Consider the following 57,671-nt stretch of genomic DNA (forward strand, 5'->3'; position numbering starts at 1 on the left):
TTATCCCGTGACGACGAGTTGCAGGGCGAGAGCAACAGCATATCCCACCAGAAGCAAATGCTGGAGGAATATGCTCGGAGAAACGGATTTCCCCGCCCGACCCACTTCACCGACGATGGTATAAGCGGTACCCGGTTTGACCGCCCCGGATTTACAGCTATGATGAAGGAAGTCGAGGCAGGGCATGTAGAGGCTGTCATTGTGAAGGACATGAGCCGCTTGGGGCGCGATTATCTCAAAGTCGGCCAGATCATGGAGATTCTGCGGCAGAAAAATGTTCGACTGATTGCCGTCAACGACGGCGTTGACAGCGCCAGAGACGATGACGATTTTACCCCCTTCCGCAACATCATGAAGAGCATACATTATTGGGGAACGTCGTGCTGAAAAATACTCAAAACCTGTAAGACGGCCTATTTTCATTGCATATCAAGTTCCCGGTTGATCTGTCCGACGAAACGATAGAACACTTTCACATCCTGCCTGCGCTTACCGTCAACGACGGTGCGTTCGCCTATTTCAATGTGGTCTATCAGCTCGTCGATGGTTTCCCGGTCAAGTTCCTGTAAGTTCAGATATTTGCGTATCGTCGCCGCCCAATTCTGAATGTCGGCGGCATCCTGATCGGATTTTTTAACTTCGGACAGAAGCGCGTCAAGGCGTTCCGCTTTGATAAGGCGCTCCTGTTCGTTTTTTGTTATCAGCACCGAGAAGGTGCTTTCGCTGACCGCGCCGCTAACCTTATCCTCATAGAGCTTTGCGGTTATGCTCTCCAACTCCTGCAAGCGGCGGCGCAGTTTTCCGATTTCCTGACGGGTATTCGCTGTGCGCTGGTCATCATACTGCGCCATCCGACGTTTGAGCTTCTCCACCGCACCGGCTTCATCCAGAGAGGCGGCCTCGGCGTCCGCTTTGATCTCAGCCATCACAATCTGCGCCAACGTCATTTCATAGATACGGTGCCAGGAACAAACGCTCCGGCCCGACTGGATGTATCTCTCACAGCAGTAGGAAACATAGTGTTTTACGGTGCCGTTTTTACGATGCTGTGTCTCTGTGCTTGCGCCAAGCGGACCTTTGCAATCGGCGCAGACCAGCTTGCCGGAAAAAAGGCTTCGGGTCGGCTTTCGGTTATTCTCAACGCGGCGCTTTGCGGCTTCGTTAATTTTGCGCACGGCCTCCCATTCTTCCGGAGCAACGATTGCTTCATGGGTTGCCTCGCACCGTATCCACTCGGATTCCGGCTTGTAAATCATCGTGCCGTCCTTATAAGAACGGGAGCCGGTATAGTTCATAAGCAGGTTTCCAAGGTAGACCTCGCTGTTCAGAAGGTTTTTTACAGTTGCGCAGGTCCAGAACTGGGAATACCGGCATTCGCCGGTTCCGTACAGGCTGTGCCAGTACCCGCGAGGGGAAAGGATACCGTCCAGATTGAAAGCGGCGGCAATCTTGCCGTAGGCCGCGCCGTCCCGCCGCATGGAAAAGGCTCTGCGCACCACGGCGGCGGAGTATTCGTCGATCACCAGCTTGTGTTTATCGTCCTCGCTTTTGCGGTAGCCGTAAGGGGCGTAAGCGGAAAGAAACTGCCCACTTTTCATTTTGGCGTACCGCACGGATTTGATTTTGTTGCTTAAATCCTTCAAATGGTAGTCGTTCATGAGGCTGCGGAAGTGGAGCATATCGGTGTTGTCACCCTCTGTGTCCAGACAGTCCAGAACGGAAACGAAACGGCACCCAAGGGAGGGAAATACAACGTCCGTGTACCGTCCCACCTCCACGAAGTCGCGCCCCAGCCGGGACAGGTCTTTGACGAGGATTAAATTGATGATACCTTTTTTGGCGTCTTCCAGCATCTCCAGAAAACCGGGGCGCTGGAAGTTGCCGCCGCTGTACCCGTCGTCGGCGTAGGTTTTCACCTCCGTCCAGCCGTTCAGCATCACGAATTTGGAGAGGATTTCCCGCTGATTTTCAATACTGGCGGATTCGTCGGCGGGGATGTAGCTTTTCGCTTTCGCGGAGTTGGAGGCGTCGTCCACGCTCAGGCGGCAGTAGATGCCGACCTTATACAGCTTTTTCATAACGCTCCCTCTTTTCCTGCGTCAGCGCCTCGTCCACATTTCCGACGTAGCGGTAATGCACCTTGATGTCACAGACGCGAAAATCGCCCTGCTTTTGGGTTTCGCCCACCTCAATGCGGTCCACCAGCTCAAACAGGATGGTTTCATCCAGCTCCGTGATTTCCGTATAGCGCCGGATAATCTCCGTCCAGCGGTCCGCGTCCTGCCTGTTTCCACGCTGCGCCCGGACCTTTTGTTCCAATTCCGGGAGGGCGGCGGCTTTTTCCGCGCGCTCGGATTCGTATTTCTGCATCAGGGTCTGAAACACGGTCTGCGGGATGATGCCCTTGCATTTGTCCTCGTAAAGATTTTGCATCAGCTTTTCCAGCTCGGCAACGCGGTCGGTCGCCGTTTTCAGCTCCTGTTCATAGGAGGACAGGCGGCTGCGGGTTTCCTTATCTTTCAGACGGGTGATCTGCGCCACAAGCCGGTCCCTGTCGTACTCCGCATACCGTGCTTTTTCCCGGATATCCGCCAATACGAGCTTACTCAGCACATCCTCATAAATCATGTGGATGGTGCAAGCGGTTTTCCCGCTGCGGCTGTAATTGCCGCAGATGAAGGAATGAAATACCTGCGTATGGCCGTTGCTGTACTTGCGCGTCTCATTGTGGGACCGCATTTTGAAGCCGCAGTCGGCGCAATAGACAAGGCCGGTGAAAATGCTTTTTCGGCCTGCGGCGGCGGGAGATTTCCGTACCTTCTTCTGGTCGATACTGACCACGGTATCCCACACGTCGCGGGGGATAATCGCTTCGTGAGTGTTTTCCACCCGTATCCATTCATCCTTCGGTTTTACAATGAGCTTGCGGGATTTATACGAGAGCGTCCCGTGCTTGCCCTGTACCATATTGCCGATGTAGACCTCGTTTCGGAGGATAACCTGAACGGTGGTATTGGCCCACTGATGGTTGACTTTACGCGGATCGCTTCGCCCCTTGCGCTGATAGTACAGCACTCCGGGCGGCTGAATCCCTTCCTCGTTGAGCGCGACGGCAATGGACCAAAAGCCCATGCCCTGACAGCGCATGGCGAAGATCCGGCGCACAACCGGCGCGGTTTCCTCGTCAATCACAAGACGGTGCTTATCCGCAGGGTCGCGCTTGTAGCCGTAGGCGGGATAGGTTCCCATGAATTTCCCGTCCTCCGCACACGCTTTCTTGACGGCCTTGACCTTCTTGCTGGTATCCCGGCTGTAGAACTCGTTAAATAAGTTCAAAAAGCACATGACATCGGTGCTGCCGTTGGTGCTTTCCGTGTCGATGCCGTTGTTCAGCGCAATGAAGCGGCACCCGATGGAAGGGAACAGGTAATCTGTGTATTGCCCGAATTCGATGTAGTTTCTGCCGAAACGCGACAGGTCCTTGACTAAGATCACGTTGATGCGCTTTGCTTTGGCATCCTCAATCAATCGCTGGACGCCGGGACGGTCAAAATTCGTTCCGGAATATCCGTCGTCGGTATATACGTCGATTTCATTCCAGCCGCGTTCCCGGACGTACCGTTGTAGAAGCAGCTTTTGATTTTCAATGCTGGCGGATTCACCGTCGCGCTCATCGTCGTTGGACAGTCGGCAGTAGATACCCACGTTGTATGTTTTTTCGATCATCTATGTTTTACCTCCCGATCATCTCAGCATCATACCCCGTGCGGTTTTATGGCTCTCGGACATCATCAGGATAACGCGGGAGCTTTCGCCGCGCAAGGATGCGGCTGGCCGAGAGGTTTTATCGTTAAGAAGCAGAAGGGATGCGGGGCGGTGTAAGCTCTGTCATGGCGCGCCGGACGGCGAGCTGTTCCAGCGTATGCCCCAGGTCCTTCTCACCGGAAAACACGCTGGTCACGCGATACAGCGTATTCCCGATCTTGACCTCCTTGTAAGATGTATTTGCTTTTCCGCATGGTGTGGCTTGCTCCATAAAGAGACACCTCCATTCCAAACCATACCCATATAAAAATGACAGCCGCGCCGATTATAAGATAGAGCAGTCATACGGCTGGCGCGTTTCGGCGCGGCTGTCCCCTTGTTTCGATTTGCTTTTTATGTTTACAGACATTCCGGACGAACAGGCGGCGTACCTGTTACCATAGGAATCGCACCTCCCCCCATTCTGATGGCGGGCCGTTCTCATTGCCTGCGAGCGGTTTCGAGCCAAATTCCAAATTTGGCTCTGCACGCCTCGGACTGTGACTGAACGGAAGTTTCATTGCATACAGATGCTTGCCGCAGAGCCGCCCTGCGTCTGAAAGACGCTGTTCTGCTTACGGCGCTGATGTTTTTCGCTCCCTTTCCGTTACGCTGAAAATCAATCATCCCCTCTCCCGCGTAAGGAAAGATCGTGGCGCGCCCGCCGTCCGGCTCCCTGTATGCCGCTGCTTGCGGTATGTATCCGGCTTGTCCCTTATTCGATTTTCAAGGTTCAGCGAAGAATAAAAACATATCCCTCATAAGCCTTTTCATCTTCAGGGCAAAAGTTGCTCCCTTAAATGAAATTTTTGAGGACTGCCTCCATATTTTTCAGCGCCTTATTGATAGAACGTGAGATTTGACTTTTATTTACCCCTTCTGCCTTAGCAATGGCACTTTTGCTCATTCCCAAGAAGTAATGAGCATAGATGCGCTTGGCCTGCTTATCCGGCAAGGCGGCGATGGCAGCGTGAAGCTGCTCAGCCGTCACTTTGCGCTCATAGATTTCGCAGGGGGACAGGGACACGAACAGGATGTCACGCTCGATGCCGTCGCCGCGATCCAGAGAGTAATACGCCTTATGACGGTATCTCCGCAGATAGTAGGCGGCTTCGGCGTGTTCATAGGAATCCATGAGTGCCGCAACCTCGTCCGGTACCTCAATGATGCAGTCGGTGGTATAAAAATCGGGATAATAGTCCCGCAGATTGATCTTGACCATTTTCTTTTCCTCCGTTTCGATTTTTAGGCTTGGGCAAATCGAAACAGAGGATGGAGGGGAGCGGCAGAGGGGCTTTATATCACACCGCGTCTAACGTACCAGAAATATTTATCCAGAGAAAAGAAGATAAAAAACGTACCAAAGCAGAATATCCTCCGCATGGTACGTCGAAATTGATACAAATTACATACTATTATGTCATAGCTTGCATATGCAAGGTTAGAATTTATCCTTATGGAGCAATAACTTTTTTTAAGCGATTACCTTGGAAGATTGCCCATAGAATATTCAGGCCATCTGCTAAACTGCCACCTTTCTATAAAAGTGGTATTTTGGTAGTAAAAACAACATCTGCCAAAGCTCCTTTCAGTTTGCTTTGGCAGGTGACTCATTTGATTTTGGATGCATTAATATAACCCGCCAAAGCAGTCTTTTTTTTCTTGCCTTGTCCGGCTGTTATTTTTGTGAAATATGTTGCATGCAAATATGACGCACAACCACATTATGTAATCATCTTTTTTCTACTAAACTTAGATAAGAGGTGATACATAATGCACTATGACATGAAGCGAATGGGTACTATCATTCAAGGAGCCCGTATATCGCGCGGAATGACACAAACAGCGCTTGCTGACAAAATAGAAGTTTCTTTAAGAACCATCATTGCCATTGAAACTGGAAAACGAAATCCAACATTTGAGGTCCTTTATAAAATCATTCAAGAATTAAGTATTCCAGCTGATCTTATTTTTCGTCCCGAGGATGTAACTGGTACGCCAGAGCAGGAACAATTTATTCGGGAGTTCCGGGATGCTAACGAGCAAGAACAGCAAATTGCTATTGCATCAGCAAGAGGTATTTGGAAAGAACTCCGCCATGAAAACAAGGGATAGTATTTGAACTAACTTAACCACAAGTACAATCAACTTTATAGATCATGTACAAGGAGAGCCGATAACTGTGATTAATCTCACATGTTATCGGCTCTGCGTCTCAGCGGCTGGCTCTTTGATAACTGATATTTTCAGATGTCGTACATTTATTAGTGTCTCATGTTTGCACTTAGGACAAAATAGCGGAAAGTTTTTAAGGATTGTATCCTCACGGATTTTTAGACGTGTCTTGTTATTACAAACAGGGCATAATACCCATTTGATTTCCGTCGTAATATCACTCCTGTCATAGTTTTATCATTCATAATCAAAACATATCTTGACTCTATCCGGAGTGGCAGAGTCAAGATATGTTTTTTGCAACCAGACTATCATAGTACGTTTATTTACCTTAGACTCTTGGCTTTATGCCCCTGCCTTTCGGTCAGTTTGCCTTTTCTGATATTTAATTTTATATGCTAAATTAAGAAATTTGGACCTGCATTTTTTCAGTGTTATGCCTGCCAATTAAAGCAGCTCCGATTGCGCCGTTGAACTGCGGATAATTTGCCTTGTAAATATCGCACATCAGTTCATCTTCCAACGCAGATCGAAGAGCATCATTGTTAGCGCCGCCTCCGGTCATCATCACATCGCCATCCGACTTATATTTACGCGCCATTTTGGCGATACGGTTTGCCATGGCTATATGCATACCTGCAAGGATATCACTTCGGCTTTTCTTTTGAGCAAGAAGAGAGATCACTTCCGTCTGGGCGAAAACGGCGCAGGTGCTGTTGATTTGACAGGGGTCTGTACTCTCTTTCGCAAGCGAAGCAATCTGATCAATGGTAGTTTCCAGAAGATCAGCCACGACCTCCAAGAACTTTCCTGTTCCAGCGGCGCATTTATCATTCATTGTAAAATTAACGATATGTCCATCGGGGCCAAGGCTGATGATCTTGCTGTCTTGGCCTCCGATATCAATGATCAAGCGCGGATGCACGTTTTCAGGGGCTGTCAATTGTACACCGCAGGCATGAGCGGTGATTTCTGAAATTGTGGCATCTGCGAGGCCGATACTGCGCCTGCTGTATCCGGTTGCGGTGATTACGGCGATATCATTGCGTGTGATACTTTGGCTCGCATAGATCTTTTCCAGCAATTTGGCCGCAGTTTCCTCACAGTCGATGCCTGTTGGAAGAAGTTCAGCGCCTAAAACACAGTTATCCTTTATCAATGCCGCTTTCAGGTATGTCGAACCGGCATCCAGCCCCACATAATAGTTTCCCATGTATTTATCTCCTTTGTTCTATCAATTCAACAAACGCTTCCAGACGGATTTTTACCTGTTCTGCATCCTCGGCGGAGAAATCTGTTTCCACACGCAGAACCGGAATATCAAGCTTATCTGCCAGCTGTTCCACCATGGACAATTCGAAGTCGTAAGGCGTGCAGCCGCGCAGGATATGATAAATAACGCCCTCCGCTTTCGTCTGACGCAGTTTTTCTGTGAGACTGCTGAGGCGATCGTCCGTCTGCTCGAATACCGGACACGTACATGCGCAGACATATCGCGCCGTAAGCGCACGTAAGATGCCGTCTGTACTGTACTCATCAGGAACAACGGGGTCATATAAAAGCCTCCCCGCCATACACGTCTCGTCTCCGACAATCTGTGCCCCCAGACCTTCCATCAAAAACGGCAGTTTATAGTTTGGAAATGTAATGGGAGAGCCTGCGATAAAGATACGCGGCTTTTTCCTTTTCAAAGGCTGCATGGCAGCTGCTTTTTGGGAAAGTCCGGCATTTAGTATTTTCGCGTGCTGCGCCCAGCTTTCCGGCGTATCATAGCAATAGCTGTTCAGCACAGCCATAACCTGTGAACCCGTGACAGGCGGATTGTCGGATGAGAGCAAGCCGTATAGTTTATATGCTTCCTGCTGTGCCGCATTAATGCTTTTGCAGGATTCAATCAGTTTCCGGTTGGAGAACCTGCGGCCCGTTTCTTTGGAAATACTTTTCATGAGAGCATGCATGTTTTGCAGGTTCTGCGCAAAGCGTTCCTCCGACTTATCCATTTCAATTGGCAAGGGAATAACCGGAAGGTACTGCGACAAAAGCGCAGCGCTTTTTCGCTTGCCATCGCAGGTCATCGGCAGCACTGCCAGCCTGCACTGCTGATAGATCGGCATGACGCGCATTGCGTGAAAACCGGCAGTTGCCTTCAGGACTGGGCAGGCATCACGCGGGACGATCTCATCCCCGATCATCGCCGCAACGCTGTGCCCAGCGCATAAGCGCAGCGGCCTGTAGCCGAATGCGTATATCATTTCATCCGGCACCATCACGCAGTAGCTACCTATGTACTCGTTGTCATCCTTTTCAAAATCGACGAATGTTCTTTTAAGAACATTCGTAAAATATTCAAGCCCCTTGGGAACATCTCCTATGGATGTCAACTGTTTCAGTGAACCAGCCGAAACGCGCGAAATATTTCGCTTATAACGTTCTAATGTACGCTCTTCCATTATTTCACCTGCTTACTATTACGTTTGGATGACAATACCTTTTTCCCAAATAGGGTAAAGGAAAGCACATCCTGCTCCGGGCATGCCTCAATGCATTTCATACAGTAGATACAATCCGAGTGAGTGATATCGGATTTGTTGCGTTCTTCATAAATGGAGCGGATATCCATTGGACAACATTCAAGACAAGCGCGGCAGTGTGTACACGCGGTGCCGTCCTTTTTAATTTTTCCGAAGCTGATTTTATTGACAAAGCCCCGGAGTGTCCCTAGCGGGCAGTATTTACAGAACGCCCTTTCTTTCAGAAAACAAATTCCCGTTACAATACCGACAATAATGATTTTATAGATACTCATATCTGCGCTGCTGAAGGAAAGGTCGGGCCGTATATACATAACTGGGCGCAGCCCAAAAAACAAAACGCTGGCCAGAAAATATACAAGTATGATCCATTTCAGCGGACGCAAATAGGATTTCACCTTTAATGACACGTGGAACGTCGGAATATGCAGTTTTTTCCGAAGCATTGAAAGTAGTTCCTGATAAAATCCCAGCGGACAAACATAGCCGCACCAGAGACGCCCAAAAACTAGAGCACTGAAGATGCTGAGCAATAAAATAATAATCCGGTATCTGCTTCCAAGGAAAGCGAGCACGGCAGCGGCAATCAGAAGACATGTGATACGAAAAGCTGTAATTTTACGCTGCTTCAATGTGTTTCCTCCTCACTCCGCAGTACCGGAAGCGGTTTAACGCGGTTTTTCTTTTTTCTGTAATAGACTGTCATGCCTCCCGATGTCAACACGGCAATACCCAAAATAGAGGCAACATTTTCGATACGCTTGAGCGTCTTAGCCTGCATAGCGGTTTCGTTTTGATTACCGCCGTTTGGAATTGTCGTGCTTTCGTCGCTTTGAGTAGTGCTGCTAACGGGAGTTAATGTCCGGCCTGCTGGATTCTGCGCAAGATTTGCTTTGACAGCGAAAAAAACGATTGTAACAAGAATGGCGGCAATCACGATGGTTATTATTCCGCGGTGTGCTTTTGCCGCTTTTGTTTTTTCCATAACTTTTCGATGCAGTTCTTGTAAAAGAAAGCTGAATGACATAAGTTCCTCCTTAATCGCTTTGAGTTTATAAACTGGTGAGTATTCATTTTCATATTGCTGCGGACAGTCTTCCGGTCTGCATCAGCAGTTCAGAAAAAGCTTCCAGGCGGATTCTGATCTGCTCGGTATCGGCATTCGTATAATCCGTTTCAATGCAGACGAACGGAATCCCCGCCCTGATGGCGGCCTTTTCAATCCGATTCGCTTCATAAGCATACATGAGTTGCCCCTTGAGCAGATGGTAGATGACGCCGCTGGCGTTTTGCAGGAAAGAAGTATCAGAACACAGTGCGCGAGCAATATCGTTTTGTGCCGATCTGTAATGAAGTTCATTCAGATCCCTGAACATGGAATTTAGCGAGGAAGGATCATGCTCCATAAGCTCTGTGTAATCCTCCGGATCAGGGACTCCGCAGTGATTCTCATAATTTCGGATGCCGACATTATGTAATACAGTCGGGATTTTGACATTCGGGAAAAAGATCGGTGACCCGATCAGCAGCAGATGGGACCGGTTTTCGGGCATCGGCTTCAGGTTTTCCTCGGCGAATCCATTCACGCGGTCGGTCCATTCCTGAATGTCAGGAGCAAGATAATAGGTCTGCTTGATAAAATCCTTTGCGATTTGCGGAATATCCATAGTCTTAAGGCGCCGGATGGCATCATGTGCGCTGGTGATTTGCTTCGCGGCAGTTCGGATGCTCTTGGCGGTGATCGGTCGGTGTGTGAGCTTTTGCAGCTCCATAACTAAATCCATCTGTGACGACCGAAACCGTGATGTGGCTTTTGAATCCAGAAACGGCTCCTCCTCCATCACGATTACCGGATGCCCCAGATCCTTGAAATAAGGCAGAACTTTACGCGTATCTGCGTTGCTCACCGGAACAACCATCGCGGTAATATCCCTCATGCAGGCAAGCTGTTCGGAAAAGAGAATGCTGCTTGCAGATTTGAGCACAGGGTCCGAAATCTGCGGAAACACCTGTTCTGCGTATTGATCCGTAAAGTAATTGCCTCCCAGCAAAAATAACGGTTTCGCGCCGGTAGCCCGAATATATAATTCAGGAATACCGGTTCCCAATACCGCTATGGACGGCATTTCTGTCTTTTGTTCCCCAAACCAGAATCCCTTCCAGATATCGAAAAAATAATCCAGCGGGATATCTGGTGCTTTTTCGCGCACGGCATCCATCGATTTCAGGATTTGATCCTCATATTTTTTATCCAAAACATTTAAGTCCCCTTTCATCTTTGATACTTTTGTATTATAATCAAAAACAAAAGTGAAAGGAGTAACCATGGTTACTCCTTTGAAGAGAGGTGCGATATTTTGGATAATTTTATTTCTTTTCTAGAAACGGTAAATCTGTTTAAGTGCTTCTCGAATAATGAACTGGATAAATTGTTTCAAAATAATCTTTACCGTACCAGCACTTACTTCAAAGATTCCATAGTACATCTTCAGAACGAAAAATGTGAAAGCCTTGACATCATTTTGAGCGGGACTGTCTTAGTACAAAAAATTGATTCGGATGGGGATCTGCTCACGATTTGCAGTTTTTCGGCTGGTGAGGCTATGGGAGAAAATCTTCTTTTTTCACATAGAAATTTTTATCCCATGACGATCACAGCAAAGTGTGATACGGAAATTCTCCAAATCAAGAAGGAATTAATTATAAAGCTGTGCCAGGAAAACATGAAGTTCTTAAATGGTTTTCTCCAGTCTGCATCAGACAAAACATTGATTTTAATGGGGAAAATCAAGACTTTGGCATTGAAAACTATCAGGCAGTGCATCATTGAGTTTTTACTTTACGAGTATCGCGTTCAAAAGTCTACAACCATTAAATTGGATATGACAAAAAAAGAGTTGGCTGAAAAAATAGGAGTTCAAAGGCCTTCCTTATCAAGAGAGCTAAATAAAATGAGAAAAGATGGTCTTATTATCTATGATTCAAAACAGATTACCATCACGGATGTTGATTTGCTGAACAAACTGCACATTGATTCCTAAAAATATTATTATGTTGAAGCAAACAGTGCCATAATTATGTCATTCTTTGCGGCAAGAAATATGGTTTATTTTATCATTAACGTCAGAGGTATCGTTGAGACTGACTACCGCGCTGGTTTCTTATAACAGCTTGAATTGATTTTTGTGGTAGCTCAAAACGCCATCGTCCCTGAGCTTTGAAAGCTCAGCCGACATGGCGCTGCGTTCGACGGAAAGGTAGTCCGCGAGTTCCTGCCGGTTAAAAGGAATACTGAAACGGGTGTTTTCTGCTTTCTTCGCTTCGGCCGAGAGATAGGCAAGGAGCTTTTCGCGAGTGGTACGCTTTGACGTAAATTCAATTTTCTGCGTCAGCGCTATATTTTTCATGGCTATAATGCTTAGCATATTCTGAATGAGCTTGCCGTGAAAAGCACACGCCCTGGCGCATGGAACGGCAAGCCTGTGACAGTCGATAAATAGCAGTTCGCTTTCGGTCGTTGTGATTACTCTGACCGGAAGCATTTTTATTTCCGCGCAGGCAAAGGATTCCCCGAACAGATTTCCAATGTCAATTTTTCCGAGGATGCTTCTGTTTCCGTAATAGTCATCCTGAACGACCTGAACCTGTCCCGATAGAACAATGCCGAATTTTTCGATGCTTTCGCCGCTGGAAAATACGGTTTGCCCTTTTTCAAAACGAACCGATTTCGCGGCCAGGCACAACAAAAGCGGCTGCAAATCTGCCTCTTCAATGCCTCTGAATAATTGTACTGTTTTCAATACATCCAAATAATTTCTCATAAAATCCTCTTTCGTTGGAATTCCAACAGACTTATTGATTTAAGAATAGTAAACTCAAACCATAAAGTCAACAACAACTTGAAAGTGGGGGACGGAACATGATTCGAAAAATTATCAGAATTGATGAAGAGAAATGCAACGGCTGCGGACTGTGCGCAAAAGCCTGTCACGAAGGGGCAATCGGAATGATAAACGGAAAGGCCAAGCTTCTCCGCGACGATTACTGCGACGGCCTCGGCGACTGCCTGCCGGCCTGCCCGACAGCAGCTATCAGTTTCGAAGAACGCGAAGCGAAAGAATACGATGAAGCCGCCGTGAAGAAAAGCAAGCTGAGCCAGCAAGCAGAAACGTTGGCCTGCGGATGCCCTGGCACACAATCTAAATCCATCCATCGGGAAAATAAGTGTGAGGCCGTCCATTCCAATATCAGCGAAAACAAAAGCCAGTTGTCACAGTGGCCCGTCCAAATCAAACTTGCGCCGATCAATGCTCCGTATTTCGCGGACGCCAATCTACTGGTCGCCGCCGACTGTACGGCCTATGCTTACGGCGATTTTCACAACAGGTTTATCAGGAACAAAGTGACCCTGATTGGCTGCCCCAAGCTTGACGAAGGAGATTACAGCGACAAACTCACGGAGATCATTAAAAACAACAACATTAAAAGCGTTACAATCGTCAGAATGGAAGTCCCCTGCTGCGGCGGGATCGAAAACGCGGTAAAAAGGGCGCTTCAAAACAGCGGCAAGTTCATTCCTTGGCAAGTAGTGACGATTTCAACCGATGGGAAAATTCTTGATTGACAGGAGGTAATCATAATGATAGAAAAAGAGTATAAACTGTCCAAAACCAATGAAAAAGTGATAGAAAAAGTCATATTTGACGAAAACCTTCATTACCTTCACATGGTGTTTAACAAAGGCGAGGGATTGCCGGAACACTTTACCAATTCAAACGTGTATATGACCGTCATTCGCGGACGGCTCTCCATCGACCTTGATGAACAGGAAATCCATGAGTACGAAGCCGGGACTCTGCTGAAAATCCCGTTTCAAACTAAAATGAATGTCAGAAATGTGCATGACGAAACGCTGGAACTAATTGTCGTAAAAGCGCCCGCTCCGAAAAGCTGAGAAAACGAAGGAGGAACTCGGATGAAAAAGTACAGGTGTATTCCCTGCGGGTATATCTATGATCCTGCGCTTGGTGATCCCGACAGCGGCATCGCGCACGGCACGGCATTTGAAGATTTACCCGATGATTGGCAGTGCCCGATTTGTTTTGTCGGCAAAGACGAATTCGAACCTGTTGAAGACTGAATTTTAAAGGAGGAAGCAAAATGAGCATGTTTTGTTATCAGTGTCAGGAAACCGCCGGAGGAAAGGGCTGCGCAGTGCGCGGCGTCTGCGGAAAAACCGAAGAAGTAGCGAAGCTTCAGGATCTTCTGATTTATGCCCTCAAAGGCATCTCGCAGATCGTAGTCAAAGGGAAGCTCGATATCAAAAGCCTCGGCGAGACAAATTATGAAGTTCTCAGCAGCCTGTTCATGACCATTACCAATGCGAACTTCGACGACGGCTCTATTGAAAAGCAGATCATGAAAATGATTGCCGTAAGAGACAAGCTCAGAAATTCCGTTGCTTCTGCGGGTTTACACGATGCGGCCACGTTTACGGTAAGTTCCAGAGCGTCCATGCTGGAAAAGGCCGCTACCGTCGGCGTGCTGTCAACCGAAAACGAGGACGTGCGTTCTCTCCGCGAGATGATCACATACGGCCTTAAGGGTATGGCTGCTTACGCCGAGCACGCGAAAAACATCGGAAAAGAAGATTTGACCATCAACGCCTTCATCTATGAGGCACTGGCGGCAACGTTGAACGATTCCCTCACCGCTGACGATCTGGTCGCACTGACGCTGAAAACCGGCGAATACGGCGTAAAGGCCATGGCCCTTCTGGACGAAGCCAACACATCAAGGTTCGGCAATCCTGAAATTACTGAGGTCGATATCGGTGTCCGTAAAAATCCCGCAATTCTGATTTCCGGCCATGACCTGACCGATCTGGAACAGCTTTTGGAGCAGACCAAAGGCACCGGCGTGGATGTGTATACCCACAGCGAGATGCTGCCCGCCCATTATTACCCGGCTTTCAAAAAATACGAAAATTTTGCGGGCAACTACGGCAACGCCTGGTGGAAACAGCTTGATGAATTTGTATCCTTCCATGGTCCCATCCTGTTTACCACTAACTGCATCGTCCCGCCCAGAAGCGAAGAGGTCCGGGGCAGAATCTTTACCACGGGTTCCACCGGCTATCCCGGCTGCAAGCACATTGAAGCGGACGAAAATGGCAAAAAAGACTTTTCCAAAATCATCGAGCTTGCCAAGACTCTTCCCACACCCGATGAAATTGAGACCGGCAGCATCGTCGGCGGCTTTGCCCATAACCAGGTGTTTGCTCTGGCTGACAAAATTGTTGACGCCGTTAAATCCGGTGCGATCAAAAAGTTCTTCGTCATGGCTGGCTGCGACGGACGCATGAAGTCCAGAGAATACTACACCGAGTTTGCTGAGAAGCTCCCGAAGGACACTGTGATTCTCACTGCTGGCTGCGCGAAGTATCGCTATAATAAGCTGAAGCTGGGCGACATCAACGGAATTCCAAGAGTTCTAGACGCTGGGCAGTGCAACGACTCCTATTCGCTTGTTGTCATCGCGCTCAAGCTCAAGGAAGTTTTCGGGCTGGACGACATCAACGACCTGCCCATCGTTTATAATATTGCGTGGTACGAGCAAAAGGCCGTCATCGTCCTGCTGGCGCTGCTGTCCCTGGGCGTAAAGAACATCCACCTAGGCCCCACGCTGCCGGGTTTCCTGTCGCCCAGCGTGGCAAAGGTCTTGATTGAAAAATTCGGAATCGCAGGCGTGGGAACAGTTGACGATGACATCAAGCTGTTTATGGATGCCTGATTTAAAAAAGGAGATTTGGCATATGAACGCAACAATCGACAGAAAGGGCTGTATTTCCTGCGGATTATGCACATCAACCTGTCCGGAAGTATTTCGGATGGCTGATGACGGGCGCGCGGAGGTTTGCGCGGACCCTGTTCCTGAATCTGCGGAAGACACGGCAACGGAAGCACGGGATAACTGTCCCGTCTCTGTTATCACGGTAGAATAATCATAAATCAGCGCCCATTTGAAAGGCTTTCAGATGGGCGCTGATTAAGAAAGAAACAAAAGTAGTTATCAACAAAAAATTGTTATCACTAAAGGACGTGACAGCAGGTTGAAAAGCTGCGTAGAGCAACGATTCAGCCTGCTTTTTAAGCATCGGATTGGTGATAACAATAATGCAAAGGCAACGCTCTTTTTTATTCACGCAAAACCAGGAATCGGGAAATTGGTGATAGCAATAAGGCTGTTCTCACCTAAGCCCGTACAGCTTTTTCAATGTTTCCTCGTCACTGACTGTATATTTTCCGGTTGAAGGATTCTTTTTCGCCGGACTGCTTGAACTTTCTGCAAGCTCAATTGCCCTGCGTTTCTGCTCGGTATCGGCATGAGCGTATACAAGCGTTGTCTGTAGGTTTGCGTGCCCAAGCCATTGAGATACAAGCGTCAAATCCATTCCCCTCTGGTACAGATGCATCGCTCGGCTGTGGCGAAACAGATGCGGATGGACATTCTCAGGAATCTCCGGACAGTATTTCCTTGCTTTTTGTCCGTATTCTCGTAGGAATACCCGAACATTGTTGGCTGTCATCCTGTGGTGCTCACCGTATCTCATGGTGTAGAAAATATATTTCTGCGAGTATTCGTTTTCATCCGGATGAAATCTCTGTAGATATTTTTTGAAATGACTGGCGGTTCTCTGCGCCAGCGGAACACGTCTGGTTTTTTTTCCTTTGCCAAACAACTGCATCGTTGCCGGAGATCCCGTTTTCACATCGCATATCCGCGCATTAAGCATTTCATCAAGAACATGCGCTGTTTAGGAAGGGGGCTTCTCACTCTCGCTTTTTTATGACAGACCGGCAGAAATCAATCGCAAATCGTTTGCGCTCCTGCAAATAATAATGACTTCTCTTCAATATTAAGTTTCTATTGACCCTATGAAGCGGTAAAACACTCTGATATTCTGGCTGCGTTGGCCGTTGACGTCTGTGTGCTCACCGACTTCAATATGGTCTATCAGTTCGTCCACTGTCTCACGGTCAAGCTCCTGTAAGTGCAGATGCTTTCGGATAACCGCCGCCCAATTCTGAATGTTGGCGGCATTCTGTTCAGATTTTCTGATTTTGGAAAGAAGCGTGTCGAGGCGTTCCGCCTTTTGAAGCCGCTCCTGTTCATTTTTTTGTATCAGCACCGTGAAACTGGCCTCGCTGATCGTGCCACTGACCTTATCCTCGTAGAGCTTCGCAGTCATGTGCTCAAGCTCCTGAATACGGCGGTGCAGCCTGCCGACCTCCTGCCGGGTATCTTCCTGACGTTGGGTGTCGTCGGCTGACATCTTTTTTTTCAGCATGTCCAGCACGGCGGTTTCGTCAAATTCCAGCGCTTCGGCGCGCGCCTTAATCTCAGCCATGACGAGTTTTTTCAGCTTGATTTCGGAAATACCGTGACGCGAACACGCGCTTCGGCCGGAATTGGCATATCTCCCGCAAAAGTAAGAAACATATTTCCTGACATCGCCGTTTTTTCTATGCTGCGTCTCTCTGTTTGCCAAAAGCTGCCCCTTGCAGTCGGCGCATATCAACTTGCCGGTAAACAGGTGTGGCTGCGGTGCGGCGTTATTTATGGAACGAAACTTTGCCAGCCGGTTGATTTCCTGAACCGCGTCCCATACTTCCGGTGAAATAATGGCGTCAAAGGCATTCTCATGGCAGATCCAATCCGTTTCCGGCTTTCGTATCGTGGTTTTGTCCTTATAAGAGAGGGAACCGGTTTGATTTTGAATCAGGTTTCCGAGATAGGCTTCGTTGTTCAGGACGTTTTTCACGGTGGCATACATCCACAGTTTTGCATATTTGCACTTGCCATTTATTGCATATTGGCACTGCCCTCACGGGCAACGCGAAACAATTACGGCGCGGCTGTTCCTTGTTTCGATTTGCTTTTTATATTTACAGACATTCCGGACGAACAGGCGGCGTACCTGTTACCATAGGAATCGCACCTCCCCCCATGATGATGGCGGGCCGTTCTCATTGCCTGCGACGGTTTTATCACGCTCGGACTGTGACTGAACGGAAGTTTCATTACATACAGATAATTGCCGCAGAGCTGCCTTGCGCCTGAAAGACGCTGCTCTGCCTGCGGCGCTGGTGTTTTTCGCTCCCTTTCCGTCACGCTGAAATCAGTCACCCTCTCCCGCGTAAGGAAAGATCGTGGCGCACCCGCCGTCCGGCTCCCTGTATGCCGCTGCTTGCGGTATGTATCCGGCTTGTCCTTTATTCGATTTTCAAGGTTCAGCGAAGAATAAAAACATATCCCTCATAAACCTTTTCATTTTTAGGGCAGAAGTAAGTGAGCTTAGAGAGACTTTTTTAAAAACTTTTCCATATTTTTTAGTCCTCGGTCGATAGCTTCACCAACCACAGTCTTGCTGACACCTTCGGCTCTGGCAATGACACTCTTGCTCATACCCAAAAAGTAATGAGCATAGATGCGTTTGGCCTGCTTGTCCGGCAATGCGGCAATGGCAGCGTGAAGCTGCTCTATGGTCACTTTGCGCTCATAGATTTCGCAGGGGGACAGGGACACAAACAGGATGTCGCGCTCAATGCTGTCTCCGCGATCCAGAGAGTAATACGCCTTATGGCGGTATCTCCGCAGGTAGTAGGCAGCTTCGGCCCGTTCATAGGAATCCATGAGCACCGCAACTTCGTCAGGCACTTCGATGATGCAGTCAGTGGTATAGAAATCGGGATAGTAGTCCCGCAGATTGATCTTTGTCATTTGTCTTTCCTCCGTTTCGATTTTTTGGGGTACGGCAAATCGAAACAGAGGCAGGCGGTGAGCGGCAACCGACTAAATTTCCTTTTATACGACAAAAAAGGTCCATTTGGATGTAAACCAAATGGACCTTAGTGCAAATAGGGATTCTATATATCCTGTTTTTGTACTTTGTCAGTTTCTGTTGTTGCCCGTAATTATCTGTTAGATAGTACGGACTTTTGGGGAGAAGTCTACCAATTAGAGAGGTATGTACCAGATAAAAATCCGCTTCATCACGCTCGACCGCTACATGGCAGCGGTCGCTTGAAGTTCACGTTATATCGAATACGCATAGAGTACCCCCTCCAAACGGTGAGCTTAGAGGGGTACAATATTAATCATTCAGGTATCGCAACAGCCCCCAAAACTCACATTTTTTGTTGGGCAGGTATTGCATTCTTTTTGAATTCATCGTGTTAAAGCCTGCCGAAAACAATAGCCACAAAATCCCAAAAATCAGCGGCGTTGATATATGATATATTCAATATGTTTAGCCAGTTTGTATGCTGAAAATCCGAAAACACAGCCAAGCAGCATCCCGGCCAATATATCAGATGGATAATGTACATAGAGGTAGAGCCGTGAAAAGGCGATGAGTGCCGCCAGCACCAATGAGGGTCCACAGTTTTCGGCGGCAGAAGAACAATGTGGATACCGACGCAAAGGCCATTGCTGTATGCCCGGATGGAAAAGAAAAATCCGTGGGACGCGGTATCAGCATCTTTACTGTCTTATTTACATCACAGGGCCGGATACGGGCAACAAACGGCTTTAATATCCCATTGCAGATGATAACTGTCAGAACCAGTGCGCAGCATAGGGCGATTCCCGTTTTTCGATATTTTCGACTAACGAGCAGACAGAGCGCTAAAACGATCCAAATGGCTCCGAAATTGCCCAGCTTCGTGACCAAGGGCATAAACACATCGAGCCACGGTGCTCGGCAGTGGTTATAGATGAAATTCAAGATCGTAAAATCAACTGATAACAAGAAGGCCACATTCTTAACCAGCTTATGCGTCGATTGTATCAGCCGCATTTAAACTACCGTTTTCTTGGAGATAAACTGAGGATAAACTACTTTTAGAAAATCTTCTGCCCTGCTTGTTTTCTGTATCATGAGTCTTTATAAATAAAAGATCCACTTGCTTTCCGGCACAAAGCGGCAGAAGCAATCGGAAAAAATATAGGGCCAAAAATATCATCTACGCCTTAAAACGATAACCCGCTCCCCGAACCGTTTGGATATACCGGGGATTGCCCGGATCTTCCTCAATTTTGTCCCGCAGCCGGTTGATGTGGACGGCGACCGTGGCGTTGTCTCCCATGGCGTCCATGCCCCAGATACGCTCGTAAAGCGTTTCTCGGTTTAACACCACATCGGCGTTTTGCGCCATAAACAGCAAAAGCTCATATTCCTTGTTTTTCAGCTCAATTTCCGTGTCGTTTACATAGACTCTGTGGGTATCGGTGTTTATGCGGATACTGCCTATGGCGATTTGTATTGGAGCAGTTCTATCCGTTTTCCTGAGTCTGGCGTACTGCGCCAGATTCGCCTTGACTCGCGCTACCAATACGCTTGGTGAGAAGGGCTTCTCAATGTAATCGTCCGCACCAAGGCCCAGACCGCGTATTTTATCAATATCCTCCCGCCGGGCCGTAACCATCAGGATGGGAATATCCAGCGATTCCCGCAGCCTGCGGCAGACGGTAAAACCGTCGATACCGGGAAGCATCAGGTCCAGTAGGATCAGATCAAAGCTACCTTGTAACGCTTTTTCCATACCACTCCTGCCGTCCTGCGAAATCACCACCTCGAACTGTTCAACCAAAAGGTAATCCCGCTCAATGGCAGCGATGGCGGTATCGTCTTCTATTATCAGTATTTTCTGCATGTTATTCCTCCGCTTTCGGCAGGCAAATCACAATTTTCAAACCGCCGTTTTCGCCGACTTTTGCCTCAATCGTTCCGTTCATCCGTTGTATTGCATTAGCGGCAATGGCAAGTCCAAGGCCACTTCCGCGCTGAGAATTCTGCCGGGATGGATCACTGCGGTAAAACACTTCGAACAGATGGTGCAGCGCTTCCTCAGGAACGCCGGGACCGTCGTCACAAAGGGACAGGCGGTACTCTCCGTTTTCCTCCCGGAGGGAGATGGTCAAGGTTCCCATGTCCTTTGTTTTATACTTTACGCTGTTTTCCATAATGTTGGTCAGTACGCACCGGAGCTGATCCGGGTCGGCTGAAACGGTCGCCGGAACAAGATCATCGGTTGTTAGAAGCAGACCTCTTTCCTCGTATTCCGTACCCAATGCCCGTATAAGTTGCCGTACTTCGTCGTCAAGCCGCAGCAGTTCCGGATGGTCCGGGTACTCGCCTAACTCCATTTTGGAGAACAGGAAGATTTTCGCCAGCATACGATCTATGTCTTCCGCTTTGCTTTTGACAATTTCCAGGTATCCTTTTTGGGCTTCGGGAGTTTTGGCAACGCCGTCCAAAAGCCCTTCCACATACGCGCGAATCGAGGTCAGCGGACTGCACAGATCATGGGAGATGCCGACCAACAGCTCTTTACGGCTTTGCTCATGCTGCTGTGTCCGTTCTTCAGAAGCTTTGAGACGGGCCGCCATTTTATTAAAGTCGGTGCAGACGGGTGAAAATTCATCCTCACCGGTATAGTTGATGCGGTGCTCCAAATTTCCCTCACTGATCTGTTGTACTCCGTCCGAAAGGATCTCCAGCGGTTGTTCGATTTTCTGGAATACAAACCTGGTCAGGAAACGGTTCGTGAGCAGAATGGAAAAAATGATGGCAAACATCAAAACGATGGCCGACAAAACGAGCGCAACCTTCAGACTGCTGAAGGACAGTTGAGAAGGGCTGGAAAAAATAGAAATACGATAGACAACACCCTTAATTTCGGCTTGTTGGACATACAGTTCCCGGTTTCCATTGGAAACGAAGCCCTGACCGCCCAATGTATCTACGGCCTTCAGCAAAGCTTCGTCGGCGTCGGTAGCATGCCCGTATTGATAAAGATTTTTGCCGGAGGAATCCACAGATAGAGCCATGGCACTTTTGTCCAGTATCCCGCTGATCCCTGATAGATTCCCCGCAAGGTTTGCGTGAGTTCCTTCCTCCAGTGATTTCTCAACAAGCATGGAAATTCCCCGACTGGCCTTGTAAAAGTCCTCGCTGTCTTTAAAGCCAAGGCCCGTGCCGTACTGGACGGAGAGCCATATGATGCTTATGCACACAAGCCCGATGAACGCGGTGATGACCACCGGCACGAGAATCATCAGAATATTGGAAATAACAAGCCGTTTTTTTACGGTCATTTTTTTTGTAAGCATGTCTTTTATTTTCATACCGGACACCACCTTGTCGATGTATATTTTAAAGTATATCATACATTTTTCGGTTCATCTTAAACTGTACATAAACAATCAGAAAGGCTTGCTTCCGTTCTTACTAATACCATATAAAAACGGTTTTGTCTCATTGGCAAGGCCGCTTTTTTATGCAGTTTAAGCTGAGTTTAACTTCTATTTGACTGGAGTTTATGTCGTAATGCTATGGTTGAATCATTAGAAAATAAGTTTAGTCGTTAACGGAGGCAAAGCATGGAGGCACCAATAAAAGGTTTATCTACACAGGAAGTAATGGAGCGGAAGGCACGCGGAGAATCGGGAGATAAGCCGGGTTCCATTACAAAGACCAAGGGGCAAATACTGAAAGAAAACATTTTCACGCTGTTCAATTTTCTCAATTTTGTCATCGCGGCGCTGCTGTTCGCGGTCGGCGCTTATTCCAACATGGCTTTTATTGTCATCATCGTGATCAACATTGTAATTGGGATTGCGCAAGAACTAAAAGCGAAAAAGCTTGTGGATGAACTGTCTGTCTTAAACAGGCCAAAGGCAAAAGTGCTGAGAGATGATAGATCGTTTGTCGTTGAGATGGAGGACATTGTTAAAGATGATGTGATGGTTCTGGAAAGTGGACACCAAATTTGTAATGACGGGATTGTGCTCGATGGTATGGCAGAGGTCAATGAGTCGCTGCTGACCGGTGAAAGTGACGCCGTCTTAAAGACAACGGGTAGCGAACTTTACTCCGGAAGCTTTGTTGTTTCGGGAAAATGTTATGCAAAGGTAACGCATGTTGGCAATGAAAACTATGCGGTCAAGCTCACGGAGGAAGCCAAAAAGGCAAAACAAATTTCGTCCGAATTACTCGGCTCCATGAAGCGGGTAACCCGGTTTACAAGCTTTCTCATTGTGCCGCTTGGAATTTTATTGTTTTTGGAGGCTGTAATACTTCGTCATGTATTGCCAGCGGGCGCTGTCATATCTTCCTCAGCGGCACTTTTAGGAATGCTGCCCAAAGGGCTGGTGCTTTTGATTGCCGTATCGCTTGCGACCGGGGTCATTCGTCTGGCAAAAATGAAAATTTTGGTGCAGAATATTTATTCTTTGGAAACACTCGCGCATGTGGATGTTTTGTGTCTGGATAAAACCGGGACCATCACCGACGGCAGGATGAAGGTCAGGGAAGTGCTTTCGCTAACGGACCGTCCAAATCAAAAGTTGTCATCCCTGATTCAATCCTATCTTGCCGCGAGCGATGATAATAATGCGACTTTTCAAGCGCTTCAGGACCATTTTGGGAAGAACCCTGTATATCATCCGGTATACAAGATTCCCTTTTCCTCGCTTCGCAAGTGGGGATCGGTCAGCTTCGAATCCGGCACGGTGCTGGTCGGCGCGGCGGAGAAGTTAATCAAAAACCTGCCGGAGTCTGTGGAACAGCAGATTGCGCAAGGCTACCGTGCCGTCGCAATCTGCTTTTACAACGGGGTCTGGCAGAACGACAAGGAACTGCCGGACGGGATCGAACCGTTGTGCGCTGTGATTCTGGCAGATCACATCCGGAAGAACGCCGCGAAAACGCTGGAGTATTTCCGGAAAGAGGGCGTGAATGTAAAAATCATTTCCGGCGATCATGTCAAAACGGTATCGATGATTGCGCGGAAAGCGGGACTGAAGTCGTGGGAAAACGCAGTTGATCTGTCTGCCTTTGGGGAGGATGCGGATTACGACAGCCTCTGCCAGAAATACACCGTGTTTGCACGGGTGACACCAAAACAAAAGCAACTGCTTGTGCAGGCCATGAAACGCGGTGGGCATCAGGTAGCCATGACCGGCGACGGTGTGAATGACCTGTTGGCGCTTAGAGAGGCAGATTGTTCCATTGCCATAGCCGAAGGCAGCGACGCCAGCCGCCAAATTTCGCAGATTGTGCTGCTGGATTCGGATTTTGCCAATCTGCCACAGGTGGTGCTGGAAGGCAGAAAGGTAATCCATAATGTGACCCGGACAGCGGGCGTGTTCTTTATTAAGACGATCTATTCCTTGTTGCTTTCCTGCTTCTGCCTGCTGCTGAACATGCCTTTCCCGTTTATTCCCATTCAGATTACGCTGGTCGATGCCTTTATTGAAGCGTATCCGTCTTTCCTGACGATCTTTGAATCGGATACCAGGAGAATCCGGGGCTCCTTCTTAAGGACAGCGTTGGAGAATGCGGCGCCATTTGCACTGACGATTACAGCGGGAATCATTTTTATCAGCCTTTCCGTGCCGTTTGACACACAGCAAAGGCAGACGGTCATGTACCTGCTTTTGATTCTCGTGTCGATGCTGTCGGTTATCAAAAGCTGCATCCCATTTACAAAGCTGCGTGTATTTATCTGTGTGACAATGGTGTTGGGTGCTTTCGGTGCGCTGTGGGTGCTCCCACGGCTATTTGAAGTTTCTGCTCTGACAGCGGCCATGGGGTCTTACCTGCTTGTAGCGTTTGTGGTGCTGGTGTTTCTCCTCGTGCTGCTTTTCCAAATCAAACGAAGCATAGAAAAACGCAGGACGCAGGATTCTGTTAAGAAGCGGTAAAGGAGTTGAAAGTATGAATATAATCCAAGCCATTCTATATGGCATTGTTCAGGGAATCACAGAGTTTTTACCTGTTTCAAGCACTGCACACTTAACGCTTATGCCATGGATTTTTGGATGGAAAAATCCAGGTAATGTATTCGATGTTGCCCTGCATTTTGGTACGGCAATTGCTGTTATCACTTTTTTCTTTCAGGACTGGATCGGGCTTGTTAGCGCCGGGATAACCAAACCAAAAACAAAGGACGGAAAGTTGTTTTGGTTTCTTGTCATAGCAACCGTCCCCGGAGCATTGGCCGGTGTTACTTTGGACAAATATATGGGAATGCTGTCGAATCCGCTTTTAATCGGGATTCTTCTCATCATTATGGGTATTGTTTTGTATGTATGCGATAAGGTCAGTCGAAATAACATTAGTTTAGATGGGATTGGTCTAAAGCGTAGTATTTTTATTGGCGTTGCACAGGTACTTGCGATTATTCCGGGCGTTTCCCGGTCTGGTATTACGATGTCAGTTGGGCGTGCGACCGGGCTTGACCGCGAAAGTATTGCAAAGTTTACTTTTCTACTTTCGACACCGATCATTCTTGGCGATGCACTTTTTCACGCGAAGGATTTGGCACATGTCAATATTGATGTACTGCCTTTTGTTATCGCCGTTGTAACTGCCGCGGTTGTCGGGCTATTGAGCATTAAGTTTCTTTTGAATTATTTGAAAACCAAGAGCTTTTTTGTTTTTACAATTTATCGTTTCGTTTTCGGTGCGATTATCATAGCATTGTACTTCATTCGAGCTTAGAAAAATTTTACTGGCAGTTGCAGGGAGTTAACTCGGAACTGCTTGATATGTATAACTTTTGTCCCATATGAAACGAACAATAGAAAGCAGAAGGCGGTTCATAAATAAACTGTTGCTTTCCATGCAATCAGATTCTTGTTAAAACAACAAGGCCATTGTTCCGGTTACCACAAGAAGCAAGCCAACCATGCCTTTTTTAGAAAGCCTTTCTTTTAGAACGATGCGGGAAAACACAATTGTTACCACAATGCTCAGTTTATCGATGGGCACTACCAGACTGGCCCTGCCTTCCTGGAGTGCGCGGTAATAGCAGAGCCAGGAAAGGCCGGTCGCAAGGCCGGAAAGTGCGATGAATATCCAACTCTTTTTATCAATCGTTTTTACAAGGGGCAGCTTTTTCTGAAACAAAACGATGATCCAAGCCATGAGTAATACCACGATCGTGCGGATAGCTGTTCCTAAATTGGACTCGATTCCTTGAATTCCCACCTTGCCGAGAATGGAGGTCAGGGCAGCAAAAACGGCGGATAGTACGGCATAAAAAAGCCACGATTTATTCCCTTTGTCATTCGGGGTTTTGGTTTCCTGACGCTGTATCATAAGATAGGTTCCGGCAGCAAGTAGCACAACCCCGATTCCCATCCACAAGGTGGGAGTTTCTCTTAAAAACAGAAAAGCAAGCAGGATCGTTAGAATCGTACTACTTTTATCAATCGGGGCCACTTTATTGACATCGCCGAGCTGCAACGCTTTGAAATAGCAAAGCCAGGAAGCGCCGGTAGCAGCTCCAGAAAGAATCAGAAACACAAGGCTGCGTGTGGAAATCAGGTCGATGGTACGTTGCGAACCCACAACGAAAACCACTAGCCAAGAAAACAAAAGCACAATAATGGTGCGGAGCGCCGTCGCAAGGTTTGAATCGGTGTTTTTAATTCCGATTTTCGCCAAGATACTGGTCAGTCCAGCAAACAGCGCAGAACCCAAGGCAAACAGAAGCCACATTCATATCCCTCCATCTATGTTTTTTGCAGGCATAAGGTTGAGAAGATGATCAAGGAGTTTTTGTCTTTTGGTTTGGTTCCAGTTTTGATTCTTCACGCATTTCCCAGAAAATTTTAAATTCCAGCTTCTCAACATCCCTTTGCTGCTTATAGCTGACACGAAGCGTGGATTCTTCGGGAATGGTGATGTCTTTCTCCAGACCTTGTAATACGGAAGCGATATTACTGCCATTCTTTTTTATGGTTGACAGGGACTCCATGATTTTTCCAAACAACTCGTGGGATACGCCGGAAGTATCTTCCGAGACGATATACCGTTCCTCACTGTTTACGTAGTCCATAGAATCTCCGGAAGCCAGCCACCCGATCAAGGCATCCCGGCTGAACCGCCATTCACGCCCGATTTTACGGGCGGGGATATGCTCTTCCCGGAGCAGCTTGATCAAAGTCTTTTCACTAACGCCAATGAATTCAACGGCCTGTTCAAGATTTAAAATATGCTCATCCATAGAAGCACCTCGTTTCATGCTTTTATTATAGTCATCATAAAGAACAAAGTCAATTATAGCAGTAGTTAAATGCCATTTAACTGTATTTAGCGGCTTTTTGTCATTGGGAATGTCAGCCGATACGGTTTTTTCCTGAGATCGAAAACAAGTCCGATGAAATCGCGCGGATATTGTCTTTATGCGATCAGCAGGGCTTGAAAATTATAAGCGCGACCATGACGGTCATATTGGGCAACAAGGCAAAAACTTAAAAAAACGTAGCGGTTTTCAGTACTTACCATTATGAGAAAAGGTAACTTATTACCCCTCAAAATAGGTACGAAACAAAAGCGGTTATCCCGCAAATATAGTTATCCCGAAAGTGGCTGAAAAGCGCACACCAGTGAGCATTTTCGGACAAATCTTTCGGGATAACTTTTTTCCATTAGACTGCGTTTTCTGCCTGTCCGTTTGGAAAGATGCTTGCAAAATTGCGGGATAACTTTTTTCAACGCAGACCGTAAAGGCGCTTCAGGAGCGTCTCGTCATCTACGATGTACTTTGGGACTTCAACGCCGCCGGTAACCTTTCCTCCCATGGATTTTTCAATCGCCTGTCGTTTCTGTTCCGTATCGGCGTGCGCGTAAATCAAAGAGGTCTCAAGACTGGCGTGGCCAAGCCACTGGGAGATAAGCGTCAAATCCATTCCGCGCCGGTATAAATGCATTGCCCTGCTGTGCCTGAACAAATGCGGATGGACATCATCCGGTATGGATGGACAGGCGCTTTTCGCTTTTACAGCGTATTGCCTGAGAAAGTACCTGACCGTATCGTCGGACATCGGCAGCCTTTGACCTCTGCGTTCCACAAAGAAAAGCGTTTCTTGAGAATAGATACTTTCTCCCGGGTGAAATACAGATATATAATTATTAAAATGCTGCATAGTTTCCGGCATCAAAGGCACAGTGCGAACCTTGGAACCCTTACCGAGCAATGTCGCCGTGGGAGTAGCGCCGGGGCGGATATCGCAGATGCGCAGATCAAGCATCTCCTGAATTCTGGCGGCAGTATCGTACATTAAGATCATAAAGAACTGGTCTCGAAGGCCCTTTCGTGTTTGTGTGTCCGGCTGTTTCAGCAAAGCCTCAACCGCAGCCTCATCCATATAGTCCACGCCCGCATACTTGTCCTGCTTTTGAATCGGAACCTTTGTGAGCGCCGCCGAATAAGTGACATTCTCCGGCGCACAGGCAGAAGCATAGGCAAAGAAGGCTCGGATACATGCCAATCTATGGTTTCTTGTATTGGCACAGCATTTCTTTTCTGCTGTCAGCCAATCAAGGAACGAAGACACCGCTTCGGCATCCAGCATTTCAAAAGTAAGCGACGCTATCGGGATACCGTTTTTCTTTGTAATATAATCGAAAAGCTGTTCCATCGCTGTTCTGTACGCCTTTATCGTGTGGGGACTGGCGCGTCTCTGCTGGGGAAGATACATTTTCAGATAATCATGCACCAACCTGAACAGCGTTTCATCCTTTACTCGTCCCACAATTCCACCTCCGGTATCATCCTGCCAAGTGCGTCCCAGTCAATTCCTGCGGATTTTACAAGGTTTTCAGGCAGCAGATGAATATAGTAGGCTGTGGCGGCGAGCTCCTTGTGTCCCATATAGGCACGGAGATACGGTAGACGAGAGTAGAGATCCTTACCCTCATCCAGCCAGCGGTGCAGCGCGGCGGAAGCGAAACGATGACGAAGATCATAAACTCTCACGGGCGGCAGCGTATCCGGGTCAACGTCGTTGTTAGCGGCAGCAAAAAAATCTTTGAACTTGCCTTGAAGCCATGACGCAGAATACGGTCGTCCGGTTTTGTTCGGGAAAAAATATTCGCTGTCTGGAAACGCGGCGTTCCGGAGTTTCGCATAGTCGGTTGCCAGCCGACGCATATCGTCGGACATGACCACGATGCGGTCTTTGTTTTTCTTCGTTTCCGTAATCAGTATCTCTCCGGTTTGCAGATTGATGGAGCTTCTGCGCAGCTCGCGTCCTTCATTGGGGCGCAGCCCGCAAGTATAGATTAAGCGAAAGATCACGGACAGAAGATATGACTGGAACGAGTCCCGGGTTTTCGTGCAGTCAATTTCATAGAATACTTCGGCAAGCTCCTTGTCTGTAAATATATATGGCAAAAACGATGCCTTTCCTCCGGCATATTTGTTTGGAAGCACATATGCTTCTTCTCCGATGGAGGTAAGGTATCCGGCAAAACCGCGTATGAAACAGGCTCTCCCGTGGAAGCCGGAGGCATTGCGGGCATTTACCCATTGCATTGCCAAGTCCTTTGTAAGAATAGTTTCGGATGGGAAATGCTGCGAGCAATATTTGTCAAAGCTCATAGCCTGTCCCAAATATGTATTGCGTGAATATCCAAGAGCCGCTTTGAACTCAAGCATATCCTCAAGTCTGTCGGCAAAGCAACCAGAAAAAGTATTGCTCACATGACCACCCCCTCGCGAGCCAAGGGGATGGCGCTGAAATCGAGCGCGCACTCCTTTAGATTCTGGCCGTCCAACAACAGGTATTGTTTTACGGATTCCATGCTTTGATGCCCAAGAATCTGAGCAATTGTAGTTACCGGGACACCGGAGACAATCAGATTCTTAGCCAGATGCCGCCGCAAACCATGAAAGGTTTTGCCGTCATACGGCTTGTGCTCTATCCCGGCTTTTTTCGCGTATTGGTCAAACATGTCCCCAACGGGAACGCCGTCTGCCAACGGGCAAATCGGCGCTCTTGCGCGTAGGAATATCTCTCCGTATGCAGCAGCAGGACGGGCATTTAAGATGTAATCCTTTATGAGTTCACCGGTTTCATGAACAAGCGGCAGAGACAGCGATTCGCTTGTTTTACTTTGAGAAATCCTGATCTCACCTTTTCGCCAGTCAATATCTTCGAGCCTCAAATGAACGATGTCCACCGCTCTCAGCCCTGTCGTAGCACCCAGACTTATGATGGCAGCGTCACGCTTTCCCATAGCCGTTTTTGTATTGATTTGCGCCATAATCCGCACAAGCTCGTCATCGGTAATATATCCTTTGATGCGAGCTTTACGTGGAATCGGGTACGACAGAAGCTCTATACAGTCAGGCACAGTTTCGCCGTTTTCCTGAAGGAAAATGTGAAATTGACGGATATAGCAGAGCAAATTATGCAGGCTGCCGTCAGTCATCTCCGGTGCTGCCGCAACGATGAATTGGCGGACATGCTTCATCGTCACATCTGCCATCCGACGAAATCCCATTTGTTCAAAGAAATGCAAATATCTGCGGACAACCCACGCGAAGTCCCATTTGGTGTTCTTGTGAAAATCACGTGAATGCAAAAACGCATCCAGCAGCCTGTTGAATTCATCGCACAGCGTATATTTCGTATTGCGCTTGTTACATGACCACTCCAAGGTTCCAGTGTGGTAGTACTCGTTAAGTCTGGACGCTGCTTTTCGAACGGTATTGTAAAAGCTCCGTTGAATCCTCCCCCCGCGATACTGTTCAGTTGCTTCCCTTACACACTCCTCAGTAATTTCTGGGTCATATATAAGAGTTCCTTGCCTCTGGTAAAATGATTTGATGCGGGAAAATTCGCCGTACATATTCATCCATAAGGTTCGTTTGGAATAACCGTATGTCTCAAGGATGTCAAGTACTTGCGGAATCATTTCATCCACATACATTGTATTATGTTTCATGCCGTTTCCCCTTAAAAAGTAGTCAGGTATGTAAACCTGCCACCTTCAATTGTACACGGCAATTCTGTACAGGATAATATTATCCCGAAAGGTCATATCTGCTTTAGTAGGTTTTCCCTCCGATGAAGACGATATATGGAAAAAAGTTATCCCGAAAGATTTGTCCAAAAATGCTCACTGGTGTGCGCTTTTCAGCCACTTTCGGGATAACTATATTTGCGGGATAACCAGTTTTATCTTGAGTTCGGGATAAACTTGGCAAGCAATGCATCGTGGTACCCACGATGCCCATTTCCCAATTTTTCGCTTGCGCGAAAACCGGGAAATTGTTTGTTGGTGGCCGGCCCCCAACCCCTTTGATCGCACAATAAATTGTGCGGCTGCGCGTCCTGTGGACGCTTCCGGGAGCATGGACAGCTCAACGCTGCCCATGTTCTTTTTCTTTCTCCGCTTCGCGCCTGTTGGGGCCAAGCAGATGATCGACGTTTGCTTTCACGGTCAAAAGCTCTTTCATCTCATCGCGGGCATTGCGATAATCAGCGTAAACCGCTTTTTTCTCTGCCAGAATCGCCGCATATTCGGCCTGTAAGCTCTTGACAGTGGAAAGTTTTTTCACGCCCAGCTCGTCGAATGATTTCTTCGCCGCCTTGTGTAAAAGAATGTCACCCTCATGCTCCGCAAGAAATTTTTTAGAATAGCCCGCCTTGCGGTAGGCAACATAGGTGTCACGGGTCTTGGCGTAATTGATGATCTGTGTTTTCAAAACGGCGATTTCGGCCATCCGTTTTTCAGCCGCTTTGATTTGTGTGGAAAGCTCATTGTACCGGGCGATTGCCAAAGCCGTTTTAGCGGCCAGCGCATCGTACTCCAGCAGATTGTGCTCAGTCAGATAATTCACTGTCTGCGCCATCTGCTTGAGATTGAACACCTTGGCCCAGCGTTCGTAACCAACGCCCTTTCCGGCGCGGAGCTTGGCCTGAATATCCACCAGCAGATTGACTTGTTTTTCCGGCATGGGCCGGATAATTTTCTTGCGCGGTTTGTACGTTTTTTCGCCGGAGAGGACGGCCCGAAGCTCCGCTTCACTGTAGCCGCTGCCCAGCGTATCCAGCCGGATAAACCGCTTCTGATTTTTCCCGCGCAGAGCGGGGACTTTTCCCGTCTTGACTTCATATCCGGCGTCCCGCAAGAGCTTCAGGAGCGTGTCAAAATCGGCGGGCTTTTGGGTGAGAGCCGCGTCTATTGCCATATGCAAAAGCTCCCGGTTTGAGGGCTTTGCCTGATCGCCCAGCCACTTGTTATAGCTCTTGCCGTGCCGTTGCGGATTCTCCACGATGGACAAACCGTTCTCGATGCACAGCGTATCATTCAGCTGACGCACGGCTCTTGTGCTGCCCCAAAAGTTTCGGAATTTCCGGGTGCAGTCGAGGGACGTGGAATTCCAGATGATATGATTATGAATGTGATGTTTGTCGATGTGGGTGCAGACGATGAAAGCATGGTTTCCGTTCGTAAAGCGTTTGGCAAGCTCGCAGCCGATCCGGTTCGCTTCCTCCGGTGTAATCTCGCCGGGGACGAAGGACTGCCGGAGATGATAGGCGATCACGTCGTCCGAACCGCGCGTCCTGCCGGTGAGCGTGGTATACTGCCGCTTGGAAAAAAGGAACTCGGCATCGGCTGTCCGGCTGTCGCATTCATAGCCGGTGATAAGCCTGCCGTAATCCGTTTTCTCCGGATTTTCCGCGTAATCGATAATGTCGCTGATCGCCGTGCCGACGTCCCGGCCCTTGCCGGCATGCAGCGGCATCAGCCTGGTTGTTGCCATGAGCCGCCCCTCCTTCCGTAAGAAAAACGGCCTGCTCACGGCAGACCGTTTTAGAAATTTTCTCAGCTTTCGCTTTTATATTTTATGACCGGAACCTGCTTAACCTTTTTCTCGATGGTTTTGCGCTCCAAAGCAAAAACCATGTCGGGTGTGCGCTCAAAATAGCCGATGTCTTTTTTCCAGCTCATGCCGCATCTGCAATGCTGCAAGCCTATAAATTGCTGCTTCATTTTTCGCCCGCACCGGACGCAGACCTTATTGCTCTTTCCCATGTAACATCATCCTCTCGGATATATGAATATTGTATCATATCCCGGAACGGATTTCAGCCGTAAACCCGATCCTGAATCGCGTACCGCAAGTCCTGTATCTTGCCGATCAGCCACGCCGCCGCCATCGGGATTCCGAACGGACTGACGAGGAACGCCATCACCAGCAGGATGATCCCGTTTGTAACCTGATGGGTAATCAGCGCCAGCACACCGAAGATGCCGAGGACCGTTCCGGCAAGACCGAACACCCACGCTGAGCAGTACAGCAGACCGGAGCAGATCCAGACGAAAACGGTCAGAACCACGATAACCGGAGCGACGAGTATTTTCAGTATCAGCCTCATAAAATCGGCCCCCTTTACAATTTCTAATACAACTATAACGCCTATGCTGTTTTTTGCAAGGATGCGGCAAAAAAACAGCGGTACGGCTTACACGTCGTAAACCGCCCCATTTTTCGGGGCATACGCCCCCTATTTTAATTTCGCAAGCACAGCGAGAATATTGTTAGCCGCCTGCCACAGCCGTTCCTGATTCTGGATAATATCCTCCAAATCCGCGCCGTAAACGCGCCCTGTTTCATGCACCCGCTTGGAAAGCTGGTTCAGGTTGTTGCTGGACCGGCGCAGGAGGGAAACCATCTCTTTCAGCTCCGGCAGTTCGAGCTTCACCACATACCCGTCGATAGCGATTTTGCGGAGATACGCCGCCATATTCTTTGTACCGAGCTGTTCCATCTTCTGTTCGATCATTTCACGCTCCTGTGGGGTAACGCGGAACTTGAGCTGAATCTCCCGTTCTCTGTTTGCCATCGTCAACGCTCCGGCGCATCCCGTTTAACGGAGGACGGTGTATCTGCCGCCTTGACGTTCTCCAGCTTTTTCCGCACGGAGGGCTTGCGCTGGCGAAGCGGCTGATCGCGGTTTTCATCCTTTTGGATGAACGCAAAAATCCCATTCCGGTCCTTGAGCGCGGAAAAGGACAGAGATTTGAACGGCAGCATGGCAAACAGGCGATCCTGATCTTTAGTGGAAGCGCGGATCAGAAAATCCGGCGAAATCTGTGCCATGAAATGCGTCCCGCCGGGACTGTTCGGTTCACGCTCGGATTGCAGACGCCGGAGCAGCCGCGCGGCCTCCGACTGAATGTCCTCTTTGGTCAGAGGCTGGGTCAGCAGATAGTCCCGCCGCGCCTGATTGATGAAAATATCCGTGAGGCCGGGGTTACACGAATCCACTTCAAACGATGAGCGCCGGTCATCCCCGAAATAATCCTTATCTTCAAAGACGGGAATGGTTTTTGCCCAATCCTTGTTGTCACGGGAAATGCGTCCGTCGAAATCCTTTCTCTGCACCGTATTCGCCAGCACATAGAACATTCGCTCATAACCGAACTGATCGACAACCTGTTTTACGCCCTCTTTTCCGAGACGGTTATCGCGGTAATTGTCCCGGATAGCCGTTTCGATTGCGTCCTTGCAGGCCACGTTTGCCTTGTGGGACGCGCGGTATTGTTCCAGTTCATCATGCTCACGGGCATAGGTCGCCGGATATTTGTAGACGGGTATCGTATTCATATGAAACCTCCTGATTTCAAAATCAAGTAATATGTGATAAAATCTTTAGAGTAAAGCGGGGTGAAAAAATGGCATACAGCGAACAGATGTGGCAGGACGCGAAAAAGAAATGCCGGTTGAACAATGAGGATATTGAGCTTGCCAAACGCCTCGGTCTGAACCCGCGCAGCCTTGTCAAAAACATCCCGAATAAAAGCGAGCCGTGGAAAGCGCCGGTCAGCGTCTGGCTGCATGAGATAGATGAAAAACGCCGGAAGAAATCCGAACAAAAGCAGAAACGCAGGGCAAAAGCCGCAGCCGCCCGAAATGACGGCCCCGACACAAAATGATTCCGTGCCGGAGCCTTTTCTTATCGCGCCAATTCGTGTTTCAGTTTTTTACTCGTCCCGCAGACGCACGGCTTATTCAGGCTCTCCAGCACGGAGGGCCTTTCTCTTTTTGGCATGACCTCTGACGCCTGCCGCTGGGCGGGGGCGCGGCTGTCGATGTCCAGCAGCGCGTTCAGCTCCGCGAGGCGAGCGCTCTTTTGCGCAAGCTCCGCTTCCTGCGGGAACGGCTTGCCGATCTCAGCTTTTGCCGCATCTATCTGCGAATGAAGATTATCAAGCTGCGCGTGAACATTCTGCAACCGCTTCGGCATATTGGCAAGCGCGTTGTCGATACGGATGAGATTGCCGCGCGCGTCCTTGCCCAGCGTGACGCGGTGGCTCATCTGACCTTTGAGGGTGAGAATGAAATCCTGTCCGAACCCCTCCACGGACAGCGACATGGTAAAGCCCCGGTAACTGCCGATCTCCATCGGTTCCAGCCCCTTGACCTCTTTGCAGGCTTCCAGAATGGCGGCTCCGGCGTTGTCCTTGTCGGTGAGCGAATCGCCCCGCACCACCATCCCCGCAAATCCGTCCTTCGGGTGCGGGTGCGCATCCAGCGTCGCCATATCCATTTCCAAACCTTTAATAAACCCTTTATTCCGCTCAATTTCCTCCGGGAAGTATTTGAGCAGATTGTCCTCCAACCGGAACTGTTGACTCTGATGGTTGGCTTTCATGAGTTTCAGCTTGGCCACGTCCATGTCGAGGTCCATCTTTTCCTTGATCCGCTCGTCCCCGGCGCACAGGGCCTTGATTTCGGCGTAGGAGAGCGCCGTTTCGTCGATGTCCTCACAGGAGCGGACAGGGCTTTTGCTGGTCATGATCTGCGAAATGAATTTCTGCTTATTCTCCACGGTTTGCCACAAATAGCTGTCAAATGTCCCTTCCGTGACGTAACGGAAAATATGCCCTTCGGGGTTGGTGTTGTACTGCCGGATGATGCGCCCGGACCGTTGTTCCAAATCACCGGGACGCCACGGGCAGTCCAGATCGTGGGAGGCGATGAGCCTGTCCTGCACGTTCATCCCGGCCCCCATTTTCGCGGTGCTGCCCATGAGGACGCGCACCTGCCCGGCGCGCACCTTTGCGAACAGTTCCTTTTTCTTGACTTCGGTATCGGCGTTGTGGATGAACGCGATCTGTTCTGCGGGGACGCCCCGCGCGATGAGCTTGTCGCGGATGTCCGAGTAGACACTGAATGATTCCGGCGCGTCGGCCTGCGGCGTGGCGTCCTGCAAAGCGTGAAGTTCCGTGCCGCCCGCGAGCCTCCCACCGACCCGGACCGCCCGTTCTTCCTTGGCGGCGGCGCGGCCCTTTGGGGTGGAAATATCGCAGAAAACAAGCTGCGTCAGCTTTTTATCCAGCCCGTCGTGCCAGTAATGAAACACATTGTTGACGCACATATTGACCTTGCTGCCGGGATTGTCGGGGAGCATAGGATTGATGACGCGCTGGTCGAGGCCGAGCTTACGCCCATCCGACGTAATTTTGAGCATATTGTCCAAATGCGGGTCAATGTTGCCGGAATGGACGGCGGCGGCGCGCTCCGAGAGCTTTTTCACCATCTCCTTTTGAATCTCCGAGGGCTGCGCGACTTCATTGTGGTACACGGCTTTCGGCGTGGGAAGGTTGAGCTGGTCGGCGGTTTTGATGTCCGCCGCCTCCTTGAACAGCAGCATCAGCTCCGGCAAATTGTAGAACCGGGCAAAGCGCGTCCGCGCCCGGTAGCCGGTTCCCTCCGGGGCCAGCTCGATGGCTGTCACGGTTTCCCCGAACGTCGAGGCCCAGCAGTCGAAATGAACGAGATTCCGTTCTTTCAGGGTTTCGTACTGGAGGTAGCGCATCATCGTGTACAATTCTGTCATACTGTTGGAAACCGGCGTCCCGGTGGCGAACACGACGCCCCGGCTGTTCGTGATTTCATCGAGATACCGGCATTTCAGGAACATATCGCTGGATTTCTGCGCGTCGGTGGTGGAGAGGCCCGCCACGTTGCGCATTTTCGTGTAGAGAAACAGATTTTTGTAATTGTGCGCCTCGTCCACGAACAGACGGTCCACACCGAGCTGCTCAAAGGTGACGACATCATCCTTGCGGGAGTTGTCGTTGAGCCGCTTCAACCGGGCCTCAAGCCCCTTTTTCGTGCGCTCCAACTGCTTGATGGTAAACTGCTCCGCGCCGCTGTCTTTGAGTTCTTCCAGCCCGTTTTCGATCTCCCAAATCTGTTCCTGAATCAGCCGCTTCTGCCGTTCCAGAGAGACGGGAATTTTCTCAAACTGCGAGTGGCCCATAATGATCGCGTCGTAGTCGCCGGTGGCGATCCGGGCGCAGAACTTTTTTCGGTTGCGCTTCTCAAAATCTTTTTTGGTAGTAACAAGAATGTTGGCCGAGGGGTACAGCCGCAGGAATTCGGAAGCCCATTGCTCCGTCAGGTGGTTTGGGACGGCAAACAGGGATTTTTGGCATAAGCCCAGCCTCTTGCCCTCCATTGCGGCGGCGATCATCTCATAGGTTTTTCCCGCGCCAACGACATGTGCCAGCAGGGTGTTCCCGCCGTAAAGCTGGTGCGCCACGGCATTGAGCTGATGCTCCCGCAACTTGATTTCGGGATTCATGCCAGGGAATACAAGATGCCGCCCGTCGTATTCGCGCGGGTGGCTGGAATTGAACAGCTCGTTGTATTTTTTCGTCAGAGTGCGGCGTCGGTCCGGGTCACGCCAGATCCAGTCGTGGAAAGCATCCTTGATAGCCTGCTGCTTCTGCTGAGCGAGGGTGGTTTCCTTGGAATTGAGGACGCGGCGCTCCTTGCCGTCCGGGTCGGTCACGGTATCGTAGATCCGCGTATCCCGGAGGTTCAGCGTATCCTCCAGAATCCGGTAGGCGTTGGCCCGGTCGGTGCCGTAGGTGACATACGCCGCCACATTGTTGTACCCGACGCTGCTTTTGTTGGAGACAGACCATTCCGCCGTAAAGGAAGAATAATTTACCCGGATGCCGTCGCGCACACCGGACGGCGGGTTTAAGAGTTCCTCCATGAACTGCTGGATGTATCCCTTGTCGATCCACGTCGCGCCGAGACGCACCTCGATTTCTGAGGCGTCCAGGTCCTTCGGCTGGGCGGCTTCCAGCGCCTCAATGTTGGGGGCTATTCTCTCCGCGAGGTCGGGCCGCATTTCTGCGATGGCTTTCGCCAGCCGCAGCTTGCGGCGCACGTTGCCGGAAAGGTATTCGTCTGCGGTGACAAACGGAATGTTGTCCAGCTTGTAAAATGCCTTCGGGACGCTTGCCGGGTCCTGTTCGCCCAAATCGCGGAAGATGACACCCCGCAGCTCGTTGGCCAACGCCTCCGGCGTTTTGCCGGTGAGGGAAGCCATGTAGTCCATGTCCACCCGCGCTTTTTCCGCAATGGAGAGCGAGAGAGCTTCCGACGCCGTGTCCACGGACGTGACGATTTTCCGCTGCCGGATGGTACGCTTGGTGAACATGTCGGCCTTACGCTCCAGCTTGCCGTCCTCGTCGATCACTTCCAGAGAGCAGAGCAGATAGTACGAAGAATCCTCCGCGAACGCAAGGCTGTTGCCGCGCGAGTTGATGAGGCCGTATTTTGAGGAAAAAGCGTCATAGAGCCGGTTCAGCTCCGCTTGTGTTCTTTTGATTTCTGTGTCGGAGGCGTATTCGTCGAGTTGCTGGTTGATGAGATTCTGCACACAGTCCCGCAGTTCCACCATGCCCATGACGCGGGCCTTGGCTGTTTCATTCAGCTCCGGCCGCACCATGCGGGAGTTTTCCCGGTAGTACACCTTGCCGTCTACGACGGTATAGGAATAGTTTTTTACGTCGGGGTCTGCCGGGATGGAATCGTCGATTTCCTCATTCTCGCCGAGATCCGGCAACTCCGCTTCGGCCATCTGTCCCTGAATATGGGAAACCGCCTCGTGGAGTTGCTCGGAAAGATCGGCGTCGGGGAACGGTTCGCACGTCGTTTCTTTTTTATCGCCGTGCATTTTATCGTCCCATTTGATGGTCCCCAGCACCATTTCGGAATGATCGGCAAAATAGCTGTTTACGGGAATCCCATCTTCGGTCTGGCCCAAATGCACCCAATCGGGTTCGATGACGATGGGACGGTCGCGCTTTTGGAGAAAGAGAATGTCGGTGGTGACTTCCGTTCCGGCGTTGGCCTTGAAAGCGTTGCTGGGCAGACGAATTGCTCCCAGCAGTTCCGCACGCTGGGCGATGTACCGCCGCACCTCCGGCGACTGCTTATCCATCGTGTAGCGGCTGGTCACGAACGCGATCACGCCGCCCGGACGCACCTGATCGAGCGTTTTGGCAAAAAAGTAATCGTGGATCGGAAAGCCGAGCTTGTCGTAAGCCCGGTCGGAAACCTTGTAGCTGCCGAACGGCACGTTGCCAACGGCAAGGTCGAAAAAGTCTTTCCGGTCGGTGGTTTCAAAACCCGCCACGGTAATGTTGGCGTTGGGATAGAGCTGTTTGGCGATCCGGCTCGTGATGCTGTCCAGCTCCACGCCGTAGAGCCGGGACGCCGCCATGCTTTCCGGCAGCAGGCCGAAAAAGTTGCCGACGCCGCAGGCCGGTTCCAAGATGTTGCCGGTTTGAAAGCCGAGATTTTTCACGGCCTCATAAATGGCCTTGATGACGGTCGGGCTGGTGTAGTGGGCGTTCAGGGTGGATGCCCGCGCCATTTCGTATTCTTCGGCGGTCAGCGCGCCGACCAGCTCGGTATACTCCTTTGACCATGAAGCGTTGTCCGGGTCGAACGCCTGCGGGATGCCGCCCCAGCCGACATAACGGGATAGCGTTTCCTGTTCCTCCGGCGTCGCCGTGCGGCCCTCGGTCTCGATGGTTTTCAGAATGCGGATGGCCGCGATATTGTACCCGTACTTGGTTTTCGCACCGCCCTCGCCCAAATGATCGTCGGTGATGCGGAAGTTTTCGGCGGCGGGCTGTTCCGGCGTAAACAGGGCGGCGTTGCGCTCGTCCTGCCGGATGCCGTTTTCAAAGGCGTCGCGGTTGACAACCTCATGGCTCCACGAATAGGGGCCGGTGTCGATGCGCACGTCCTTATCCCCAACATAGCCCACGGTGCCGGACAGCTCCTGCCCGCCGTAATCCAGCACCGCGTGATTGCCCGGTTGATAGGACGGTTTGCCATCCAGATTCGCAGGCTCCCGCGAAACCGGCTCATGGGAAAAGCCATCCTGCTCCCGCTGGTACAGGGCGCGAAGGATGGGAGCGATTTCTTCCCATGGAGCGCTCCGTTTGCTGTTGTACTTGTCGTGGATGTCAATTTCAAAACCTGTAGTAGTGGCAAAGAAATCCGCTGTCTCGCCGGTGGTCAGCTCCATCGTATCGGAAGTACCGGCGTAGGCATCGGAAAGGCGCTGGGCCACGCGGGTGTTGCCCTCGTTTTCGCGGAAATACCCCGCGATATGCTCCTTGTCCCGCTGTTCCAGCAGGCCGGAATTCAGGGCCTCGCGCAGATCGGCGTCCGTGTGCTCCAAGTCCGCAGCAAGAAATTCCGTAATAGAGCCGTTCCGGGAATCCCGGCGCAGCAGGCGTTCAAAGTTCTCCAAGCTCTCTGCGCGGAAGATGGGATAGGCAAGCGACGGGTCGCGGAGTTGAACGTCGGAGTCCCTGATTTCAGTGATTTCAAAGGGCTTATTGTCCAGATATACCGTATCGCCTACCTTGTAGGGAGGCTGGATTGCGGCGCTGCTGGGAACCCCCCGCTGTAACGCCGCCCACTGCTCGTCAGAAAGCGTTATGTCCACTTCATGGGAAGCAACGCCGTTTCCGATGGTGATGGTGTCGCCGGTGCGGGTGATCGGCTGGCCGCTCAGATCGAGCTGCGCTGCCTGTTCTTCCTGTGTATAAAAACGTTCCTCCCGGATGAGCTGGGCGATTCGCCGCTGCACCTTCGGCCAAGGCAGATCCGTCGATGTTCGGCCCACGGTTACGGGAAACGCCGGGAGATCGTCGCCATACTCGGCGCGCAAAAACGCCGCCGTATCCTTGTCGCGGGCATGTTCCCGCATATACTCGGCAACGGCGTGTTTGCTTTCGATATCGCCGTTCCATTCCTGAATGGCGGCGTCAATATCGGTTTGGGCTGTACTGCGTTTTCCCGACTTCTGCGTAGAAGATATAGAAAAAGCGGAGGGCTTTTCGCTCTCCGCTTCATCAATCCGCTGTATCTGTTCCTGCTCCGACGGGAAAAAACTTAGCTGTAGATAAGCTCCGTCAGAATCGTTTCCTCGGCCTGCGCTTTCAGGTTGTTCATGAGGCCCACCCAGCGCATCGGGTCGGAGACTTTCAGGCTCTCCGTCACGCCCGCCGACTTCATCAGCTCCGGCATCGTGCGCTCCAGCCGCGCCGTCGCCGTCCTCTCGATTTCCAACAGGTGCGGGTACAGCTTCTCCGACAGCAGCAGGCTGTTGTACAGGACCGGACGGTGCTCTTTCAGGTAATTTTTCCGCATTCTCCCGTATTTGCCGATGCTCTCCGTCTGCTCCGTAATCGTCAGGTCGGGAATCAGGTAATCCCTGTTCCGGCTGTAAGTCAGGTTGTTCTCCATGTGTGGCACTCCTTTCCGCGAGATGTTCGCGTTCATAATTTTTGACGGTGACTTCGATCTGCCGCAGCACCTGTTCGCTTGCTTCGCTGACCGCCGAGCCGAGGGCGGCGACGGTATCGGGCGTGTTGAAATCGAAGATACTCAGAAAGTCCTCATGCTCAAAGTATTCGTCGGGGTCGAGGCCGCAGCGGGACAAAACCGCGTAGGTGATGCTGACGGCTGCGGCGCTTCGGAACTGCGCTCCGATGTTAAACTCATCATATTCCTCCAAAAAGCTGCCGTCAACGATGTGGAGGATGTCGTATTGGTGTTCCTGCCAATATTCGTTTGCCAACTGTCCGGCAATCCGCTCCAACTGATCGGCAAGGCCCTTTTCGCCGGAAATTTCATACTCCTGTTCCAGCGCCGCCGCAACTGCGTCCTCATGCTCCGTGCGGTACTGCCAAAGGTAAGGGCGGCGGGAATTTTCCCTGCCGCCCGTATCGGAAATATCAAAGACATACCGAATTCCCGGCCTGTCGCCGGACGCGTCGATGAGCGCGATTCCCTTGCTGCCGCGCCGGATATACCGGCGCATTTTTTCGTTCCAGACCTCAAACCCGGCGCAGGCCGTCGCGTCGGGGCGCTGGGCGAAAATCATGAGCTGCTCATGGTACGGGTATTTGTAGAGCCGCGCGGCGGTTTTCAGAAAATCCGTCCAGCTTTCATGACTGACGGTGATCTGCGTCGCCGCGTGGTCGGCCATTTGTGCCAATGCCTGCACATTACTCGGCATATTAAAATTCCTCCTTCCAGTGTTTTGGGCAAAAAAAGAACAGCCCGAAGGCTGCTCTCTTGATTATTTATTGAACTTTTACTGTTTAGGCTCGTTATCCTTCAAGAAAAACCGAAGTGCCATTGTGACCGCCGCAATTTTATACTTGATCTCGGCATCCATTTCTGCGCCTTGATCGCTTAGAAATAAATCCATATCGGAAATATCTATTCCTGCCATTTTTGCGATGGTTTCTTTTGATAGCCGATGATAGGACAATAATGTTTCTAAAAAGGCTTTCACTTTTACGTCCGGCTTATCTTCAGGAACAGTAGATAAAAACATAATCCTATTGGCAATTCTCGTTCTTTCTTCGTTGTCAGCGGGAAGTTCTCCCATGCTTCCTTGAGCAATCTTATATATGCTTTCGACGCTTAAAGAAAGATACTTTGCAAGAGTCTCCACATTAAAATGATATTCTTCCAACAGCTTTTTTACACAAAGCGAGAAATCAACGGCATACATGGCAGCAACCTCCTGAATTGCAGGTGATCTATTAAATTTGCTTTAATTTCTGTTGCCTATCAGTATACCGCAGATTCAGAAAAATGTCACCGAAAGACTTAAAGTTATGATTCAATCTCCACGTCAAAATCCGGGAGCAGGTCAAGTTTGGCGTATTCGGTGTCGCTCATATTTCGGAGCTTTCCCAGCGCCGAATCCGTCAGGGCCAGTAGCTCCGTTTCCTCCGCGTCGAGATAATCGCACATCTGCTCAAGCTCCGCGATCAGGCCCTCCCGCGTCCCGGTATTGTAAATGCACATCAGGTTGATTTCGTCGTTGGTAAACATATCACCGCTCCATTTCCGCGCCTCTGTCGGGCGCTGTTTTTTTGTGTTCCCGGCTGACCGGCTGATTTCTGAGCCGTTCCACGACGGATTTTTTCTTTTCGTCATGCTCCCGACGCGACGCCTCGGCAAGCTCCAGAAGGGAGATCGGCTGACCGGTTTTGGCTTTATGCTCCAGCTCCGCAACGGTGGAATTTTTTCCGTTGTCGATGACGCCGTCGATCATGTCGTAATCGTCCTCCACCGACATTTCCGCGCTTTTCAGGTAGTTTTCCGGTTTCAGAAATGCCGGAATCTCCTGAAAACCGAAGCTGTCCACATAGTGACAGGATACAACGCCGTTCTGTTTGAGCGCAACGATGTCGCTGACGGACAGGCTCGGCCTGTGATAGTCGGCGGGATGGTTGTTATTGAACCGATCCCACAAAATGGCCAGCCGTTCTTCTGTATCGCCCTTATCCGTAAGAGGGGCGGTGTAAGCGAGATCATAGTTTTCGTGATTCACGGAAATGCCTTTTGATTCCAGCCAACTGAGCGGTTCAAATCGAATGTCCCGCAGCTCGTCGCCGCTCTTGACCTGATAGATGGCGAAAGCGCTCTGAGAAGTTTTCAAAAAAGCGGATTCCCGCTGCTCCTGATGCTTCATCCGGTTCTCTATGGCTGCGGAAAACTCCCGGCTTTCCTCCCATTCCTCGCGGCTCACGGCGAAAAGGCCGCTGTGCGCCTGAATCTCATCCGGGTCGAACGCCATACTTGCGCTGCCGTCCTCGATCATGTAAACGGTGAGGTCCTGCTCAAAAAGTTCCAGTGCCCGGTCTTTGGAGAGGGGCAGCAGGTCGCCGTCCAGATACCCGCAGGCTTCCAGATCGGCCACGGTCAGGTCCGAATCCGGCATGGGATATTCGTCGAGCGCCAGCTCCGGCGCGTCCGGCAGCATATCCGCCGCTTTCGGCTGGTCGGGCGCTGTCTGCGTCGCCGGTGCGTCCGGCTCATGGTCACTCAAATTATTTTTACGGATGTATTCCTGAACGTCCTGTTCACGCACGGCGGCAATATCCCGAAGAATGTCAAGCGGAACCTTTTTCGAGGTTGCGGGGGTCAGGTGTTCAAGGGCAAGCGCCTGTTCGTAAGCGGTCGGGATGGAACTGACGCCCTCGTCGGCAAACCCGCTTGCCGTTTCCCGCAGACTCGCTTTATCGTAAAGGGTATAGCCGTATCCGTCCTCATTTTCCTTCAAATAAAAATAGGCGGCGTTGTCCAGCAGATACATCGCCTCGGTTTCCCTCGGCGGGTAAATCTTTTCAATTTCATCCAGCCGCCGCAGAAGCTCATCCGGGGACGCCGCGCCCTCGATCTTGGCGGCATTGAGAATAGCCGCACGGGTATCTTTTTCATAACCGCTTTTCAAATCGTCCACGGTGGCCGGGATTTCTTCTTCGATGGAGTTAAGAGGAAACGGCGGCTCCATGACGGAAGCCGTGTACCGGTATGCGTCCGCGGCGAACTGTTCCAGAACGCTGTCATACTCTTTCAGGACCTCGCGGAAATTTTGGTCGATGTCGGAAATCAGGCCGGAGGCGGTTTTATTGATCGTTTCCAGAGAAGCCCGCAGCTCCGGCAATTCCTTGTCTTTGCTCCATGAAGCGATATAGCCGAAGCTGTTTTCGCCGGTCTGGATGCCGTAATACTGGCAGACGGCATAGGAAACGCTCTCGGCCTCTACTTCTTCGGTATTCCGGCCTTTTGGTTTGGGTGGCTCGGCGGTTTCGTCACCCTCGGCGGCGGCAAGACGCGCCTGCTCGTAGTTATGCAGCGTGGCGTGAGTGATTTCATGGACGGCGGCGGCAACGGTCTGGACCTCGCTCATATCGGATCGGATAGCAATGCGCTGGTCCTTTTCGCTAAAATAGCCGTCCGTATTCGGTTCCATCGCCTCAAAAGCAAGCGGGACGGGGGACGAGCGCCGCAGCGCCTCCATGAAAATTTCATACTGCTTCACATTCCCCGTGAGATCGTTTGCCAATGTCGGCAGAGGTTTCCCCTCGGTCTGCGACACGTCAAAGACCGATACCACCTTGTACATAGGAATTTTGATTTCCTTTTCCTCCATAATGACCTTGCCTTCTGCATCCAGTACGGGAGCCTTGGTGCCCGGATCGAGTTTTTCTTCCTCGATTTTCTTTTTAAACGGCGTGGGCGCGATGATCTTGATGCCTTTTTCGCCCCGCATCACGTTCCGGCTGAACTGATCGCGCCACTTGTTGAACCCGGCCACAAGGGTGGCGTCCGGCTTCTGCATGTAAATCAGCATGGTATTGTTGACGGAATAGCGGTGGAACCGGGACATGGTACGGAGGTACTGCGCGTACCGATCGCTCTGGAACAGGCTTTGGATGCCCTGTTCGATGCTGTCGGTGATCTCTTTCAATCGTTCCTTATTCTTTTCGGCCATAGTGTGCTCCTTTCGCAGATCATAGAATTGAAAAAAGCGCGCCCCCGCACAGGCTGGGATAAACCCATGCGGGAGCGCGCTCATTATTTGTTTTCGGAGCGTATGCTCCTGCTGGGAGGGCGTATTTTCGCTGTTTTAGCCCGTAAACTGTCGGCTTCACGCCGCTGGTCGCTGTACGGTTCCCGGACGGAAACACAGCCTTTGGGAACAAGATAGCTGACGGCCCCGCGATGCTCCGGGCGCTCCGGTTTTACCTTGTCGGGGTATTTTCCCGAGAGCCGTTTGAGCTTTTGGATAAGCTTTTTATTGTGCGTATAAACGCTGGCCGTCGCTTCTTCCTCGTTATAGCAGATAATCGTCTCCCGCTCGTATTTGGTAAGTTTCATGTGCGCTCACCGTTCCGGGTCGCTGCGCCGGGGTGGTTTCCGTGTCTTGACAGGCACGGGCAGCACTTCCCGGAACGCACGGATCTCGCCGGATTCATTTTTCACCGGCGTAAAAAGGTGCGGTGTCCGCAGATACATCCCATCCATCCCGGCCCCGCCGTAATACCGGCCCTGCCCGTCGCGCTCGCTTTCCAGCAGCACGATTCCGGTCATTAGGACAAAGCCGTCCACTGTTCGCCTGTTCACTCCCGGCAGACCCATCGGCACAGCGGTTGTTTTTACGGGGATTTCCGGCCCCAGCCGCTCCAACTCGGAAGGATTACTTTTATCCACGCCTTTTCGCCTCCGTATCAAAATCCAGCCTGAAATTGACGCGCTCCCCGGTATCCTCCAAAATCACCGTTGCGTCGTAGGTTTTTCCGGTCTTTTCTGAATAGCAGCCGGTGAGCCTCACGCGCCCGTCCTTCAGGAGCGCGGCGGCGACGGCTTTTGTCAGCGCCTTTTTCTTGGCGGCGAAAAACCGGTTGTCCTTCCAAAGTCCGAACCGGCAACCGTCATTCTCGCAGAAAAAGCCCTTTTTGCTTTCGGTCACGCTGCCGCCGCAGCGGGGGCATTTTCCGACCGTCTCGCGCCCGGAGGGGAACAGCACTTCCGCGCCCTTGACCGGCACATAGGTTTTTATCAGTTCACGAAGCATTCCGGCGATGCCGTCCATAAAAGCGTCCGGTTCCAGTTTTCCCCGCTCCACCTGCTTGAGCCGGTTTTCCCATTCGGCGGTCAGCAGCGGGGATTGAAGCTGTTCCGGCAGGACGGTGACGAGCGACACGCCGACCTGCGACGGGATGAGATTGACGGTTTTCTTGGCCTTTTTCCGTTCCACGAATCCTGTGGTAACGAGTTTTTCCAGAATGGCCGCGCGGGTGGCGGGGGTGCCGAGGCCCTTGCGTTCCGCGTCGTCGGGCATCTCCTTTGCGCCCGCCGTCTCCATCGCGGAAAGGAGAGTATCTTCCGTATAGTGCTTGGGCGGCGAGGTTTTTCCTTCCTTAATGGAAACAGAAGAAACCGGGGCGTTCCGCCCCTCTTTCAAGTCTGGAAGGGGTTTGTCGGCCTGTTCCTGCAAATAGGCTTTCCAGCCCGGAACGAGGATCGTTTTTCCCTTGGCGGCAAATCCGTACCCGGCGCAGTCCAGCGTGACGGCGGTTTCGGCGTATTGGTGCGCACTGCCGACCGCGCAGAGAAGCTGCCGGGAAACCAGCCGCAGAATTTCACGCTCCCCGACTGGCAGCGCGGAAACATCCGCTTTGCCCGCGCCGGACGTGGGAACGACGGCGTGATGGTCGCTGACCTTCGCGCTGTCACAGACCTGACCGGCGTTGAGGTTTGCGGCAATATCCGCGCCGCAGATCGCGGCGGCGACGGAAGCAAGCGCCGGAACGGTTCCTTCCATGTCGTTCGTCAGGAACCGGCTGTCCGTGCGGGGATAAGTGCAAAGCTTCTTTTCATACAGCGATTGCAGGTAGTCCAGCGTCTGCTGGGCCGTGTAACCGAGCAAGCGGTTGGCGTCGCGCTGGAGGGTGGTCAGGTCGTAGAGCGCGGGAGCCTTTTCGGATTTTTCTTTCCGCTCCACGGCACTGACAGTGGCCGTTTTGCCTTTGCAGGCGGCGGCAACCGCCTCGGCCTCCGGTTTCTGTTTGAGCTTCTCGCCGGTGGCGGTGAAGCCGCCGCAGTCGAGGTTGACCGTATAGAACGGCTCCGGCTGAAACGCGGAGATCTCCGCTTCCCGCTGCACGATGAGCGCCAGCGTCGGGGACATGACGCGCCCGACGTTCAGAGTTCGGTGGTAGAGGACGGAAAACAGGCGTGTCGCGTTGATGCCCACCAGCCAGTCGGCCTTGGACCGGCAGAGCGCGGACTGATGCAGGCCGTCGTAATTCCGGCCCGGCTTCAGGTCGGCAAAGCCCTGACGGATAGCCTCGTCCTCCATGGAGGAGATCCAAAGCCGTTTCATCGGCTTGGGACAACCGGCCATGCCGTACACGGTGCGGAAGATCAGTTCGCCCTCGCGTCCGGCGTCGCAGGCGTTGACGATTTCATCCACATCGTCGCGGCGCATCAGGGTACGGAGAATACCGAACTGCTTTTGTTTATCACCGCTTACGGCAAACCGCCAGTTTTCCGGCAGAATAGGTAAATCTTCGTACCGCCATTTAGCGTATTTTTCATCATAGGCGTCGGCGCTTGCCAACTCCGCGAGATGGCCGAGGCACCATGAAACGAGGTAGCTGCCGCCCTCCAGAAACCCGTCGCCGCGCTGCTTCGCGCCGATCACGGCGGCGATGCTTTGAGCAACCGAGGGCTTTTCACTGATTACAAGCCGCATTTTCATTCTCCTTTCGTTTCGGCGTGATGATAAGATCGCGGTAACAGTCACGGGAACGGTCAGGACGGCCTTTCGGCGGGGCGGGAGGCCGTTCCTCCCGCCTGTACCGGGGCTTTTGCACCATCATCCGCTCAAAAGGGCTGTCGGTGAAAAAGGTCATTCGTCCTCACGCTCCGTTTCACCGTTGGATGATTCGGAACCGTCTTTTTGCGTTGCTTCCTCGTCAGGAGCTTCCGGTTCATCATCCGGCTCGGATTCCTCATCCCCGTCCTCGGTGTAATCGTAATCGTCAGGGTCGGGCCTGTTTTTGTCCTTTTTATCCGGCTTGCGGAATTTGAAGAACCAGACTGCCGCACCGGCGAGAACGGCTGCAAGTACGGCAACCGCCGCGATTCCGGCGCTGTTATTCTGTTTTTCCGGCTGGGAAACGGATGAAACCGTGGGCGTCGATGCGGTCGGCGCGGAGGATGTCTCCGGGGTGGAAGCGGTTTTGGATGAGGAAGAACCGGAAACGTCCTCGTTGTCGCTCTTTGCCAGCGCAAGCAGGTCCTTGTCCGTCACGGCGTCAAGAAAATAGACGTTTTCGGCATCTTTCTGACGGTCGATAATCAGGTAAAAGACGTGCTTGCTCGGCGTGGTGATCGTGAAAAACTCCTTGCCGTCCTCGTTGGTCGCGTTGTCGATCACCGTTCCGGCCCCGTCCGGCGTCAGAGGCTTCGCGGACGATTCCGACGATGCCGTGCCGCTCTGCGCGGAGCCGGGGCTGCTCGTCGTCGGAGTCGCTGCGAGGGCGTTGATGGAAAAAGCCGCCGTGCAGGACACGGCGGCCATCAGGCAAACCAGTATGCGGATTTTAGATTTCTTCATGATGTTCCTCCTGCTTCTTTTGATCGGATACGGGCCGGTTTTCGCGGGACGCTTTCATGAGTGCGGACAGTTCCTCCGCCGTCATGCCCATGCCTCGCACAAGGCCGACAATATCGAGATTTTCCAGTTCCCGGCGCTGCTTTTCCAGCTCCTTCTGCCGGCTTTGCAACGCGGAGATTTTCGCTGCGTTTTTTTCATACTCGGTGTCGATTTTTTTAAATTTCGGATTCACGGTTGATTCCTCCAATCTGTTTATGGGTTCTGTAAACGCCCGAACATGTAAAAATGGCTCTGCCAGTAGCTTGTGTTGAGGCTCGAGTAGCCGATGGGGTCCCCCGCCGCGAGCATCATGCCGTTTCCGACGTAGATGCCCACATGGGACACGCCGTCGGTATCGTAGGTGTGTTCAAAGAAAACAAGGTCGCCGGGTTTTGCGTCGGCGGGAGAAACCGACGTGCAGATGTCGCAGAGGTCCTGCGCTGAGAGCCGCCCCACGCTCCATCCGCTGTGATTGATCACCCACGACACGTAGCCGGAGCAGTCGAACGAGGTTTTCGGGCTGCTGCCGCCCCAGACGTAGGGATAGCCGATGTATTTCTGCGCCTCCGTCATTATGGCGGCAAACCGAGCGTCCGTCATCTCCTCCGGGGGAATGTCGTACTCCGTGGGCTTTTTGACGGTGGATGCGCTCGGATAGGCCGACGTGGGGAACAAGTCGGGCCGGTTGCCGAGAGTGGACATGTACATCGAGTACACGCCGAGCTGATCCTCGTTCATGATGGATACGGGCAGATGGGACAAATCCTCGTTGTGGAGCTTCACATCGCAGACGGTGTAGGTATAGGGAACCTGCCGGGTTTCGGTGTGAGTCGTGCCGTCCGGGTCCGTCACGGTATCCGTTTCCGTTCGGTAGCGGGTTTCCGTCTCCACAGTCTGCGTCAGTTGGTATTCTTTTGAGAACAGGGTGGAAAGCATGTCCCGGACTTCATCCAGCGTCCATTCGCCGCCGTGCCACGCGGTCAGGATGGAAACCAGCACATAGGGGTCGTGGCCGATTTTATCGAGCGTATAGTGATATTCGTCATAGCCGGGGTGCTGCTCCTGATAATGGTCGATCTCGTTCTGAAGGTCCGTTTCCTTTTGGGAGTAGGCGGTTTCCGCGCCGAGCATGGCGTCGTCCGTGGAAGGATAGGTAGACGCGGTAACGCCGGACAGCGCCCCTTCCAGCAGAACCGAGCTGGAGGACAGGACGTTCAGAAGCAGGACCAGCACCAGAAAAACGCCCGCAACAATCAGAAAACTGTTCCGATGCCGCCCGACAAAAGCCGCCGCCCGTCTGCTCTCCCGCGCCGCCGTTTTTCCCGCTTTCGCGGTGTTTTTGGCGGCTTTCCCGGCGGAACCCGTGAACTGACCGGCCCGCTTCGCGGCGGCATACTGTTTTTTGACGGCCCGCTTCTGCCGCCAGTGGGCAAAAGGATTTCCGGAGGGCTGCGGATTGTCCCGCGCGGCCTTTTTCTGCAAATAACCGAGATTGGCGTGGTCAAGGCGCTTTTCCGCTTTGGCTGATTCCCGGTAGGGCTTCAATTTGTGGGAGCGGTGGGCGCTGCGAACCAGACGCCCGCCCGTTTCGGCGGTTTCCTCGCTTTTATGCGCGGCCTCCACACCCACGTTTTCATCCTCGGACTGCCGGATTTCCCGGTGGAACCGCATCAAAACAGCGTTTCCGGGCGCGTCCCGGACGGCGTGTGTGAGCTTGGACGGTTTTTTCTTGTCCGCTTCCTCAAAATATAAGCGCACCTTTGTTTTACCCGCAGGCTTATCAAAGGCGCGCTGCTTGCAAAGAACTTTCTTTTTCGGTATTTTCGTCTGTGCGCGGTCGGCCTTCGCCGCCGCTTTCTGCACTCTGCGGACAGATTCTTTTAATACAGGGTCGGTTTGTTCCTCTTTCGTGAATTGCAGGCGGGGCGCTCGTTTTTCCATCACAGTCGCCTCCTGTCCCGCCGGGCGCGGACGCTCATGTTGCCGCCGTTTCCTGTAATTTCGTGGTCATAACGCGGTACAGCTCCGTATCCTTCGGGAAATGGTCCACGAAAGGCAGAATGACGTTCCCATAGAACAGCAGCCCCTCGCCCTCGCCGGAATGGGTGACGTAGGAGAGCTGGTGCGGCGAGATGCCGAGCTGCTTGGCGAGAATCTGCCGGTCGCCGGACGCCTGATTGAGCATATAAATATAGTCCGAATTTTCAAAAATGTTCTCAATTTCCCGTGAAGAAAGAAGATCCTTGATGTTCTGCGTGATCCCGGTCGGAATGCCGCCCCACTTGCGGAACCGCTTCCAGATTTCCACGGAATAAGCGGCGGTCTGTTCCTCTTTTAAGAGCAGATGGAACTCGTCGATATAGTAGCGCGTGGATTTCCCCACGGCGCGGTTGACGGTGACACGGTTCCAGACCTGATCCTGCACGATGAGCATCCCGATTTTTTTAAGCTGTTTGCCCAGCTCCCGGATGTCGTAGCTGACGACGCGATTTTTCACGTTCACGGTGGTGCGGTGGTTGAACACGTTGAGGGAGCCGGTGACGTAGATTTCCAGCGCCGTGGCGACGTACTGTGCTTCCTTTTCATCCTGCCGCCGCAGCTCGTTATACAAATCCTCCAGAACCGGCATGTTTTCAGGGCGCGGGTCGCTGAGGTAATTCCGGTACACCAGCCTCACACAGCGGTCGATGACCGTCTTTTCCACCGGCTGCAAACCCTCTTTGCCGCCGACGATCAATTCGCAGAGGGAGAGTATAAAGTCCGATTTCAAAGACAACGGGTTTTCTTCCTCGGAATAGTTGAGGTTGATGTCCATCGGATTGATGTAATCGGTGGACGCGGGCGATATTTTGATGATCTGCCCGTGCAGGCGCTCGATCAGCGGGCCGTATTCGGCCTCCGGGTCGCAGACGATAATGTCGTCGTTTGTGACGAGGAATACGTTGACGATCTCCCGCTTGGCGGCGAAGGATTTGCCAGCGCCCGGGGTGCCAAGGATCAGGCCATTGGGGTTTTTCAGGAGCTTCCTGTCCACCATGATGAGGTTGTTAGACAGGGCGTTCAGTCCACAGTACAGCGCCTCGCGCCCGGTCTGGAACAACTCCTGCGTGGTGAAGGGGATAAAAATGGCGGTGCTTGATGTGGTCAGGCCCCGCTGAATCTCTATTTGGTTGTACCCCAACGGAAGTGAGGACATCAGCCCTTCTTCCTGACGGAAGTCGAGACGGGTCAGCGCGCAATTGTATTTCTGCGCGAGGGAGCTTGCCTGAAATACGTTGTTGTCCAGCCGCTGCCGGTTCTCGGCCACGTTGAGGACGAGAAAGGTCACAAGGAACATGCGCTCGTTGCGGGACTGTAAATCCTGCAAGAGTTTTTTCGCTTCCTCGCCGTAGGTGGCGAGGTCGGAGGGGATGATGTCCATGTCGTAGCCGGAGCGGATGGCCTTTTTCTGTTCCTGAATCTTCATGGAATCGAGGTCGGTGATTTTCCGTTTCACCGTCTTGATGGCGCTCACCTGGTCGATGGACTGGATGTGCATGGTGACGATGAGGCTGGATTCCATGTCGAGAAAATCGGCCAGCATCCGGTCGTTCAGCTCCGGCGCGAGAATTTGGAGAAAACTGACCGCGCCCACCTGACGTCCCATGCCGAACATACTTCCGCTTTTGAACTCGAAGGAGGACGGCGCGATGAAGTCCTTGACAGAGAGTCCGGAGGGGGCCAGCCAGTCCCACGAAAAGCGGAACGGCTCCGGCGCGTCCATGCGGAAGATGTCGTGCAGCAGCCGCAGGCGGTCCGCGCCGTTCAGGGAAGCGGCTGTCACGCCGAGATGTTTGAAGTTGTTGAGAATGTCGATCTCGACGCGCTCCAGCCGGGGCTTGGCCGCTTTCAGGCTGTCTGCCTCGATGCCGAAGGTCAGGTACTTGGTTTTGATGAGGCCGTTGTTGCCTTTGGCAAGCTGGTTCCGGAGCATTTCCGTGTATTCCGAGCGCAGACTGTCAAAATCGTCGCCCTGCGGCGGGATGGTGACGCTTTTCGCAAAGCTGTCCCGTGTCGCGGAGAGATTCAGGAACGAGAGCTGAAATTTAATGGAGCTGTCGAAATAGTTGAGAAAATCGCACCAGCCCTCGAAAATGGCGGTTTTGTCCTCGTTCTGGTTGAGCTGATAGTTGATGTCCTGAAACTGAACGGTTTTCGTGTAATAGCTGTCGGTCACACGGCAGATACCGTCCGGGAACATCCGCTGAAATGGGATGCTGTCCTGTGCCGACTGCTTTTTCTTATCGGTTTGCCGCGCCTTTGCGACGGCGGCTTCGATCTGACGCCTCTCGGCGCGGGACAACGACCGCCCTACGGCCGGTTTTTGCTTTTTTACCGACAATCCGATGCACCTCCTTGTCGAGTTTACTTTGCCGCGCGAGCACGGCATAAAAATTGTTGGTCTGATACGGTCGCTGCTTTGGCCGGAGAAACAGCACACGGGCAATGTTGCGGACGATTTTTTCCATCGGCAGGCCGTTTTTCTCATAGACGGCCGTCAGGAAAAAAGGCAGCATGACGAGAACCATGCAGAGGGATGCGGCTCCGGCGCTGAACCCCGCAGGCCCCTTGAGCAAAAAGAAAAGCGGTACGCCAACAAGCGCGCCGCCGCTGAAACAGACAAGCTGCCGTTTTGTTAAATTGAACAGGACCTTCGTTTTCACGGCGGTCAGGTCCTTAGGTACGGGAACGTAAGCCATTAAATCACTCTCCTTGTAAATCTGAATAAAAAAACACCGCTGCTGCGGTATGGGTGGAAAAAAGGGAATGAGTATGGTATATTTATAGAAAATACACTTACAGTTGACGACAAGAATTATTAATGCATTTTCCACTACTCGATAAAGTGGAATTTAAAGAGGTTTTACAAATGGATTGCAAAATAAGATCGTGGCGCATAGAGGATGCCGAAGAACTGGCGGTGGCATTAAATAATAAAAACATTCAGGATAATCTAAGAGATGGACTGCACTATCCGTATACAGTCAAAGACGCACAAGAGTTTATTTCAGCCATGCTATCGGCAGATAAAGAAAAAACCTATGCTTTTGCAATAACGGTTGATGACAAAATGATTGGCAGTATAGGCGCTTTTCGTTGCAGCAACATTCATTCCAGAACCGCCGAGATGGGGTATTACATTGCCGAACCCTATTGGAGAAAAGGATTTGGAACAAACGCGGTAAAGCAGACCTGCAACTATATTTTTAAGCGAACCAATATTATTAGAATTTTTGCTGAACCTTTTGCCTATAACATTGCTTCCTGCCGTATTCTTGAAAAATCAGGATTTCAATGCGAAGGTGTATTGCATAGCAACGCGGTCAAGAACGGCAGAGTAATTGATATGAAAATGTATGCTTTGATCCGGGAAAGCTGATGTACAACTTCAATTTACCAAGCTCAGGACGAAAAGTCCTGAGCTTTTAATGCGCGTTGAAGATTGATTTGGCAAGGCTTCCGGTCTTGAAAAGGGTAAAGCATAGCAGCACCGTGTAGCCCATGCACGTCCAGATTGCTTTACTGACATCTGTATCCGCTGAAATGTTTTGCACCAGAACGGCGTAAATCGCCACGCAGACGATGATGAGAAAGCCCTGAAATCCGAGCGCGAACAGAGAGCGAAGATAGTTCTGGCCCATGCCGCCCGATTCCCGGTTGAGCATCGTTGCCATCGGAATCGGCGCGATGGAAGTTGCCAAATAGATCTCGATCATCCTGCCGTACACGATGATGAAAATGCAGATCGTGAGCGCCCACATGGTAAAGCCCACAAAAATGCTCTGGAACCACAGCCCGAACAGGGGTCCGAGGTCCATTGCCATGAGCCGCGTCTGAAGGTTCGCCGTGACGGAGCTGATGTCGATGGACGTGTCGGAGACGATGATTCCCGCCGCGCTGTTGACTACGCTCTGTGCTACGTCGAATATGCCCATGACGACGTTCCATGTATTGGTCACGATGAGAATGGCGCAGGCCGTTTTGAAAATCCAACGGAAGAAAACGGCGCTTTCGATGTCGTGAAAATTGTTCTTGTCGGTGATGATCTGAATCAGCTCCAGCGTCATGACGAACGCGAGAATCAGGCCCGCGATGGGCATCATGACGTTTTCGGACAGGGACCAGATCATGTTGTAAATGCCGGTGTTCCACGCCTGCGGCGTCGTTCCCACCTGAGAGGCGATCTGCCCGACCTGACTGTTTACGTTGTCGAACATGTCCGACAGGTTGTTCATGATGCCGCCGACGAGTATTTCTTTCAGCCATTCGGTAATCTGCTGCTTGATGAAATCCAAACGGCATCACCTCCTTTCCCGTGCCCCCGGAAATGGGGGCGCGGAGTGTTGTGTTTTGGTCGGCATCAGCCGAACAAGTTGGAGAGCAGCGGAACCAGCGTAATGCCGATCAGAGCTACGCCGCCGCCCGCCATGAGCTGTTTAATGCCTTGGCTTTTCGCTCCCGGATTGTCGTTGCCGTAACCTTCCAGAAGGTTGATCGCGCCCCAAATGGCAAGGCCCGCGCCGAGGGCGATTACAAGGGTCTGAAGAACGCCGATTGCGGAATGAAAGAAACTCATAATATTACCTCCGTTTTTTAAGTTGTATTATAAAAAAAGCCGCTATTCTGCGGCTTTCGGGTCCCCGGAGAGGTCAACGGAATACGTGTTGAACACATCGTCCGGTTTTGGCTTTAGTTTGGTGGACAGGAATTTTTCGATAGGAAAAGCGTTGCGGTGGTCATAGTCGGACAGGTACTTGTAGTTCGGATGCTTTGTGATGTCGTACTTGTCCGAAAGGAAGGGACGGACGCCGCGAAGCTGGAGAATGCACTTGCCGCCGTCGAGGACAGACAGCTCATCGAGCGAAGCTAAATCCTTCCCCAATTTTTGATAATTTAGGCTGTGGGATACTTCACGTCCACGGCTTTCACCGGTATTGTAGGTGTCGATTGTCTCCTTCCCAAGTGATTCGGTCAGTTCCTTCAAGGTCGTGCGTTCCTTGCCGCCGAGGAAAATGGCGCTGTCGCAGTTACCGATGATCGTGTCGGCGTTGTCTTTGTACAGGGCCTTGAGCTGGCTCTGCGCCTGTAAAACAAGGCAGGCCGAGATTTCACGGCTGCGGATGGTGGCAATCAGCTTTTCAAACTTGGGGATCTGTCCGATGTTGGCAAATTCGTCGAGCAGGCACCGGACGTGGACGGGCAAGCGCCCACCGTACACGTCGTCGGCCTTTTCGCACAGCAGATTGAAAAGCTGCATGTAGGCCATCGAAACTAAAAAATTAAAGGTGTCGTCCGTATCTGAAATGATGATGAACAGGGCGGTTTTGCGGTCGCCCAGCGTGTCCAGCTCCAGCTCGTCATAAGCCGTCAGGTCACGAAGCTCCTGAATGTCGAACGGGGCCATTCTTGCGCCGCAGGAAATAAGGATCGATTTTGCTGTCTTGCCCGCCGCCAACTTATATTTCTTATATTGCCGGACGGCGAAGTGATTTGGATTTTCTTTTTCCAGCGCCTCGAACATGAGATCCACGGGATTTTTGAATTCCTCATCATCTTCTCGGACCTCCGAAGCGTTGATGAACTCGATCAGCGTAGCGAAATTCTGTTCCTCGACCGGGGCCTCATAGTGAATGTAGCCGATAAGCGCCGTGTAAAAGAGGGTCTCTGCTTTTTCCCAGAAGTCATCTCCGGATTTGCCGTTTCCCTTGGTGTTGGCGATCAACGCCGTGACCAGCTTCAAAATGTCTTTTTCCGAATGAATGTACGCAAAGGGATTGTAACGCATCGACTTTTTGAAGTTGATGGTGTTGAGGATTTTGATGCGGTAGCCCCTGCGCCGCAGGAGATTTCCGCATTCCACGACGATGCTGCCCTTCGGATCGGTGACCACAAAGCTCGTCGGGTAGTCTTTGGAATCGCACTGCATCAGGTTCGGCTTGATGAAAAATCTCGTTTTACCGGAGCCGGAACCGCCGATGACCAGCACGTTTTTGTTCCGGGACGTTTTGGGGTCCTTCGGGCGGCTGTTCATGGTGAGCCGTTCCGTCTGCGTGAGAATGACGTTGTTTTCAAAAACAGGGTCGATGTACGGCCTGATATCCTCGGCCTTGCCCCAGCGGGCGGAACCGTATTCCACGTTCTTGCGAAACTTTTTGGCGTTCCGTCCCTTGATCCAGACCGCCAGCCGGAGGGCGGCGGCGAGCAGAATCCCCACGCCGAGGTCGGCCGGATGGAAGCTCGGCAGCGGATAGGAAAACGCGGCGGTGAGGCCGTCCGTCAGGTGCAGGAGCTTCCCGGAAGCGTCCGCGCCTGCGGCCAGCCGCCATGCCTGCCCGAACTTGGTGGCAAACAATGCGACGAACAGGTAGGGGAGATTCATCAGGAGCAGTTTTTTCGCTTTTGTGTTCATCGCGCCCGCTCCTGTTCCTTATGCCTCACGCGGTCAACGGTATTCGCCTTGACCAGGTCCTTGAACTGCCGGAGCCGCGAGAGGACAGAGGGCTTTTTCGCCCGGTTCACCGTTTTTGCCGTGAACTCGGTAAAAGCGGCGGTGAGCGCGTCCGCGTCCCGCGCCTTGAAAAAGACGAGATATTTCGGCGGCGGCACGCTGCGGTCCTTTTTGACGGCGTAATCCACGCCGTATTTCCGAGCCACGCGGTCAAAGGAGCGGATGTTGCTGTCGGTGATCTCGATGTTCGATACACCCGCGTTCTGCCCGACGAGCTGTTTCATCGTCTGCCTGCCGTGTGGAACCACGGGACCGGCGCGGGCCTTTACGTTTTTCTTCTCCTTCCGGTGGGCCAGATACTTGGCAATCGCCGCTTTGAGCACCCGGCCCGTGAGCTTCGCGCCGCTGATGATGAGCGTCACGGAACGGTTTTCAATTTCTTCCTGCAAACAAAACACCTCCTGTCATGGGACAGCCGCCCTCCGTCACCGTTCGTC

At 51.4% G+C, this 57,671-nt stretch carries 54 protein-coding genes, 3 pseudogenes and 1 riboswitch (2 of these 58 cut by a window edge); of the genes and pseudogenes, 12 read left to right on the plus strand and 45 right to left on the minus strand.

The annotated features are described in order from the left end of the window. Positions 1–381: pseudogene (locus HCR03_RS16230) on the plus strand (recombinase family protein); its annotated part reaches 36 nt to the left of the window's first position; the annotation flags it as partial. A 38-nt stretch (positions 382–419) separates the two neighbouring features. Here HCR03_RS16230 and HCR03_RS16235 read toward each other — a convergent pair. The 4 genes from HCR03_RS16235 to HCR03_RS16250 all read right to left on the minus strand — a co-directional run bounded on the left by HCR03_RS16235 (position 420) and on the right by HCR03_RS16250 (position 5,026). Then, complete coding sequence (locus HCR03_RS16235) at positions 420–2,078, minus strand: DUF4368 domain-containing protein (RefSeq protein ID WP_187035379.1); 1,659 nt, start codon at positions 2,076–2,078, stop codon at positions 420–422. Further along, on the minus strand, positions 2,062–3,726 hold the full coding sequence (locus HCR03_RS16240) for a recombinase family protein (RefSeq protein WP_187035381.1): 1,665 nt from the start codon (positions 3,724–3,726) through the stop codon (positions 2,062–2,064). Before HCR03_RS16240 ends, HCR03_RS16235 begins: the two co-directional genes overlap by 17 nt. Before the next feature lie 124 nt (positions 3,727–3,850). After that, the gene (locus HCR03_RS16245) at positions 3,851–4,036 is read right to left on the minus strand and encodes a hypothetical protein (protein ID WP_187035383.1); all 186 of its coding nucleotides are present in this window, start codon (positions 4,034–4,036) and stop codon (positions 3,851–3,853) included. A gap of 564 nt (positions 4,037–4,600) precedes the next feature. Then, a complete protein-coding gene (locus HCR03_RS16250; protein WP_187035385.1) occupies positions 4,601–5,026 on the minus strand; it encodes a sigma-70 family RNA polymerase sigma factor in 426 nt (141 codons plus the stop codon). A 551-nt stretch (positions 5,027–5,577) separates the two neighbouring features. Here HCR03_RS16250 and HCR03_RS16255 point away from each other — a divergent pair. Next, entirely contained in the window at positions 5,578–5,919 is a 342-nt protein-coding gene (locus tag HCR03_RS16255) for a helix-turn-helix transcriptional regulator (RefSeq protein ID WP_013485816.1), read from the plus strand. Positions 5,920–6,003: 84 nt separating this feature from the next. On the opposite strand, the gene HCR03_RS16260 is transcribed toward HCR03_RS16255, so the two are convergent. The 6 genes from HCR03_RS16260 to HCR03_RS16285 form a co-directional block, all read right to left on the minus strand. Then, positions 6,004–6,195, minus strand: coding sequence for a cysteine-rich KTR domain-containing protein (locus tag HCR03_RS16260; protein ID WP_013485815.1), 192 nt, complete (start codon positions 6,193–6,195; stop codon positions 6,004–6,006). Positions 6,196–6,274: 79 nt separating this feature from the next. Further along, a riboswitch (cyclic di-GMP riboswitch) is annotated at positions 6,275–6,363 on the minus strand. Between the two features lie 19 nt (positions 6,364–6,382). Continuing rightward, the gene (locus HCR03_RS16265) at positions 6,383–7,192 is read right to left on the minus strand and encodes an acyl-CoA dehydratase activase (RefSeq protein WP_013485814.1); all 810 of its coding nucleotides are present in this window, start codon (positions 7,190–7,192) and stop codon (positions 6,383–6,385) included. A 4-nt stretch (positions 7,193–7,196) separates the two neighbouring features. After that, positions 7,197–8,429, minus strand: coding sequence for a 2-hydroxyacyl-CoA dehydratase subunit D (locus HCR03_RS16270; RefSeq protein ID WP_013485813.1), 1,233 nt, complete (start codon positions 8,427–8,429; stop codon positions 7,197–7,199). Then, positions 8,429–9,085 (minus strand): 4Fe-4S binding protein, encoded by a 657-nt coding sequence (locus HCR03_RS20655; RefSeq protein WP_407926876.1) that lies wholly within the window; start codon positions 9,083–9,085, stop codon positions 8,429–8,431. Before HCR03_RS20655 ends, HCR03_RS16270 begins: the two co-directional genes overlap by 1 nt. Before the next feature lie 53 nt (positions 9,086–9,138). Further along, positions 9,139–9,537: a hypothetical protein gene (locus tag HCR03_RS16280; protein WP_187035388.1), complete on the minus strand. Its 399-nt coding sequence runs from the start codon at positions 9,535–9,537 to the stop codon at positions 9,139–9,141. A gap of 49 nt (positions 9,538–9,586) precedes the next feature. Next, positions 9,587–10,765: a 2-hydroxyacyl-CoA dehydratase family protein gene (locus HCR03_RS16285; protein WP_187035390.1), complete on the minus strand. Its 1,179-nt coding sequence runs from the start codon at positions 10,763–10,765 to the stop codon at positions 9,587–9,589. Between the two features lie 102 nt (positions 10,766–10,867). On the opposite strand from HCR03_RS16285, the gene HCR03_RS16290 reads away from it, so the two are divergent. Further along, the gene (locus tag HCR03_RS16290) at positions 10,868–11,551 is read left to right on the plus strand and encodes a Crp/Fnr family transcriptional regulator (protein WP_013485809.1); all 684 of its coding nucleotides are present in this window, start codon (positions 10,868–10,870) and stop codon (positions 11,549–11,551) included. A 120-nt stretch (positions 11,552–11,671) separates the two neighbouring features. Here HCR03_RS16290 and HCR03_RS16295 read toward each other — a convergent pair whose 3' ends face one another. After that, positions 11,672–12,331, minus strand: a complete 660-nt coding sequence (locus HCR03_RS16295) for a Crp/Fnr family transcriptional regulator (RefSeq protein WP_187035392.1) — start codon at positions 12,329–12,331, stop codon at positions 11,672–11,674. Positions 12,332–12,429: 98 nt separating this feature from the next. On the opposite strand from HCR03_RS16295, the gene HCR03_RS16300 reads away from it, so the two are divergent. Genes HCR03_RS16300 through HCR03_RS16320 form a run of 5 tightly spaced genes read left to right on the plus strand, consistent with a single transcriptional unit; the run spans position 12,430 to position 15,513 of the window. Further along, the gene (locus HCR03_RS16300; protein ID WP_187035394.1) at positions 12,430–13,134 is read left to right on the plus strand and encodes a 4Fe-4S binding protein; all 705 of its coding nucleotides are present in this window, start codon (positions 12,430–12,432) and stop codon (positions 13,132–13,134) included. A 15-nt stretch (positions 13,135–13,149) separates the two neighbouring features. Continuing rightward, positions 13,150–13,464, plus strand: coding sequence for a cupin domain-containing protein (locus HCR03_RS16305; RefSeq protein WP_187035396.1), 315 nt, complete (start codon positions 13,150–13,152; stop codon positions 13,462–13,464). A gap of 21 nt (positions 13,465–13,485) precedes the next feature. Then, a complete protein-coding gene (gene rd / locus HCR03_RS16310; RefSeq protein ID WP_187035399.1) occupies positions 13,486–13,650 on the plus strand; it encodes a rubredoxin in 165 nt (54 codons plus the stop codon). Between the two features lie 20 nt (positions 13,651–13,670). After that, entirely contained in the window at positions 13,671–15,302 is a 1,632-nt protein-coding gene (hcp, locus tag HCR03_RS16315) for a hydroxylamine reductase (RefSeq protein WP_187035401.1), read from the plus strand. Positions 15,303–15,324: 22 nt separating this feature from the next. After that, positions 15,325–15,513, plus strand: coding sequence for a ferredoxin (locus HCR03_RS16320; protein WP_187035403.1), 189 nt, complete (start codon positions 15,325–15,327; stop codon positions 15,511–15,513). A gap of 246 nt (positions 15,514–15,759) precedes the next feature. Here the strand turns inward: HCR03_RS16320 and HCR03_RS16325 are convergent, their stop codons facing one another. The 6 genes and pseudogenes from HCR03_RS16325 to HCR03_RS16350 all read right to left on the minus strand — a co-directional run bounded on the left by HCR03_RS16325 (position 15,760) and on the right by HCR03_RS16350 (position 21,701). Continuing rightward, the gene (locus HCR03_RS16325) at positions 15,760–16,281 is read right to left on the minus strand and encodes a tyrosine-type recombinase/integrase (RefSeq protein WP_159033367.1); all 522 of its coding nucleotides are present in this window, start codon (positions 16,279–16,281) and stop codon (positions 15,760–15,762) included. Between the two features lie 147 nt (positions 16,282–16,428). Beyond that, positions 16,429–17,334, minus strand: a complete 906-nt coding sequence (locus tag HCR03_RS16330) for a DUF4368 domain-containing protein (RefSeq protein ID WP_267459191.1) — start codon at positions 17,332–17,334, stop codon at positions 16,429–16,431. A gap of 533 nt (positions 17,335–17,867) precedes the next feature. Beyond that, positions 17,868–18,293: an RNA polymerase sigma factor gene (locus HCR03_RS16335; protein ID WP_187035407.1), complete on the minus strand. Its 426-nt coding sequence runs from the start codon at positions 18,291–18,293 to the stop codon at positions 17,868–17,870. A gap of 495 nt (positions 18,294–18,788) precedes the next feature. Beyond that, positions 18,789–19,371: pseudogene (locus HCR03_RS20660) on the minus strand (phosphatase PAP2 family protein). Positions 19,372–19,537: 166 nt separating this feature from the next. Continuing rightward, positions 19,538–20,227, minus strand: a complete 690-nt coding sequence (locus HCR03_RS16345; RefSeq protein WP_013485801.1) for a response regulator transcription factor — start codon at positions 20,225–20,227, stop codon at positions 19,538–19,540. Between the two features lies 1 nt (position 20,228). Further along, a complete protein-coding gene (locus HCR03_RS16350; protein WP_187035409.1) occupies positions 20,229–21,701 on the minus strand; it encodes a sensor histidine kinase in 1,473 nt (490 codons plus the stop codon). A gap of 255 nt (positions 21,702–21,956) precedes the next feature. Between HCR03_RS16350 and HCR03_RS16355 the strand changes: the two genes are divergently transcribed. Further along, a complete protein-coding gene (locus HCR03_RS16355; protein WP_187035412.1) occupies positions 21,957–24,281 on the plus strand; it encodes an HAD-IC family P-type ATPase in 2,325 nt (774 codons plus the stop codon). Positions 24,282–24,294: 13 nt separating this feature from the next. Further along, the gene (locus tag HCR03_RS16360) at positions 24,295–25,080 is read left to right on the plus strand and encodes an undecaprenyl-diphosphate phosphatase (protein WP_187035413.1); all 786 of its coding nucleotides are present in this window, start codon (positions 24,295–24,297) and stop codon (positions 25,078–25,080) included. Positions 25,081–25,218: 138 nt separating this feature from the next. On the opposite strand, the gene HCR03_RS16365 is transcribed toward HCR03_RS16360, so the two are convergent. From HCR03_RS16365 to HCR03_RS16410, 10 genes are all read right to left on the minus strand, one after another. After that, on the minus strand, positions 25,219–26,082 hold the full coding sequence (locus HCR03_RS16365; protein WP_013485797.1) for an EamA family transporter: 864 nt from the start codon (positions 26,080–26,082) through the stop codon (positions 25,219–25,221). Positions 26,083–26,131: 49 nt separating this feature from the next. Next, positions 26,132–26,590, minus strand: coding sequence for a helix-turn-helix domain-containing protein (locus HCR03_RS16370; protein ID WP_187035415.1), 459 nt, complete (start codon positions 26,588–26,590; stop codon positions 26,132–26,134). A gap of 487 nt (positions 26,591–27,077) precedes the next feature. Continuing rightward, positions 27,078–28,121: a tyrosine-type recombinase/integrase gene (locus HCR03_RS16375; protein WP_187035416.1), complete on the minus strand. Its 1,044-nt coding sequence runs from the start codon at positions 28,119–28,121 to the stop codon at positions 27,078–27,080. After that, positions 28,109–29,071, minus strand: coding sequence for a tyrosine-type recombinase/integrase (locus HCR03_RS16380; RefSeq protein WP_187035418.1), 963 nt, complete (start codon positions 29,069–29,071; stop codon positions 28,109–28,111). Before HCR03_RS16380 ends, HCR03_RS16375 begins: the two co-directional genes overlap by 13 nt. Further along, positions 29,068–30,318: a tyrosine-type recombinase/integrase gene (locus HCR03_RS16385; protein WP_187035420.1), complete on the minus strand. Its 1,251-nt coding sequence runs from the start codon at positions 30,316–30,318 to the stop codon at positions 29,068–29,070. Before HCR03_RS16385 ends, HCR03_RS16380 begins: the two co-directional genes overlap by 4 nt. 418 nt (positions 30,319–30,736) lie before the next feature. Then, entirely contained in the window at positions 30,737–32,143 is a 1,407-nt protein-coding gene (locus HCR03_RS16390) for a relaxase/mobilization nuclease domain-containing protein (RefSeq protein WP_187035422.1), read from the minus strand. Between the two features lie 62 nt (positions 32,144–32,205). Continuing rightward, entirely contained in the window at positions 32,206–32,415 is a 210-nt protein-coding gene (locus HCR03_RS16395; protein ID WP_187035424.1) for a hypothetical protein, read from the minus strand. A 53-nt stretch (positions 32,416–32,468) separates the two neighbouring features. After that, positions 32,469–32,759 carry a CD1845 family protein gene (locus HCR03_RS16400; RefSeq protein ID WP_187035426.1) on the minus strand — a complete coding sequence of 97 codons (291 nt, stop codon included), beginning with the start codon at positions 32,757–32,759 and terminating at the stop codon, positions 32,469–32,471. Between the two features lie 129 nt (positions 32,760–32,888). Further along, positions 32,889–33,227: a plasmid mobilization protein gene (locus HCR03_RS16405; RefSeq protein WP_187035428.1), complete on the minus strand. Its 339-nt coding sequence runs from the start codon at positions 33,225–33,227 to the stop codon at positions 32,889–32,891. Positions 33,228–33,229: 2 nt separating this feature from the next. Next, positions 33,230–33,991 carry a DUF3849 domain-containing protein gene (locus tag HCR03_RS16410; RefSeq protein WP_187035430.1) on the minus strand — a complete coding sequence of 254 codons (762 nt, stop codon included), beginning with the start codon at positions 33,989–33,991 and terminating at the stop codon, positions 33,230–33,232. A gap of 68 nt (positions 33,992–34,059) precedes the next feature. Here HCR03_RS16410 and HCR03_RS16415 point away from each other — a divergent pair, with 68 nt between their 5' ends. After that, positions 34,060–34,320 (plus strand): hypothetical protein, encoded by a 261-nt coding sequence (locus HCR03_RS16415; protein WP_187035431.1) that lies wholly within the window; start codon positions 34,060–34,062, stop codon positions 34,318–34,320. Positions 34,321–34,340: 20 nt separating this feature from the next. Here HCR03_RS16415 and HCR03_RS20360 read toward each other — a convergent pair. The 13 genes and pseudogenes from HCR03_RS20360 to HCR03_RS16475 all read right to left on the minus strand — a co-directional run. Beyond that, positions 34,341–40,505: pseudogene (locus HCR03_RS20360) on the minus strand (DEAD/DEAH box helicase family protein); the annotation flags it as partial. A gap of 101 nt (positions 40,506–40,606) precedes the next feature. Then, positions 40,607–40,960 carry a TnpV protein gene (locus tag HCR03_RS19885; RefSeq protein ID WP_228724999.1) on the minus strand — a complete coding sequence of 118 codons (354 nt, stop codon included), beginning with the start codon at positions 40,958–40,960 and terminating at the stop codon, positions 40,607–40,609. An 853-nt stretch (positions 40,961–41,813) separates the two neighbouring features. After that, positions 41,814–42,239, minus strand: a complete 426-nt coding sequence (locus HCR03_RS16425) for an HTH domain-containing protein (RefSeq protein ID WP_187035435.1) — start codon at positions 42,237–42,239, stop codon at positions 41,814–41,816. 104 nt (positions 42,240–42,343) lie between these two features. Further along, positions 42,344–42,565, minus strand: a complete 222-nt coding sequence (locus HCR03_RS16430) for a transposon-transfer assisting family protein (RefSeq protein WP_187035437.1) — start codon at positions 42,563–42,565, stop codon at positions 42,344–42,346. Between the two features lies 1 nt (position 42,566). Further along, on the minus strand, positions 42,567–45,014 hold the full coding sequence (locus HCR03_RS16435; RefSeq protein WP_187035439.1) for a YodL domain-containing protein: 2,448 nt from the start codon (positions 45,012–45,014) through the stop codon (positions 42,567–42,569). Positions 45,015–45,097: 83 nt separating this feature from the next. Continuing rightward, entirely contained in the window at positions 45,098–45,400 is a 303-nt protein-coding gene (locus tag HCR03_RS16440) for an immunoglobulin (protein ID WP_187035441.1), read from the minus strand. Positions 45,401–45,406: 6 nt separating this feature from the next. After that, the gene (locus HCR03_RS16445; RefSeq protein WP_187035443.1) at positions 45,407–45,733 is read right to left on the minus strand and encodes a hypothetical protein; all 327 of its coding nucleotides are present in this window, start codon (positions 45,731–45,733) and stop codon (positions 45,407–45,409) included. Further along, positions 45,726–47,780 carry a DNA topoisomerase 3 gene (locus HCR03_RS16450; protein ID WP_187035445.1) on the minus strand — a complete coding sequence of 685 codons (2,055 nt, stop codon included), beginning with the start codon at positions 47,778–47,780 and terminating at the stop codon, positions 45,726–45,728. The genes HCR03_RS16445 and HCR03_RS16450 overlap by 8 nt, the downstream gene beginning before the upstream one ends. A 156-nt stretch (positions 47,781–47,936) precedes the next feature. After that, entirely contained in the window at positions 47,937–48,647 is a 711-nt protein-coding gene (locus tag HCR03_RS16455; RefSeq protein WP_187035447.1) for a DUF4366 domain-containing protein, read from the minus strand. Continuing rightward, complete coding sequence (locus HCR03_RS16460; protein ID WP_187035449.1) at positions 48,634–48,879, minus strand: DUF4315 family protein; 246 nt, start codon at positions 48,877–48,879, stop codon at positions 48,634–48,636. The genes HCR03_RS16455 and HCR03_RS16460 overlap by 14 nt, the downstream gene beginning before the upstream one ends. Positions 48,880–48,899: 20 nt before the next feature. Further along, entirely contained in the window at positions 48,900–50,627 is a 1,728-nt protein-coding gene (locus HCR03_RS16465; protein WP_187035451.1) for a C40 family peptidase, read from the minus strand. 34 nt (positions 50,628–50,661) lie between these two features. After that, positions 50,662–53,067, minus strand: a complete 2,406-nt coding sequence (locus HCR03_RS16470) for a VirB4-like conjugal transfer ATPase, CD1110 family (RefSeq protein ID WP_187035453.1) — start codon at positions 53,065–53,067, stop codon at positions 50,662–50,664. After that, on the minus strand, positions 52,967–53,425 hold the full coding sequence (locus HCR03_RS16475) for a PrgI family protein (RefSeq protein ID WP_187035455.1): 459 nt from the start codon (positions 53,423–53,425) through the stop codon (positions 52,967–52,969). Before HCR03_RS16475 ends, HCR03_RS16470 begins: the two co-directional genes overlap by 101 nt. A gap of 170 nt (positions 53,426–53,595) precedes the next feature. Here HCR03_RS16475 and HCR03_RS16480 point away from each other — a divergent pair, with 170 nt between their 5' ends. Next, the gene (locus HCR03_RS16480) at positions 53,596–54,105 is read left to right on the plus strand and encodes a GNAT family N-acetyltransferase (protein WP_187035457.1); all 510 of its coding nucleotides are present in this window, start codon (positions 53,596–53,598) and stop codon (positions 54,103–54,105) included. A gap of 46 nt (positions 54,106–54,151) precedes the next feature. Here HCR03_RS16480 and HCR03_RS16485 read toward each other — a convergent pair whose 3' ends face one another. The 5 genes from HCR03_RS16485 to HCR03_RS16505 all read right to left on the minus strand — a co-directional run. Beyond that, a complete protein-coding gene (locus HCR03_RS16485) occupies positions 54,152–54,961 on the minus strand; it encodes a VirB6/TrbL-like conjugal transfer protein, CD1112 family (RefSeq protein WP_407926878.1) in 810 nt (269 codons plus the stop codon). Between the two features lie 125 nt (positions 54,962–55,086). Then, positions 55,087–55,302, minus strand: coding sequence for a Maff2 family mobile element protein (locus HCR03_RS16490; protein ID WP_013485766.1), 216 nt, complete (start codon positions 55,300–55,302; stop codon positions 55,087–55,089). 42 nt (positions 55,303–55,344) lie between these two features. Continuing rightward, complete coding sequence (locus tag HCR03_RS16495) at positions 55,345–57,135, minus strand: VirD4-like conjugal transfer protein, CD1115 family (protein ID WP_187035461.1); 1,791 nt, start codon at positions 57,133–57,135, stop codon at positions 55,345–55,347. After that, positions 57,132–57,623: a PcfB family protein gene (locus HCR03_RS16500; protein ID WP_187035463.1), complete on the minus strand. Its 492-nt coding sequence runs from the start codon at positions 57,621–57,623 to the stop codon at positions 57,132–57,134. The genes HCR03_RS16495 and HCR03_RS16500 overlap by 4 nt, the downstream gene beginning before the upstream one ends. 36 nt (positions 57,624–57,659) lie before the next feature. Next, positions 57,660–57,671: the final stretch of a hypothetical protein gene (locus HCR03_RS16505; protein WP_187035465.1), read on the minus strand. 201 nt of this gene lie beyond the right edge of the window; only the last 12 of its 213 coding nucleotides appear in the window; the start codon falls outside the window, past its right edge — the gene reads right to left on this strand; its stop codon occupies positions 57,660–57,662.

The sequence above is a fragment of the Caproicibacter fermentans genome, assembly GCF_014303955.1.
Classification (GTDB): domain Bacteria; phylum Bacillota; class Clostridia; order Oscillospirales; family Acutalibacteraceae; genus Caproicibacter; species Caproicibacter fermentans.

Bases quoted from the DNA above. Each gene is read 5' to 3' on its own strand.
- HCR03_RS16235 (WP_187035379.1), bottom strand. From the start codon at position 2,078: ATGAAAAAGCTGTATAAGGTCGGCATCTACTGCCGCCTGAGCGTGGAC.
- HCR03_RS16240 (WP_187035381.1), bottom strand. From the start codon at position 3,726: ATGATCGAAAAAACATACAACGTGGGTATCTACTGCCGACTGTCCAAC.
- HCR03_RS16245 (WP_187035383.1), bottom strand. From the start codon at position 4,036: ATGGAGCAAGCCACACCATGCGGAAAAGCAAATACATCTTACAAGGAG.
- HCR03_RS16250 (WP_187035385.1), bottom strand. From the start codon at position 5,026: ATGGTCAAGATCAATCTGCGGGACTATTATCCCGATTTTTATACCACC.
- HCR03_RS16255 (WP_013485816.1), top strand. From the start codon at position 5,578: ATGCACTATGACATGAAGCGAATGGGTACTATCATTCAAGGAGCCCGT.
- HCR03_RS16265 (WP_013485814.1), bottom strand. From the start codon at position 7,192: ATGGGAAACTATTATGTGGGGCTGGATGCCGGTTCGACATACCTGAAA.
- HCR03_RS16270 (WP_013485813.1), bottom strand. From the start codon at position 8,429: ATGGAAGAGCGTACATTAGAACGTTATAAGCGAAATATTTCGCGCGTT.
- HCR03_RS16280 (WP_187035388.1), bottom strand. From the start codon at position 9,537: ATGTCATTCAGCTTTCTTTTACAAGAACTGCATCGAAAAGTTATGGAA.
- HCR03_RS16295 (WP_187035392.1), bottom strand. From the start codon at position 12,331: ATGAGAAATTATTTGGATGTATTGAAAACAGTACAATTATTCAGAGGC.
- HCR03_RS16300 (WP_187035394.1), top strand. From the start codon at position 12,430: ATGATTCGAAAAATTATCAGAATTGATGAAGAGAAATGCAACGGCTGC.
- HCR03_RS16305 (WP_187035396.1), top strand. From the start codon at position 13,150: ATGATAGAAAAAGAGTATAAACTGTCCAAAACCAATGAAAAAGTGATA.
- rd (WP_187035399.1), top strand. From the start codon at position 13,486: ATGAAAAAGTACAGGTGTATTCCCTGCGGGTATATCTATGATCCTGCG.
- hcp (WP_187035401.1), top strand. From the start codon at position 13,671: ATGAGCATGTTTTGTTATCAGTGTCAGGAAACCGCCGGAGGAAAGGGC.
- HCR03_RS16320 (WP_187035403.1), top strand. From the start codon at position 15,325: ATGAACGCAACAATCGACAGAAAGGGCTGTATTTCCTGCGGATTATGC.
- HCR03_RS16335 (WP_187035407.1), bottom strand. From the start codon at position 18,293: ATGACAAAGATCAATCTGCGGGACTACTATCCCGATTTCTATACCACT.
- HCR03_RS16345 (WP_013485801.1), bottom strand. From the start codon at position 20,227: ATGCAGAAAATACTGATAATAGAAGACGATACCGCCATCGCTGCCATT.
- HCR03_RS16350 (WP_187035409.1), bottom strand. From the start codon at position 21,701: ATGAAAATAAAAGACATGCTTACAAAAAAAATGACCGTAAAAAAACGG.
- HCR03_RS16355 (WP_187035412.1), top strand. From the start codon at position 21,957: ATGGAGGCACCAATAAAAGGTTTATCTACACAGGAAGTAATGGAGCGG.
- HCR03_RS16360 (WP_187035413.1), top strand. From the start codon at position 24,295: ATGAATATAATCCAAGCCATTCTATATGGCATTGTTCAGGGAATCACA.
- HCR03_RS16365 (WP_013485797.1), bottom strand. From the start codon at position 26,082: ATGTGGCTTCTGTTTGCCTTGGGTTCTGCGCTGTTTGCTGGACTGACC.
- HCR03_RS16370 (WP_187035415.1), bottom strand. From the start codon at position 26,590: ATGGATGAGCATATTTTAAATCTTGAACAGGCCGTTGAATTCATTGGC.
- HCR03_RS16385 (WP_187035420.1), bottom strand. From the start codon at position 30,318: ATGAAACATAATACAATGTATGTGGATGAAATGATTCCGCAAGTACTT.
- HCR03_RS16390 (WP_187035422.1), bottom strand. From the start codon at position 32,143: ATGGCAACAACCAGGCTGATGCCGCTGCATGCCGGCAAGGGCCGGGAC.
- HCR03_RS16395 (WP_187035424.1), bottom strand. From the start codon at position 32,415: ATGGGAAAGAGCAATAAGGTCTGCGTCCGGTGCGGGCGAAAAATGAAG.
- HCR03_RS16400 (WP_187035426.1), bottom strand. From the start codon at position 32,759: ATGAGGCTGATACTGAAAATACTCGTCGCTCCGGTTATCGTGGTTCTG.
- HCR03_RS16405 (WP_187035428.1), bottom strand. From the start codon at position 33,227: ATGGCAAACAGAGAACGGGAGATTCAGCTCAAGTTCCGCGTTACCCCA.
- HCR03_RS16410 (WP_187035430.1), bottom strand. From the start codon at position 33,991: ATGAATACGATACCCGTCTACAAATATCCGGCGACCTATGCCCGTGAG.
- HCR03_RS16415 (WP_187035431.1), top strand. From the start codon at position 34,060: ATGGCATACAGCGAACAGATGTGGCAGGACGCGAAAAAGAAATGCCGG.
- HCR03_RS19885 (WP_228724999.1), bottom strand. From the start codon at position 40,960: ATGGAGAACAACCTGACTTACAGCCGGAACAGGGATTACCTGATTCCC.
- HCR03_RS16425 (WP_187035435.1), bottom strand. From the start codon at position 42,239: ATGTATGCCGTTGATTTCTCGCTTTGTGTAAAAAAGCTGTTGGAAGAA.
- HCR03_RS16430 (WP_187035437.1), bottom strand. From the start codon at position 42,565: ATGTTTACCAACGACGAAATCAACCTGATGTGCATTTACAATACCGGG.
- HCR03_RS16435 (WP_187035439.1), bottom strand. From the start codon at position 45,014: ATGGCCGAAAAGAATAAGGAACGATTGAAAGAGATCACCGACAGCATC.
- HCR03_RS16440 (WP_187035441.1), bottom strand. From the start codon at position 45,400: ATGAAACTTACCAAATACGAGCGGGAGACGATTATCTGCTATAACGAG.
- HCR03_RS16450 (WP_187035445.1), bottom strand. From the start codon at position 47,780: ATGCGGCTTGTAATCAGTGAAAAGCCCTCGGTTGCTCAAAGCATCGCC.
- HCR03_RS16455 (WP_187035447.1), bottom strand. From the start codon at position 48,647: ATGAAGAAATCTAAAATCCGCATACTGGTTTGCCTGATGGCCGCCGTG.
- HCR03_RS16465 (WP_187035451.1), bottom strand. From the start codon at position 50,627: ATGGAAAAACGAGCGCCCCGCCTGCAATTCACGAAAGAGGAACAAACC.
- HCR03_RS16475 (WP_187035455.1), bottom strand. From the start codon at position 53,425: ATGGCTTACGTTCCCGTACCTAAGGACCTGACCGCCGTGAAAACGAAG.
- HCR03_RS16480 (WP_187035457.1), top strand. From the start codon at position 53,596: ATGGATTGCAAAATAAGATCGTGGCGCATAGAGGATGCCGAAGAACTG.
- HCR03_RS16485 (WP_407926878.1), bottom strand. From the start codon at position 54,961: ATGAACAACCTGTCGGACATGTTCGACAACGTAAACAGTCAGGTCGGG.
- HCR03_RS16490 (WP_013485766.1), bottom strand. From the start codon at position 55,302: ATGAGTTTCTTTCATTCCGCAATCGGCGTTCTTCAGACCCTTGTAATC.
- HCR03_RS16495 (WP_187035461.1), bottom strand. From the start codon at position 57,135: ATGAACACAAAAGCGAAAAAACTGCTCCTGATGAATCTCCCCTACCTG.